47 protein-coding genes, 1 tRNA gene and 1 other annotated feature are annotated in these 56,130 nt (G+C 44.7%); of the genes, 18 read left to right on the forward strand and 30 right to left on the reverse strand.

Annotated features, from left to right (window positions below; genetic code table 11):
* Positions 1-335 precede the first annotated feature (335 nt).
* The gene (locus tag R7Z50_RS13665; protein WP_025767250.1) at positions 336-1,355 is read right to left on the reverse strand and encodes a DUF2955 domain-containing protein; all 1,020 of its coding nucleotides are present in this window, start codon (positions 1,353-1,355) and stop codon (positions 336-338) included.
* 9 nt (positions 1,356-1,364) lie between these two features.
* Positions 1,365-2,429, reverse strand: a complete 1,065-nt coding sequence (locus tag R7Z50_RS13670; RefSeq protein ID WP_005376744.1) for an HlyD family secretion protein — start codon at positions 2,427-2,429, stop codon at positions 1,365-1,367.
* Between the two features lie 99 nt (positions 2,430-2,528).
* Here R7Z50_RS13670 and R7Z50_RS13675 point away from each other — a divergent pair, with 99 nt between their 5' ends.
* Positions 2,529-3,389, forward strand: a complete 861-nt coding sequence (locus tag R7Z50_RS13675; protein ID WP_017634710.1) for a LysR family transcriptional regulator — start codon at positions 2,529-2,531, stop codon at positions 3,387-3,389.
* A gap of 150 nt (positions 3,390-3,539) precedes the next feature.
* Positions 3,540-4,082, forward strand: a complete 543-nt coding sequence (locus R7Z50_RS13680) for a hydrolase (RefSeq protein ID WP_005457944.1) — start codon at positions 3,540-3,542, stop codon at positions 4,080-4,082.
* Between the two features lie 39 nt (positions 4,083-4,121).
* Here R7Z50_RS13680 and R7Z50_RS13685 read toward each other — a convergent pair whose 3' ends face one another.
* From R7Z50_RS13685 to R7Z50_RS13695, 3 genes are all read right to left on the reverse strand, one after another.
* Positions 4,122-5,018, reverse strand: coding sequence for a 1-aminocyclopropane-1-carboxylate deaminase/D-cysteine desulfhydrase (locus R7Z50_RS13685; protein WP_206970722.1), 897 nt, complete (start codon positions 5,016-5,018; stop codon positions 4,122-4,124).
* Positions 5,019-5,125: 107 nt separating this feature from the next.
* Positions 5,126-6,412, reverse strand: coding sequence for a sensor histidine kinase (locus R7Z50_RS13690; protein ID WP_017820496.1), 1,287 nt, complete (start codon positions 6,410-6,412; stop codon positions 5,126-5,128).
* Entirely contained in the window at positions 6,409-7,086 is a 678-nt protein-coding gene (locus R7Z50_RS13695) for a response regulator transcription factor (RefSeq protein ID WP_318149129.1), read from the reverse strand. The genes R7Z50_RS13690 and R7Z50_RS13695 overlap by 4 nt, the downstream gene beginning before the upstream one ends.
* A gap of 152 nt (positions 7,087-7,238) precedes the next feature.
* On the opposite strand from R7Z50_RS13695, the gene R7Z50_RS13700 reads away from it, so the two are divergent.
* The 3 genes from R7Z50_RS13700 to R7Z50_RS13710 are packed head-to-tail and all read left to right on the forward strand — an operon-like array spanning position 7,239 to position 10,115.
* A complete protein-coding gene (locus R7Z50_RS13700) occupies positions 7,239-8,279 on the forward strand; it encodes a glycosyltransferase family 2 protein (RefSeq protein ID WP_203345894.1) in 1,041 nt (346 codons plus the stop codon).
* 2 nt (positions 8,280-8,281) lie between these two features.
* Positions 8,282-9,688: an ArnT family glycosyltransferase gene (locus R7Z50_RS13705; protein WP_033905700.1), complete on the forward strand. Its 1,407-nt coding sequence runs from the start codon at positions 8,282-8,284 to the stop codon at positions 9,686-9,688.
* Between the two features lie 4 nt (positions 9,689-9,692).
* A complete protein-coding gene (locus R7Z50_RS13710) occupies positions 9,693-10,115 on the forward strand; it encodes a GtrA family protein (RefSeq protein ID WP_033905699.1) in 423 nt (140 codons plus the stop codon).
* A 127-nt stretch (positions 10,116-10,242) separates the two neighbouring features.
* Here R7Z50_RS13710 and R7Z50_RS13715 read toward each other — a convergent pair whose 3' ends face one another.
* The 4 genes from R7Z50_RS13715 to R7Z50_RS13730 form a co-directional block, all read right to left on the reverse strand.
* On the reverse strand, positions 10,243-11,187 hold the full coding sequence (locus R7Z50_RS13715) for a hypothetical protein (protein WP_206953372.1): 945 nt from the start codon (positions 11,185-11,187) through the stop codon (positions 10,243-10,245).
* Between the two features lie 3 nt (positions 11,188-11,190).
* Positions 11,191-12,138 (reverse strand): hypothetical protein, encoded by a 948-nt coding sequence (locus R7Z50_RS13720; RefSeq protein WP_138940436.1) that lies wholly within the window; start codon positions 12,136-12,138, stop codon positions 11,191-11,193.
* Between the two features lie 3 nt (positions 12,139-12,141).
* Positions 12,142-15,648, reverse strand: coding sequence for a T6SS effector BTH_I2691 family protein (locus tag R7Z50_RS13725; RefSeq protein ID WP_206970719.1), 3,507 nt, complete (start codon positions 15,646-15,648; stop codon positions 12,142-12,144).
* A gap of 262 nt (positions 15,649-15,910) precedes the next feature.
* Complete coding sequence (locus R7Z50_RS13730; RefSeq protein ID WP_064368606.1) at positions 15,911-18,244, reverse strand: YgiQ family radical SAM protein; 2,334 nt, start codon at positions 18,242-18,244, stop codon at positions 15,911-15,913.
* Positions 18,245-18,669: 425 nt separating this feature from the next.
* On the opposite strand from R7Z50_RS13730, the gene R7Z50_RS13735 reads away from it, so the two are divergent.
* The 3 genes from R7Z50_RS13735 to R7Z50_RS13745 all read left to right on the forward strand — a co-directional run bounded on the left by R7Z50_RS13735 (position 18,670) and on the right by R7Z50_RS13745 (position 22,276).
* Positions 18,670-21,126 (forward strand): EAL domain-containing protein, encoded by a 2,457-nt coding sequence (locus R7Z50_RS13735; RefSeq protein ID WP_206970718.1) that lies wholly within the window; start codon positions 18,670-18,672, stop codon positions 21,124-21,126.
* 86 nt (positions 21,127-21,212) lie between these two features.
* Positions 21,213-21,923 (forward strand): hypothetical protein, encoded by a 711-nt coding sequence (locus R7Z50_RS13740; RefSeq protein WP_318149130.1) that lies wholly within the window; start codon positions 21,213-21,215, stop codon positions 21,921-21,923.
* A 152-nt stretch (positions 21,924-22,075) separates the two neighbouring features.
* Positions 22,076-22,276 carry a DUF4250 domain-containing protein gene (locus R7Z50_RS13745; protein ID WP_005376762.1) on the forward strand — a complete coding sequence of 67 codons (201 nt, stop codon included), beginning with the start codon at positions 22,076-22,078 and terminating at the stop codon, positions 22,274-22,276.
* Between the two features lie 21 nt (positions 22,277-22,297).
* On the opposite strand, the gene metR is transcribed toward R7Z50_RS13745, so the two are convergent.
* Positions 22,298-23,209: an HTH-type transcriptional regulator MetR gene (gene metR / locus R7Z50_RS13750; RefSeq protein ID WP_005376763.1), complete on the reverse strand. Its 912-nt coding sequence runs from the start codon at positions 23,207-23,209 to the stop codon at positions 22,298-22,300.
* Between the two features lie 278 nt (positions 23,210-23,487).
* Here metR and metE point away from each other — a divergent pair, with 278 nt between their 5' ends.
* On the forward strand, positions 23,488-25,770 hold the full coding sequence (gene metE, locus R7Z50_RS13755; RefSeq protein WP_025767259.1) for a 5-methyltetrahydropteroyltriglutamate--homocysteine S-methyltransferase: 2,283 nt from the start codon (positions 23,488-23,490) through the stop codon (positions 25,768-25,770).
* Positions 25,771-25,903: 133 nt separating this feature from the next.
* Here metE and R7Z50_RS13760 read toward each other — a convergent pair whose 3' ends face one another.
* The 8 genes from R7Z50_RS13760 to R7Z50_RS13795 form a co-directional block, all read right to left on the reverse strand.
* The gene (locus R7Z50_RS13760; protein ID WP_005376765.1) at positions 25,904-26,296 is read right to left on the reverse strand and encodes a GspS/AspS pilotin family protein; all 393 of its coding nucleotides are present in this window, start codon (positions 26,294-26,296) and stop codon (positions 25,904-25,906) included.
* Positions 26,297-26,299: 3 nt separating this feature from the next.
* Entirely contained in the window at positions 26,300-26,596 is a 297-nt protein-coding gene (locus R7Z50_RS13765) for a YciI family protein (RefSeq protein WP_005376766.1), read from the reverse strand.
* A gap of 115 nt (positions 26,597-26,711) precedes the next feature.
* The gene (gene yciA, locus R7Z50_RS13770; protein ID WP_005376768.1) at positions 26,712-27,107 is read right to left on the reverse strand and encodes an acyl-CoA thioester hydrolase YciA; all 396 of its coding nucleotides are present in this window, start codon (positions 27,105-27,107) and stop codon (positions 26,712-26,714) included.
* A 225-nt stretch (positions 27,108-27,332) separates the two neighbouring features.
* Positions 27,333-27,896 (reverse strand): septation protein A, encoded by a 564-nt coding sequence (locus R7Z50_RS13775; protein ID WP_005376769.1) that lies wholly within the window; start codon positions 27,894-27,896, stop codon positions 27,333-27,335.
* 199 nt (positions 27,897-28,095) lie between these two features.
* On the reverse strand, positions 28,096-28,338 hold the full coding sequence (locus tag R7Z50_RS13780) for a hypothetical protein (RefSeq protein ID WP_005376770.1): 243 nt from the start codon (positions 28,336-28,338) through the stop codon (positions 28,096-28,098).
* A 111-nt stretch (positions 28,339-28,449) separates the two neighbouring features.
* Positions 28,450-30,990 carry a hybrid sensor histidine kinase/response regulator gene (locus R7Z50_RS13785; protein WP_025767260.1) on the reverse strand — a complete coding sequence of 847 codons (2,541 nt, stop codon included), beginning with the start codon at positions 30,988-30,990 and terminating at the stop codon, positions 28,450-28,452.
* Positions 30,983-32,167 (reverse strand): acyl-homoserine-lactone synthase, encoded by a 1,185-nt coding sequence (locus tag R7Z50_RS13790; RefSeq protein WP_005376773.1) that lies wholly within the window; start codon positions 32,165-32,167, stop codon positions 30,983-30,985. Before R7Z50_RS13790 ends, R7Z50_RS13785 begins: the two co-directional genes overlap by 8 nt.
* Positions 32,168-32,323: 156 nt before the next feature.
* Positions 32,324-33,583, reverse strand: a complete 1,260-nt coding sequence (locus R7Z50_RS13795) for a dicarboxylate/amino acid:cation symporter (protein ID WP_005376774.1) — start codon at positions 33,581-33,583, stop codon at positions 32,324-32,326.
* 543 nt (positions 33,584-34,126) lie between these two features.
* Between R7Z50_RS13795 and R7Z50_RS13800 the strand changes: the two genes are divergently transcribed.
* Positions 34,127-35,668 carry a long-chain-fatty-acid--CoA ligase gene (locus R7Z50_RS13800; RefSeq protein WP_054577046.1) on the forward strand — a complete coding sequence of 514 codons (1,542 nt, stop codon included), beginning with the start codon at positions 34,127-34,129 and terminating at the stop codon, positions 35,666-35,668.
* 126 nt (positions 35,669-35,794) lie between these two features.
* Here R7Z50_RS13800 and R7Z50_RS13805 read toward each other — a convergent pair whose 3' ends face one another.
* The 8 genes from R7Z50_RS13805 to R7Z50_RS13840 all read right to left on the reverse strand — a co-directional run bounded on the left by R7Z50_RS13805 (position 35,795) and on the right by R7Z50_RS13840 (position 43,741).
* A complete protein-coding gene (locus tag R7Z50_RS13805; protein WP_005376777.1) occupies positions 35,795-36,490 on the reverse strand; it encodes a Crp/Fnr family transcriptional regulator in 696 nt (231 codons plus the stop codon).
* A 196-nt stretch (positions 36,491-36,686) separates the two neighbouring features.
* Positions 36,687-37,493, reverse strand: a complete 807-nt coding sequence (gene trpA / locus R7Z50_RS13810) for a tryptophan synthase subunit alpha (protein WP_047009991.1) — start codon at positions 37,491-37,493, stop codon at positions 36,687-36,689.
* The gene (trpB, locus tag R7Z50_RS13815) at positions 37,493-38,683 is read right to left on the reverse strand and encodes a tryptophan synthase subunit beta (protein ID WP_064368599.1); all 1,191 of its coding nucleotides are present in this window, start codon (positions 38,681-38,683) and stop codon (positions 37,493-37,495) included. Before trpB ends, trpA begins: the two co-directional genes overlap by 1 nt.
* A 64-nt stretch (positions 38,684-38,747) precedes the next feature.
* Positions 38,748-40,187, reverse strand: coding sequence for a bifunctional indole-3-glycerol-phosphate synthase TrpC/phosphoribosylanthranilate isomerase TrpF (trpCF, locus tag R7Z50_RS13820; RefSeq protein WP_262668100.1), 1,440 nt, complete (start codon positions 40,185-40,187; stop codon positions 38,748-38,750).
* Positions 40,188-40,200: 13 nt separating this feature from the next.
* Positions 40,201-41,211 carry an anthranilate phosphoribosyltransferase gene (gene trpD / locus R7Z50_RS13825; protein WP_033905671.1) on the reverse strand — a complete coding sequence of 337 codons (1,011 nt, stop codon included), beginning with the start codon at positions 41,209-41,211 and terminating at the stop codon, positions 40,201-40,203.
* 37 nt (positions 41,212-41,248) lie between these two features.
* Entirely contained in the window at positions 41,249-41,857 is a 609-nt protein-coding gene (locus R7Z50_RS13830) for an aminodeoxychorismate/anthranilate synthase component II (RefSeq protein WP_017635722.1), read from the reverse strand.
* Positions 41,858-41,873: 16 nt separating this feature from the next.
* Positions 41,874-43,439: an anthranilate synthase component 1 gene (locus R7Z50_RS13835; RefSeq protein ID WP_017635723.1), complete on the reverse strand. Its 1,566-nt coding sequence runs from the start codon at positions 43,437-43,439 to the stop codon at positions 41,874-41,876.
* 126 nt (positions 43,440-43,565) lie between these two features.
* Positions 43,566-43,669, reverse strand: a sequence feature (Trp leader region).
* Positions 43,616-43,741 (reverse strand): trp operon leader peptide, encoded by a 126-nt coding sequence (locus R7Z50_RS13840; protein ID WP_005376787.1) that lies wholly within the window; start codon positions 43,739-43,741, stop codon positions 43,616-43,618. (Overlaps the previous feature by 54 nt.)
* A gap of 95 nt (positions 43,742-43,836) precedes the next feature.
* Here R7Z50_RS13840 and rnm point away from each other — a divergent pair, with 95 nt between their 5' ends.
* Both rnm and R7Z50_RS13850 read left to right on the forward strand, forming a co-directional pair.
* A complete protein-coding gene (gene rnm, locus R7Z50_RS13845) occupies positions 43,837-44,694 on the forward strand; it encodes an RNase RNM (RefSeq protein ID WP_005386777.1) in 858 nt (285 codons plus the stop codon).
* A gap of 59 nt (positions 44,695-44,753) precedes the next feature.
* A complete protein-coding gene (locus tag R7Z50_RS13850; protein WP_005376791.1) occupies positions 44,754-45,374 on the forward strand; it encodes an L-threonylcarbamoyladenylate synthase in 621 nt (206 codons plus the stop codon).
* A gap of 93 nt (positions 45,375-45,467) precedes the next feature.
* Here R7Z50_RS13850 and R7Z50_RS13855 read toward each other — a convergent pair whose 3' ends face one another.
* The gene (locus R7Z50_RS13855) at positions 45,468-46,178 is read right to left on the reverse strand and encodes a calcium-binding protein (RefSeq protein ID WP_318149131.1); all 711 of its coding nucleotides are present in this window, start codon (positions 46,176-46,178) and stop codon (positions 45,468-45,470) included.
* Positions 46,179-46,744: 566 nt separating this feature from the next.
* On the opposite strand from R7Z50_RS13855, the gene rluB reads away from it, so the two are divergent.
* Complete coding sequence (gene rluB / locus R7Z50_RS13860) at positions 46,745-47,683, forward strand: 23S rRNA pseudouridine(2605) synthase RluB (protein WP_005376798.1); 939 nt, start codon at positions 46,745-46,747, stop codon at positions 47,681-47,683.
* A 187-nt stretch (positions 47,684-47,870) separates the two neighbouring features.
* On the opposite strand, the gene R7Z50_RS13865 is transcribed toward rluB, so the two are convergent.
* Together R7Z50_RS13865 and yeiP are read right to left on the reverse strand one after the other, a co-directional pair.
* Positions 47,871-48,191: an HI1450 family dsDNA-mimic protein gene (locus tag R7Z50_RS13865; protein WP_005376800.1), complete on the reverse strand. Its 321-nt coding sequence runs from the start codon at positions 48,189-48,191 to the stop codon at positions 47,871-47,873.
* Positions 48,192-48,193: 2 nt separating this feature from the next.
* Complete coding sequence (yeiP, locus tag R7Z50_RS13870; RefSeq protein WP_005376801.1) at positions 48,194-48,760, reverse strand: elongation factor P-like protein YeiP; 567 nt, start codon at positions 48,758-48,760, stop codon at positions 48,194-48,196.
* 194 nt (positions 48,761-48,954) lie between these two features.
* On the opposite strand from yeiP, the gene R7Z50_RS13875 reads away from it, so the two are divergent.
* Positions 48,955-49,722, forward strand: coding sequence for an elongation factor P (locus tag R7Z50_RS13875; protein ID WP_017635724.1), 768 nt, complete (start codon positions 48,955-48,957; stop codon positions 49,720-49,722).
* On the opposite strand, the gene R7Z50_RS13880 is transcribed toward R7Z50_RS13875, so the two are convergent.
* Entirely contained in the window at positions 49,719-52,082 is a 2,364-nt protein-coding gene (locus R7Z50_RS13880; protein WP_213896692.1) for a DNA polymerase II, read from the reverse strand. The genes R7Z50_RS13875 and R7Z50_RS13880 overlap by 4 nt on opposite strands.
* Positions 52,083-52,509: 427 nt before the next feature.
* Here R7Z50_RS13880 and uvrY point away from each other — a divergent pair, with 427 nt between their 5' ends.
* From uvrY to R7Z50_RS13900, 4 genes are all read left to right on the forward strand, one after another.
* Positions 52,510-53,154, forward strand: a complete 645-nt coding sequence (gene uvrY, locus R7Z50_RS13885) for a UvrY/SirA/GacA family response regulator transcription factor (protein WP_005386783.1) — start codon at positions 52,510-52,512, stop codon at positions 53,152-53,154.
* Position 53,155: 1 nt separating this feature from the next.
* The gene (uvrC, locus tag R7Z50_RS13890) at positions 53,156-54,988 is read left to right on the forward strand and encodes an excinuclease ABC subunit UvrC (protein WP_206970706.1); all 1,833 of its coding nucleotides are present in this window, start codon (positions 53,156-53,158) and stop codon (positions 54,986-54,988) included.
* Between the two features lie 46 nt (positions 54,989-55,034).
* Positions 55,035-55,592, forward strand: a complete 558-nt coding sequence (gene pgsA / locus R7Z50_RS13895; protein WP_005394805.1) for a CDP-diacylglycerol--glycerol-3-phosphate 3-phosphatidyltransferase — start codon at positions 55,035-55,037, stop codon at positions 55,590-55,592.
* 462 nt (positions 55,593-56,054) lie between these two features.
* Positions 56,055-56,128, forward strand: a tRNA-Cys gene (locus R7Z50_RS13900).
* The last annotated feature ends 2 nt before the right edge of the window (positions 56,129-56,130 follow it).

Here is a 56,130-nt window from a genome sequence, read left to right on the forward strand (position 1 = left end):
ACGATAACTTTCGCACTTCAAAGCACTCGGTGGGTAGATCCTGAATCACGCTCGTCCCTCGCTGTTCAGGATGACGGTTGTTGAGATATACGTTACTCATGTACACAACTATTTGGTTTGTATCCAAAGTTGGGTCATTCCAGCGAGTCTAAACGAGACTAGGAATATACTAACAACTCACTGGAAAATGGCGATAACCTTAGAACTTCACAGCACTCGGTGGGTAGCTCCTGAATCACCTCGTCCCTCGTTGTTCAGGGTGACCGTTTTAAATAAAAATGCCGCTCACAGTAAAGTGATCGGCATACATTTCCCGTTTCCAGCCTCGGCCAGATTTAATTCAACTCCACGCTCTTAATCTCAGGATGCTTTAGCAACATCACACGAATCCAGTGATGCACCACCCACATCACCATCGCGGTGAGCAGAACCGCGACGAAAATCGAGCTGAAACGGTACAAGATCGAAAAGAACGCGTCTTTTTGTTCTGGCACCAATGAGGTCGTCAGCGGAACCGATAGGGCAGACATGGCAGAAAACGCGATAGCCGCTTTAATTTGCCCTTTGGTGAGCCACAAGCAGAATGGCCCCATTGCAATGGTAAAGGCGAGCCAAAAGAGTAGCCCATGCCCATACCAACTGCCCAATATCAGCTGAACAGCCATCCCTGCGATGCAGCCTAGTGCGGTGCCGATGATGCGAATTTTTGCCATGGCGAGCGAGCCCGCTAAAGTCATTGGGGTTAGGATGATCAAAATGGAAGCTTGTGCGGACAGCGAGTCATATAAGTCCGCTACTTGGAATACGATAAATGCCGCCATCGCCACTACCCAACCCATAGCAACTTGGCTGATGTAGTCAATATCGCTTTTTACTGGGGTCGACATCTCAATGTGCTCGGCGGGGGATTTTGGCTCCGGGAACAACCAATACGCGAATGCGCAAACAAAAATATTGCTGAACGCCATCACCCACATGTTGACGTTGAACTCTTCAATATCCATGAAGTTATAGCTGGCAAAATTCAACACAATTGAACCCACCAACAGCCCCATGTAACCAAACAAATAGGTTTTCTGGTTCATCATTGCAATGCACTTGAACAGCATCATGATTCCGACGGCAACGGTCATTAATGTTGGATGAAACTGCAAGTATTCCAGCAAAAATGTGGCTTGTATGGTTGTCCACACCGCAGAGAAAAACACGATCAATAAAGCCGAAATATTAAAGTTGTCCATTCTGCCCAATATAAACAGCGGCATCATGATGGCAAAAAATCCGTAAGACCAACCGAAGATCATGCTTAGCGCGAGCCCTAAAGAGCAGCCGAACCAAATTCGTAAGGTTTTCATTGTCGCCGCCTAGTAAATGAAGTGGAACCAGCTTGCGAGGTGAATCTGTGCTTGCGCCATCAACTGCCAGAAAATGCTGTTGTCTGGGTACAAAACAATGGTAGCGCGAGAGCCGACAAACAGTGCTGGTGGTAACTCTTCGCTGCTGGTTAGGTTCACTCGTGTACGCTGCGCATCACGTACCCAGCGGTTGTTCACTTCCACTTTGGTCAGTGCGCCATTAGGCGTTTGTTGTGCGGCTGCTACACCGTAATCGCGGCTAGCTAAATCAAAGTCGTACACCGAACCTGGGTTGGCATCAAATGTGACCAAGGCGTGGAAAGTCTTGTCTACGTTCGCGACGGACTTTTCACGAAAATCAGCGGCTACCCAGAGTGATCCTGTTGGTACAAACGTCAGCAATGGCATGTTGGTGTTTGCCATCGTGCCAACTTCTAGTTGCAGGTTGGTCACGACACCATCACTGGGAGCGAGTACCGCGGTATTTGCCAAATCAAGTTGCGCCTTTTCGATGCCGTTTTTGGCAATTCGAACGGCGGTGCTTTGACCTTTTTGATCGCCTAATTGCGCCTCAATGACTTTTAAGTTTTGTCGTTCCGCTTTAAGCGCTGCACGTGATACCTGATTTTGGGCAAAGGCATTATCGAGTGTCGATTGAGAGATGACTTTCTGCTTCGATAGTGTCAGTAAGCGGTTGTACTCGCGGTGTGCATTATCAAATGTCGCTTGTGCGCGGGCAATATTGGCAAGAGCGGCTTCGCGTTGAGAATACAGCGTTGCTTCTTTTTCATAAGCGGATTGCAGAGACAGCTCCGCCTGTTCAAGCGCTATCTTGTATTTACGATCATCAATCGTAAACAACACATCGCCTTTTTGAACGGACTGGTTATTCTCGATGAGAACGTCGGTCACTTTACCAGATACCTCGGGTGCGACTTGGACAACGTATCCTTGCACTCGTCCCTCGGTCGTTAAGGGGGCGTGGCGGTCAGCAATGATAATGTACAAAAATAGTACGATGAACAGGACAATCAAAGTTCGCATCCAGTGTTTGAATTTTTGGTCAGCCGTCATTACAAGTTCCGTTAAACATGTTGGATAGCGGATTATAGAGAAGTCACTCACAATTCAGTAGAATGATAATACGAACATAAATGACCTAAAAATAGGACAATGAACGTTAATTTTGATGATATTTACCTATTCACTCAGACGGTGGTTCACGGCGGTATAAGTGCAGCGGCAGAGGCGAATCAACTACAACGCTCAAAAGTGAGTCGTCGTCTGCAAGAATTAGAGAAATCGCTCGGGGTACAGCTTTTGATTCGCACAACACGCAGCATTGAGTTGACGGAGCACGGGAAACGCTTGTTTGAGTTGGTGGGGCAGCCTATTGACCATATTCAGCAAGGTTTAAATGCCATGCACGAATATCAACAAGAGCTGACGGGCAAGGTGCGTTTAGCCATTCCTTCCGCATTGATGAGCTCTGCCGCGTTTAACGCGATCATCACCGAGTACACAACGCGGTATCCGGAGATTTCGGTCGAGATTGAAAACCATCAAGAGAGTGTCGATCTCAAGCGTCAATCGTTTGATTTACAGCTTCTTCCGAGCGTGGTCAAAGTCACCGATGACAGCTATGTGCAGTTCAGTCTTTTGCCTTATCGTAGTCACTTTGTTGCGTCAAAAGCCTATCTAGAATCGCATCCGCCAGTAAAAACGGTGGAAGATCTTAAGCAGCATCGCCTTTTAACTAATCGTTACAATGCCGATTTGCTCGATTCAGATCTGCATGTGGCGTTGCGTTCGGATGACCTCAACTTGCTGCGCTCGATGGCGATAGCAGGAAACGGCATCGCGTTTATTCCTCAAATTCATTCCAAGCCTGCACTGAGAGACGGTTTGTTGGTCGAGGTGCTGCCTCAATTCGCGCATCCGAAGCAGCATCTTACTCTGATTTATCCCTCGGCCTTATTTCTGCCCAATAAAGTCAAAGCCTTGATTGAACTAATTCGAGAGAAATTTAAATAGTCAGTTCAAACCACTCTTACCTAAGGGCAAATGTGTGAGCGAAGGTCATCTTTCTAGGTTTTATTGCTCTAACATGAAAGGGTTCTGATACATTAACTTTTGCTCAACTTGTTGAGTATGGTTTGTGGTCGCACAAGATAGGAGATGGAAATGTTATCGAAAGGAAACACGGGCCTGATTGTGGTGGATGTTCAGGGCAAACTCGCTACATTAATGCATGAAAGCGACGCACTGATTGAAAATATCACGAAACTGGTAAAGGGCGCCAAAGCACTAGATTTGCCTATTCTGTGGCTAGAACAGAATCCAGAAAGGTTGGGCCCAACCGCGGAGCCGATTCGTGAAGTGCTTGAAAGCACGCATTTACCTATTACCAAGTACACGTTTGATGGTTGCAAAGAGGCGACGTTTAAGGTCGCGGTGGAGAACGCGAAAGTTGATACCTGGTTGGTTTGCGGTATTGAATCCCACATTTGCGTCTATCAAACCGCGGTTTCTCTGCGCCAGTCCGGTTATCGCGTTGAATTAGTCACGGATTGTGTCTCTTCCCGAACCGCTGCCAATAAAGCGCTCGCTCTTGCGAAGTTAACCGCTAACGGTGTGGTGCTCACTGGGTTAGAAATGTGCTTGTATGAAATGGTCGAAGATTGCCGAGCACCTGAATTCAAAGAAATTCTGGCGCTCATCAAATAGTGGAATCACTGTAATCAGCAACAACTTTATTTGAACACGCTATTCAAATTCTCGTTGATATCTTGGCAACATCGACTCGTTGCCAAGTAACCCGCCTTGGTGAATATAAATCACCGTTTTATCTGTGTTCTCTTCCAACCAAGGGGTGAGGCATTGCCACATATACGGGTCGTATAACAGGTCAAATTCGAGGTCGGTTTGCTCAAAGAGTGCTTTCCATGTGATGTAATCTTCTTCGTACAAGCGACCAAAATGGTGTTTGTTGCGCACGGTTAAAATGGTTGGGTGGCTGTTTTCACCGAGCTGGTTGAACTGCTCAGTTAAGTAATCTGCATCGCCTACGCAAGGGCAAGTTAGCACTTCTATGCCGTGTGGGCTTAAATGTTTATGAAGATATAAAGCGGTCGTGCCAGTGCCTGATGGCAGGGCGACGGTAAACTGTTCTTTACCTCTCAATCGCGTCCAATCAAGAATTTCTCGTGCTAACTGTTTGATGCCAGCTTCAGCGAGGTGGGAACGTCCACCCTCTGGAATAAGCAATGTCGACTCATCTAATCTTTGTACCTGGTGGACGTATTCACTAGGGTGGAGTTCGCTACCGATGTCTTGCATGGCGGTGATTTTCATACCCAAATCAAGCGCACCACGATAGTTGCCGATAGGGGAGTCTTTAAGCCAAGAAGGAATGTGTTGAACGTAGAATTCGAAGTTCCAGCCTTTGATTTGCGCCAGAGCGGCAAGCGAATACATCGCGTTGGATTGAGCAGAGCCATAACTGATGAGGGTTTTGATGTCGCTGTTCTGCGTTTCCATCAACGCCATAAACTTACGTGCCTTGTTCCCAGAAAAGTGAGAATGCAGCATGTCATCACGCTTAAGGAAAAACGTATGACCGTTGAAGTTGTGTTGAGTTATCGGGCTTTCAGAGAGTTTCATGCTACTGCTGACGTGTCCAACCACGCGACCTTGCCGTTAAAAAGGGCGCGTAGTGTAACGCCATTAAACCCAGATAAAAAGTCTGGGTTTCAGTACAACCATTTCGGTTATTCCTGATGCTCTGACGTAAGGTCAATCACCGCCTCACAACCACCTTCTGGATGTGTACCAATCTTAAATTGCCAGCCATAACGCTGGCATAAATCATCCACAATCATCAAACCCAATCCGTGCCCATCAGAATGTGGAATGGTCGAAAAGCCTTCGCCTTCATCACGTACCGAGATGGTGTTTTCCCCGATGCTGATATGAATTGATCCCGATGGTGTCGCGGCGATGCCGTTGCGAATCAGGTTGCCAAGAATAATGGTCAACACAGCATTGGTAGCGCGCGTTTTTGGGTTTCCGTCGATCTGTACATCAAAGCTGAGTGCTTTCTCATCCGCCTGAGCTTGGCTTTGGAAGATGATTTGGATGAGTTCTTCTTCGGTGATGCTGCGCACTGGTGAATCATCTGCATTACGCTCGTAACGCACTAAGCCGAGTAGGGCATCCACCATAGTCGACATCTGCTGCGTTGCATCTTGAATTCGGTTCACCTGGCGGGTCTGGAAATCCGTGTTCGCACTTCTTGCCAGTAAACTGCTTGAGCCTTTCATTACGGTTAACGGTGTACGCAGTTCATGGCTTGCGTATCGTGCAAAGGCTTGCTCACGCTTGATGACTTGGTTGATTTTGTGGCGATACTCATTCAACTCATCCGCGAGGGTTTGGAACTCTTTGGCCGAGCCCTCTGGCACGCTAAAAGTTTGCGTAGCATCGCCTTGATGATGGTCGAGTTGAGTTTTAAGCGCATTGACGGGTTCAATCAAGCGTTGTGATAAGCGCAGCAGGAGGCTACCAAACAGGAACACCAGCACGGCGACAATGGACAGCACCATAGCGACGACGAGAATGAATTCCTCTGAGGTGATCTCGATTTCATCAATCAAGGAAACCAGAATAACGGGATGTTCAACGCCTTTGTAGGTGTAAGTGCTCATGTAAACCATGCGCGAGTATTCACCGTCTTCTACTTCATCAAGAAAGTGCTTTTGACCAATCAGGTATTTTTGATAGCGCTCGGCAACCAATGAGATGTCGTTGTATGCAGTGGTGAGCAGGTCAAGCTGAATACTGCCTTGCTCTGGGTGGGACTGGAAATGTTCAATTGCTTCTTTTTTGTCGACCATAATACGACGCTCGCCCACGCGGTCTTCAGACCAAAGCAGGGAGCCGGTAATCAACAAAAAGCAGAAGATGCCAATCACGACCGACACAAAAGAGAAAAACAGAGCGAGTCGCCCTGTCATACTTTGTGTGCTTTGCGTGCTAGCAAGTAAGCGATTGATCATGCACCTGTCTCCAAGCGGAAGCCAACTTTCGGCACGGTGATAAGCACATGTTGTTCAAATGGCTTATCAAGTTGGTTGCGAAGTTGGTAAATGTGGCTGCGCAGAACGTCGTTGTTCGGCTCGTTCTCTTGCCAAAGTTGGAAGGCAATTTCTTCGCGTGTCACTACGTCTGGCGCGCTTTTCACAAGCATTTCCAGAATGGTGTAAGTGGTAGGGTTTAGCGCCAACAGTTTATCTTGGCGATAAGCTTTACGCGTTTTTTGGTCGATAGACACTTCACCGTATTCCAACTTGCTCGATGCGACAGTGCCACGGTAACGGCGGATCAGTGCCATCATGCGCGCTTCTAGAATATCCAGATCGAAAGGTTTGGTCAGATAGTCATCGGCGCCGTGTTGGAAGCCTTTGAGCATATCGTCACGGCTATCGAGTGCAGTCAGCATAAGTACCGGTGTGTTGTTGCCCGCGTCGCGAAGTTTATTACACATGGTCAGGCCATCCATGCGTGGCAGCATGAGATCGAGCAAGATGATGTCGAAGGTGTTTTCCATCGCCAGTTTCAGGCCGAGCTCGCCGTTGTCTGCATAATCGAGTTCCATACCTGCACACTCAAAATAATCGAACAGCATGCCTGCGATTTCTCGATTATCTTCGATTAAAAGTACGCGTTTCATGTATTTCTCTCCAAGTGGGCGGGTTTTCGAAAATAAGACTTCGTCTTAACCGAACATTATTCACTAAGAACGTGAAAAAGATGTCAACAACATCTCTTTCACATTGATGTTTGTAGACTGGATTCATTCATCGGATTTAGTGGAAGAGTAGCATGTCAACCTTCAACATTCACGCTGCAACCTTTTCAAAGGTGAGCCAACACACTGAGCCTAAAACAGTTTTGTCTGTTGTGGTGCCATTCTTTAACGAGCAAGAAGTCTTGCCTGAATTTCATCGTCGTTTAGCCGCCGTTTTGGATGAAATGCCAGAACGCTGCGAAATCGTCTATGTCGACGACGGTAGCAAAGACGACAGCCTAATGATCGCGCAAAACTTTTCTCAATCTTCTAGCGACGTTCGTTGTATTGCACTAAGCCGTAACTTCGGCAAAGAGTCCGCCATGAGTGCGGGGCTGGAACACTGCCAAGGTGAAGCGGTGATCGTGATTGATGCTGACTTGCAAGACCCGCCGGAGTTAATCCCGCAAATGGTATCAAAATGGCGTGAAGGGTATGACGTGGTGAACATGCAGCGCAGTGAACGCCACGGCGAAACTTGGTTCAAACGCTTCTCGGCCGCTTGCTTTTACAAAGTGCTGAATAGCATGGCGAAATTGGATGTGCCTGAGAATGTGGGCGATTTCCGTCTACTGAGCGCAAAAGTGGTCAAACACATCAATGCGCTGCCAGAACGTAACCGATACATGAAAGGTATTTTTTCTTGGCCGGGTTTCAAGCAAGTGACGGTTCAGTTTGAGCGTGACGCTCGTTTCTGTGGTGAAACCAAATGGAACTACCTCAAGCTGATTGGCCTTGCAATGGACGGCATTACCTCGTTTTCCATTCGTCCTTTGCGTTTAGCGACACTTGCCGGTGCATTGGTGGCGTTCAGTGCCTTTATCTATGGCGCATTCATAGTGATGAAAACTGTTGTATTTGGTGAGCCTGTCACTGGCTACCCATCCATGATGGTCGTCCAACTTGCATTGGGCGGTGTGCAACTGCTGTCGATTGGCCTTTTGGGCGAATACATTGGCCGCATTTTTATCGAGACCAAGCAACGTCCTCTTTATCTTGTTCAGTCTGTTTACGAGCAGCCTGCAAAACATCAATCCATCCAAACCATGAAGTTTAAACTGGGAGAAACCGCGTAATCATGAGTATTAATAAAACCCATCTGTGGTTGTTGTTGGCGTTTGCTCTTTTACTCCGTCTTATTTCACTTGCCGCTTACCCTTTGATGGACACCACCGAAGCCCGCTACGGCGAAATGGCGCGCTTAATGGTGGAAACAGGCAATTGGCTTACCCCACAGTTTGATTATGGCGTGCCTTTTTGGGGGAAGCCACCCCTGTTCACGTGGATGAGTGCTTACGGCATTGAGTTGTTTGGATTGAATGAATTCGCAGTGCGCGCGCCTCATTGGTTGGCGGGTGTCGCGACTATTATTTTTGTTGCAGCCATGGCGCATCGCGCTGGCTTTAACGCAGTCATCGCAGCGTTGGTATTGGCGACGTGTGGCATCTTTTCAATTGCGGCGGGTGCAGTGATGACAGACATGGCACTGACATTGGCAATGACCATGGCGATGGTCGGCTTTTACTACTGCTGGCTTGGCAAAGACAAACACAGCCGATTGTGGGGTTATCTCGGTTTCTTTGGCTTGGCTTGCGGGCTGTTAGCAAAAGGTCCGGTGGCGATCGTGATCATGGGCATCGCAGTGTTTCCTTGGCTTGTGATTCAGCATGGTTTCTTCGGTGCCTTCAAAGCCTTGTGGCAGCGTTTTCCAATTGTGTTGGGGGTGGCGCTCATGCTGGCGATTGCTCTACCTTGGTACATCATGGCTGAAATGGCGACGCCTGGATTTATTGATTACTTTATTGTTGGCGAGCACTTTAAGCGTTTTGTTGTCAGCGGTTGGGAAGGGGACCTGTATGGCTCTGCTCATGATCAACCACGTGGGATGATCTGGGTATTCTGGCTGCAATCGGCTGCGCCTTGGTCAATTGTATTGCCTATCTTGGCATGGAAACGTCGTAAGGTACTCAAAGCCATTGAAACGGATCATCAAGGTCTATTTAGCTTCCTGATGTGTTGGCTGATTTCACCAATGATCTTGTTCACCATGGCTGGGAATATTTTGCCTGCTTACGTGCTACCGGGTGTGCCTGCATTGGGTATCTTGATTGCAATGCTGGTGGATAAACACGATTTCAAATGGCTGACCGGAACGGCAGCGGTGTTGCCAGCCCTGCTTATGATTGCGATGTTGGTTTTGAATATGGGCAAAGCAGATAGCCGCAGCGATCGCATCATCTTCGCGCAAATTAATGACAACGCTCCGGTCTTCTACATTGGTAAGCGCCCGTTCTCAGGTCAGTTCTATAGTCATGGTCAGGCGAAAAAGCTTGAAGATAAGAATGACTTAAACAATCTGAAGAAATTCCACCTGATTGGTAAATCGCAGCAAGTGGATAGCATGATTCATGAAAATGCGTTGAGTTGTACCAATGAGTTCACAGCAAAATCGAAACGCTCACTCTACACTTGTGTGGTTGGGTAACGGAATGCGCAAATTACCAAAATTTGCTTCGCTGGAAAGGTTTGCTTCGTTAACAAGGTTTGCTCTAGTAGGTGGTGTCGGCTTTATGGTCGACACCCTTATCTTTTCTGTGTTGTTCCATTGGTTTGGTCTGGATCTGATGCTGGCTCGTGGGATAGCATTTTTGTTTGCAGCAACCACGACTTGGCTTGGCAATCGCTGGCTGACTTTCTCTCAAGCAGAAAAAACCAACCCTTTCGCTCAATGGCAAAAATTTATGGCGAGTGCCTGTATCAGTGCTTTGCCGAACTTTATTGTGTTCAAAGGCGTAACGCTCGCCCTAGGAACGCAAGGGTTGATGGTCTATTTGGCTTTGAGCTTAGGCATATTGGCAGGCATGGTGAGCAATTATTTGCTCAGTGCAAAATGGGTGTTTAGTAGAGGATAGAAAGGTTCGGGCTTACTCTCCTATCCTCGAGTTAAAAATTCGTTATTTGAACCAATTTTTCTTTTTGTACATCAGAGTAAACCTAAAGCTTTTCATGGGGGATGTAAAAAGGTAAATAAGCCAAGGTTTATACCTTGGCTGCCGTTAGTTCAGATTTTGATTGTTCGATTTCAGATTCCGTTTGCCACTTGCCGTTGTAAAGGTATTCACGCTCAGGAAGTGGGGCATTTGACGCCCTTAAATCAAATACCTCTTCGGTTTGATATTCTCTACTACAAACTGGAATACTAAAGAGCCTTGATTCTGGCTTTGCTTCAAACAGCTTTTTATGATCATCGACCTCTTTACAATCCAGTTTGTAGACCTCTGACAGTTGTGTGACCATGGATTCTAAATCCGCTTCAGTTTTAAAGAAAACATAACAATCTGATCTATCTTGTGAGCGAAAGATAGTCTTATGAGCAGTATCTCGATATCTGCATATGTCATGCTTAAAATAGAACTGGATCACTTTCCTTTTTTTATTGTAGTCCGCAAACAGCCAATCCTCACGCTCTCCGATTCTCACTTCTGTTGGTTCATCTGGTTGGCGTTTAAGCATTTTAAAGGAGACTAATATAAAAGCACCTGCACCTACTAACGCCATCGGGCCAACCATCGCTACCATCACCACACATACCACTGCACCTATCCAGCCAACGGCTTGCGTGGCGGTATTCACCCACTTAGGCATGTTGCGACGTTTCTTCATCACAAAGCCTTTGTCAGAAAAAATATAGTCATAGCGATAGTCGAGGCCAATCGTAAGGTAAAAGGCACCAGACACCATCACCGATAAAATAAAAGAAAAAATAGTTACGCCAACCGTGTCACTCGTGTGTATAAACAAAGTTAATAGGAATGGGGCGATCACAAAGGGAAGCGCAAAAAGTTTAAAGTAATAGCGAAATGGTTCCTCTACATCATACTTGTGCCATGTTCTGACATTATCGCCTGCGAGTATTTCTTGCTCTTGCGCTTCTTGATAAACTGCTAATTCTTCTGGGGTGACGTAAAATGGTGAATATGCCAAGGGTTACTCCTTGGTTGTATTCAGTTCTGCTTTGCGCTGGTCGATTTCCGCTTCGCTTAGCCATAAGTCACCACGCAAGTATTTTAGTTCGGGTAATGTGGCATTCTTATTTCTCAGGCTATCTACTTCGCTTAGTAGATATTTAGTTCCTCTTACTGGAACATCTTGAAGTTTTTCGTACATTAGGTCTGTATTGAAAAGCTGTTTAATATTGTTTTCTTCAGAGCATTCGATGTTCCACTTGTTAACTAACAACTTCAACAAGTAATTCACTTCTGATTCAGTTTTGCAAAATATATAACTTCGACCACGAGTTTGGTTTCGACTGACTTCTTTATGCTCAATGTCAAAGAAATAGCAGTCGTCAAATTTGTGATAAATCACAATGAGTTTTCGCTGTTTGTTGTATTGAGCAAACAATGAATCTTTGCGAAGCCCCACTCGTACTTCAGTTTCTTCTTCAGGTTGGCGCTTCAGCATGCGAAATGAAACTAAAATAAATCCACCAGCACCGACTAGAGCCATTGGTCCTACTGCGATTACCATAAATACGCAGACTACTGCTCCAAACCAACCCATCACTTGCGCTGCTGAGTTCACCCAAGTAGGGAGATCACGTCTCTTTCTCAAGACCATGCCTTGCTCGGATATGGTGTAGTCATAACGATTGTCTAAACCAAATGTAAGATAAGAAACACCGGACATGATTATCGTTAAGCCTGATAATATGTAGGTCAAGAGCATCTGACTACTATCGTGGAGAAAGTAGGTCAGGAAAAATAACGGGCTGACTGCGGCTATAGCAATTGATAAGTATAAGTATCGAAAAGGCTCTTCAATATCGTGCTTGTGCCAGGTTGTGAGCTCTTTCCCTTTTAGAATTTGTTGCTCTTGTTCTTCTTGATAAGCCGAAAACTCGTCTGGCGTGATGTAAAAAGGTAAATAAGCCAAGGGTTACTCCTGTAAGCTAAGTTCACTAGTATCTGAAGTTAATGAACTTCTGATCGTTGCTTGTTTAGTATTGTCTGAAATCGCCGTATAAGTTGCACGCTGTTTTGCATTATTTTGGAACCAGTACTTACGGCTTAATTCGTTTTCATCATCGAGGATGTATTCTATCTCAAATGCTAGATAGTCAGCTGAGTCTTTCATAGGTAAACTCAATTTATACACGCTTTGAGAGTTTGCGGAGTTCATCGGGCTATTCAAGGTTTCTAGATCTACTCCGGTGTACCAAGTTCCTGATATCAATTCTCCCTTAGTTACAGAAGTATTTGTCCGAAGTTTAATTCCATCTCTTGCTATTTTGGTAGGAACTTGGATATGCAACTCAATACCAAACAGCTCCTGCATTGCTGATGGGTATTGCGTTGATGAATTGGGAACAACCCGCATCATTGGCACTTGGTAGATTGATGGTTTATCTATGATGGTTTGTAAATCAAATAGTGCCTTTTGTACTAATGAAGAGTTGTGTTTTTCTCGTTCTAACAGATCTGGAGACTGACTCCATTGTGCTCTGGCGGAATTATATCCCCACGGTAATTTATCTAACCATTTTTGAAAATCGTCTTGTTTGAACTTGCTCATTACATAGTTGCTCAAAAGGTAAATTGCAGTTAGCCCCATAATGACAAACATGATTGGCCCACCGAAAAGAACGTTTGCTGACCATACGCCAGTTATTCCTCCTACAGCTTGAAAGGTCCCTACTGCTGTAAGTCCAACTAAAGAAGAAAAGTTGAAGTATCCCGCAATTTTTGCAGTGCCATTCAAACTATCAAGTTGTTGTAACGACCGGTAAGCTTCTATCCCTGAAGCTAAAGCACCTATTATTCCTGTTACCGCAAGCCATTTGTTGAAAATTTTAAGATCACTCAAAGAAGAAATAGGTATTGTGGTATCACGTTTCGCCATTTCTTTTAGGGCAGATAAAGAACGTGCTCGTAGCGTTTTATCTACTCTTACGTTGTCCCAAAGTTTACCGGTGCGAATACCCGTCCAAGCGTTGACTGTATAAAAAAGCTTTTGTTGGATATCCAAAAATTCATCTGAGGACATTAATCCAGTGTCTTGGATACTGCTCATGGCATCACCAAGCGCGATGCAGTTAAATACTAATGCCAGAAAGCCTAGACCACCGGCATTCTCGAACAGTTTATTCAAATCATTGAGCTTATTCATCACGATCCGCGTTCTAAGCTCGATGGTTCTTTGAGGTAGATCATCAGGTAACTCAATGTACTGCGGGTACTCCAATGTAGCTACAGCGAGAGCCTTCTTAATAGTCTTTTTATTTTTTAAAGCTGTTGTGTATTTAGAGTCAGCTTTGCGGTTATTTTTCTGGAAGTCAGCAATGATTGCATCGTTTTTTTCGAGCTTAATCAGATAATCACTTACGCGTGTTTTCCATTTTTTAAAATCGTGAGCGTAACCTTCTTTTATTGTTACGGGCATATTGTGTGCCATATGTTCTGCAATAACGGCAAATAAATAATAGCTATGACGGTTCAGAGGTTTAGCGAAAACAGGCATCAGCGAAATTGATACTTGTGAGGTCATGCTAACACCAAACTCTACAACGCCTTTTGCAAGCGCACCTATTGCAGATTTAAAAATAATATCCAGCTCTTGGAAACCTTTGGCGATATCTTTGAGAAAGGCTGTTTCCGCAGTGTTTGGGTTGGAAACAAAGTCCATGATCTTAGAGTACATATTCACGCGGTTGCTGGTATCAGATATCTGGTCCATCAACTGATTATCAGGTTCAGGATTGTCTGAGACGATCGACTGTTCATTCTGCGCCTCAGTAATATTCTTCTCCATCACTTTAAATAAACTACGACTAAACCCAGAGGCATAGAGAGCTAGTAAACTGGTTGGTTTCTCCCATTGGCTTTCTGCCCATTGGCGGTCTTCTTCTTGCATCACCAAAGTAAATGACTCAACCGCTTGCTTGTGCAGTTGATACAAGCTGTACTGCGTGTCTTCGCTGTATAGGTCGAAGGTTCTCTCAAGATGATGAGGTGTTAAGGACTCCATTACTGCGATAAAGTCGCGTTTGACCGAAACCACTTGGGCTAGCATGGTTTCTTTTTGTTCTGACAGCTCTTGCATCTCGCTCAGCATTTGCTTCCAGTTGAGCTGCTGACGCCAGCGTTCAGTCGCTATCCATTGTTCGTATTTACCAAAACGGCTCGCAGAAATTCGATATTTGTCCTGTATCGCTTTAGCAATGTCACTTTGGGTATGTTGGTGTGATTCAATCGCTCCAGCGGAAAATTTAGCAGGATAGCCGGACTGAACTGAGCTTTTGTTCTGCTCTGCCAAATCAAGTTGGTGAGAAGAGTCATAATAGTCAGCCATGTCGGTATAAAACGACAGCTCTTCGCCGTTACGCTTAACGCTAGCTGGCATGTCTATCTCGTCACTTGCACCAAACATACACAGTTGCATGGCGGTCTGCATCAAGTTCCACTGGTTTGAAAACTGGTCAGTGAAAAGGCGGTAAGGGCTTGCGGCACCAACAAAATGCAGTGACATATCTTGAATGTCTGCGGCGTAATCTTTTATCGCGACGAAGTAGCCTGATTCTTCTTCTGGAATCGCAGAGGTTAAATCGCTTTTGACTGCGACAGGTTTAAAGACAGAACCATCTTCATCTGCTTTGGTGGCGATGCCAGAATCCGCAAAGCGACCATCATCGACGGCAGAAGATTCAATATCAGCGACTTGGGTTAACTTATCTATTGGTGCAATGTTGTGCTGATTCTCGTTTGAGGACAGAACAATGGTTTGCATGCGATCGATATGATTACTCGGATTGTTAAGTACGCGCATGAACGTGTGCCATGTCCACCGGTGCTCAGAGAAGCAAATCGATAGTACGCTTCCGTTGATGTAAGTAAGGAAGGGTTTTGCATCTTGTGGTGTCCCACGCTGCTCTGATTTTGGGCTTTCTGATTCTCCCAACTTATAGAGCGTGAATTGCGTTCCTTTGATTTCGTATTCGTCTAAGCTTTTGTTGATTGCATCATAGACATACAGCCAACCGTCGCGCAGTTGACGCAGGGTGTAACCAACGGTATTGAGTTTGGCTGGGCCTTGGCCTTTCCATTCTTCAGGCAAACCAAAAGGTTGTGTCTCTTCTGTTTCTAGCTGATCGATGGCATAGCGGACTGGGATAAAGTGCGCAGGTGATGCTTCCGTTGCTTCTTTCTCAGTTTTTAAATTGAGAGGTTCTGGTTCAGACGGCGGTGGCGGATCGATTTTTTTTGTTTCTCCCTCCCAAAACATACTGCGCTCTGGGGGGGAGCCAGCAAGATCATCGGATTCCGTGGTTGGAACGATATTCAGCGATTTCAGTGTACCATCGCTTTCAAATGCCTGAACGGCCTCCTCATAGGTATAGCTGTTGTCATACCAGAACATAGAAGTTTTTGGGGGAAGTGGATTATTCATCGTTAGCCCATGTTTAAGAGTTTTACTCTGTTACGCAAATATCGCACCAAAATAAAGTGATTAAAAATCAATGAGTTAGATTTTTATGGTTTTGCGTCAATCAAATAATTGTTTGTTTTTCCAATAAGTTGGTTGGTGTTTACCATTTTTTGTATTGATTGAATCAAAGTTTGAGTTGTGAGTGATGCCTCAATGAGCCGACAAAACAAAAGGGCTCCAGAGTTACCTCTGGAGCCCTTTCTAGTATTTAAGTGCTAAAGAGTTAGCGACGCTTTGGTTTACGTTGACCAGCTGGTTTGCCTTGTCCTTGTGGGCGACCTTGGCCTTGCGGCTTGCTACCTGCAGGGCGGTTTGCACCGTTGCCGCTAGGACGTTGGCCGTTGCTTGCAGGGCGTTGACCACCTGTAGCTTTACCCGAACCGTTACGGTTGCCAGATGGTTTACCATCTTTTGAACCGCCTTCAGAACGTTTGTTCAAATGACCACCGAAGCCTGGTTGGTTTTTGGTATGTTTGGTTGCAAAGCGGTTTGCCCCGTGACGACCAGATTTACGACGTTGCGCTGGTGTTTGTGCTTCAATGTCTTCTGCAGGAACGAGACAGCCTTGTTTGTCACCGATCAAATGTTTTTTACCCATACTGACTAGGGCTTCACGGATCATTGGCCAGTTTGCTGGATCGTGATAACGCAACAGCGCTTTATGCAGGCGACGTTGACGTTCACCTTTTGCTACAGGTACATCTTCACGTTTTTTGTACTTCACGCGTTTCAGAGGGTTTGTCTCTGAGTAGTACATCGACGTTGCGTTACACATTGGCGAAGGGTAGAAGTTTTGTACTTGGTCACATTCGAAGTTGTTCTTTTTCAGCCACAGAGCAAGGTTCAGCATGTCTTCGTCTTCTGTGCCTGGGTGCGCAGAGATAAAATAAGGGATTAAGTACTGCTTCTTGCCTGCTTCTGCACTGTATTTCTCGAACATCTCTTTAAAGCGATCGTACGTACCCATGCCTGGCTTCATCATCAGATCAAGAGGACCTTTCTCAGTATGTTCCGGTGCAATCTTTAAGTAACCGCCTACGTGGTGAGTCACGAGCTCTTTCACGTATTCTGGTGATTCAATCGCAAGGTCGTAACGTACGCCAGATGCAACCATCACTTTCTTCACGCCTTCAACTTTACGCGCTTCGCGGTATAAATCGATCGTGTGTTTGTGGTCTGTGTTTAGCTTGTTACAGATGCCCGGGAATACACAAGAAGGACGACGACAGTTCGCTTCCGCTTTTGGATCTTTACAGCCCAGGCGGTACATGTTTGCAGTCGGGCCACCAAGATCGGAAATTGTGCCGGTAAAGCCCGGAACTTTGTCGCGAATTTCTTCAATCTCGTTGATGATAGACTCTTTCGAACGGTTTTGAATGATTCGACCTTCATGCTCGGTAATCGAACAGAAAGAACAGCCACCAAAGCAACCACGCATGATGTTCACAGACGTCTTGATCATGTCGTACGCAGGAATTTTTGCTTTGCCGTACATAGGATGAGGAACACGCGCGTAAGGCAGGCCAAACACAAAGTCCATCTCTTCGGTCGTCAATGGAATTGGAGCTTGGTTTACCCAAAGTTCACGATCACCATGGCTTTGAAGTAACGCTCGACCAGAGTACGGGTTCGTTTCTAAATGCAGTACACGGCTTGCATGCGCATAAAGAATGCGATCGTTTCTTAGCTTTTCAAACGAAGGTAAACGGACCGCAGTCGTCGCAGCATCGTGGCGTGATGGGCGAATTGTGATTGGTTGTGCAACTGGCTCGTCTTTTTTAGTTTCACACTGAGTTTCTACTTCGTATGGGTTCTTTGGTACGAACGCTTCTTTACGAGGTTTTTCAATGCGAGAAGAATCAATAACCGTGTAGCCTTCTGGCGCCGCTGGCAAGTTCACGGCAGTACCACGAATATTGGTCATGGTGCTGATGTCTTCGCCGTTTGCGATGCGATGTGCTACTTCGACAAGTGCGCGCTCTGCGTTACCAAAAAGTAGGATGTCTGCTTTTGCATCAAACAGTACAGAACGGCGAACTTTATCTGACCAGTAATCGTAGTGTGCCACACGGCGTAGGCTAGCTTCGATACCACCTAAAACAATAGGTACTTCTTTGTATGCCTCACGACAACGTTGAGAGTAAACCAACGTTGCTCGGTCTGGGCGTTTACCACCTTCGTTATTCGGTGTGTACGCGTCATCGTGACGAAGCTTTTTATCCGCGGTGTAACGGTTGATCATGGAGTCCATGTTACCCGCAGTGATCCCGAAGAACAGATTTGGCTTACCAAGTTGCATGAACGCATCTTTATTTTGCCATTCTGGTTGAGCAATGATACCGACACGGAAACCTTGTGCTTCTAGCAGGCGGCCAATGATAGCCATACCAAAGCTTGGGTGATCCACATAAGCGTCACCGGTTACAATGATAATGTCACAGCTATCCCATCCTAGGGCATCCATTTCTTTGCGACTGGTCGGCAAGAAAGGTGCCGTACCAAAACACTCTGCCCAGTATTTTTTGTACTCATGAATAGGAGTGATGTTATTGGTCATATTTTGCTCTCTGTTCCAGGGAGCGCGAATTATAGCGATTTGATTATCAGGTATCTATAACAAACTCATCTATTCAAGCTTAGTTCATCGAGTTTTATTTGGTTTGTAAAAATATCAATGCTCTATCGGCGATTTTCTGTCTAATTTCACCTTGAAAGCCTCATGGTTATAGATCGGTTCATGAAAAATGTCGCAATCTTAATACAAAGCATAAGCAATGGTGTGCTTATATGGGGTAAAGCCTATAATCAAATTAGTGCATATTAAATGCAAAAGGCTGAGCTGCTCTGGAAATAGTTCTAAGTCGATAGGCTTATCGTTGACACAATCCATCTATAAAGAGGATCGGCAGGTCCCAACTGGAATGTCGCGAATTGACTGTGAATTTTGAGCCTTGGGCTAATTACAAAAAAAGGGGCTAGGGTATGAGTGAATCTACGACAACAGTGCATCCAAAAATGCAAACGACTTCCAGTCTAACTCCTGTTATAGAGTGGTCTTACGATATTGATACTCGCGAGTTCGAATGTGATCAGCAAGGAATGGCAAAGGCATTTGGGATAAGTACGCCAGTAACCAGCCTAAATAACTTGTTTGATCATATGCTGATGGGGCAACAAGAAACGCTAAAACAACGAATTCTAGAAGTGGAACTCTTTGGCGGACGGGGGCGGTTTTCTTGTTGCATGATGCTAAAAAACGTTAACTTAGTGCACGTTACTATTAGTTTTGAAAGGCTCAATAAGCGCATTATCCAAGGCACTATCATTCCGCAATTAACAATCACTGGTTGCGAGGAGTTAGCGAAAATTCTCGAAACGATTTTTGATTTGCCAAATGTAGGCGTTTTAGTTGCCGATGAAGATACGCGCATCTTAGGTTGTAACCGTGCCTTTGAGTTACAAATGGGCTATCAAAACCGAGATCTGGTTGGGCTTAAAACTCATATTTTCAGTACCTCTCACCATAGCCAAGCGTTTTATGATCAGCTGTGGCAGCAAATTAATGATGAAGGATGTTGGTGTGGTAACTTGCTGAGCAAAACAGCAAACGGTAGCAACCAAGCTCATCATCTTTGTATTTACCGACTTACGTTTCATTCTGGACGAATTCTCTATCTCGGATTTTCTACGGATATTTCTGCTTCGTTGTTGTGGATGAAAAATCGTTGTGAACAACAGCATGATTGGGCTGCCTTTTTACCAACGAGGAAAGAATTTGAACTCCAATTAGCGAACTTAGCGAATGAAAGCAGAAATAAAGAACTCAACATTGTTATGACACTCAGACCCAAGTTTTCGGAGAGATACTTGCTTGAACAGCAATTAGGTTTTGCAGATTTTATTATGCGAAGTCGCTACACCAGTATTGCGGGGCAGTTATCTCGGGATGTGTTTGTCGTATGCTTGCAGACCCCTCATTGTCAATGGTTGAGCCCGGTTCGTTTGATCCAAATTGCCATGAAAGGGTTCTTTAATGAGCTTAGAAATGAAATGGGCACAAAAATGCATGCCACTATCGTTAAAGGCCAAACTGGTGTGTCAATCCTTGGCTATGATACGAACCGACCAAGACAAGCGCTAGCACATGCAGCGCAAGCGATGTTGTCCTCTATTTCCGGTGAAGGCAGCTATTTCAACTTTTACGACAGTGAACTTCACTCTGAATTAGTGAAGCGCCAACATCTCGAGGCGTTTTTGGAGGCGCAAATAGAGAGTGGGCTAGTGGACGTTTACTTTCAACCGATTATCGACGTTCAAACCGGAAGAGTGGTTAAGTTCGAGGCTCTCGCACGCTTCTATGATGAAAATGATGCGTATTGTACGCAAAAGATGATCGCTATTATTGAAGATCTAGAACTCATAGCGGCACTTGATGATGTGGTCTGCCAAGCTGCGTTGAAGCACTTTCCGCGCTTACAAGAAATTTATGGCGAGGAAGTGGGCGTGACCATCAATCGCTCCCTCAATACGAAATTGGATTCTCTTCAGATCCTTCAGCGGTCGCATGATTTGATTAAAGCCAGTGGTGTAGACCCTAAGCGAGTAACTATCGAGCTAACAGAAACCGCGTATTTTGAACAAGATGAGGAGCATACTCGAGCTCTAGAGGAAGTGCGGAAAGAGGGCATTGAGATCGCGATTGATGACTTCGGTACTGGGTATTCTTCTTTTTCTTATCTAGAAAAAGGGCAGTTTGATTTACTGAAAATAGACCGAAAATTCATCAAGAACATTCATAAAGGGAGCACCAGCTATAACATTGTGAAAATGGTCACCGAGCTTGCACAGCAAATGAATGTAAAAGTGGTTGCTGAAGGCGTGGAATCTAAGCAAGAACTTCAAGTATTGGCAGAAATCGGTGTCGATTACATGCAGGGCTTTCTATTTTCTGCTGCCGTGCCTGTCGATTTGATGGATAAAGCGGACAGTTATGAGCATCTGTTCTCTGACATCGCGATTGAGCCTAAGCAAAGTGATGTGTTGCAATCTTTGAGCCATGAACAAGTCAGGTCTATGGACCCTGGAGAACCGCTCTCCTTGGCAGTGGAGTACATGAATTTGAATCCAAGCTCGCCTTTAGTTGTTCTCAATGAAAATCGTTGTGTTGGGTTAATTACGAAAGAGACGGTGAATTTACACCTAACACCTTCGATGGGCACAGAGCGAGAAACTGAACGAGAAAGCCGAATTTGGAAACGTCCTGTTAATCAGATAATGAGCACCGAATTTGTGTTGGTTGATGAGGATTTACCTGTCTCTGTTATTCGAGAGTTGGTTAAAACCGGCATTCGTTTCCCTTGGGTATTGTGTAATACCAAAGAAGAGTACCGTGGAGTTTTAACGCAGGAAGACGCGTTGAAGTATCTTGCTTCTCTGTGAATAAAATTGTCTTACCGTTTTAGCTCATTTGGGGGCCGACTTTCGGTGGTTTGGCGATAGTTGATTTGATATTATCGCCCCCCAAAATGACTTTTGAGCGTGCATTCAACATGATTCAACAATTGCTGGTTACTTTCCCTCCGATGCTATTTGGCGTACAAGCGCTACTGACTTTGCTTCTAATCAAGGGCGATATTTGTCCTGGTCAGCGAGGACGTCTTCATAAAATGTTGCCAGCAGTAGCTGTATTGTGGCTCGCTGTTGCGTCACTTCGCATTGAAGCATTTATGATCGTGTTTGCTAGTTTCTACTTCTATTCTCAGGTTCAAACCAAGAAAACGCGTGAAAAAGGGCCACTATGGGCGATGCATTTAGCGAATGGTTTGGCCTTTGCGTATGTAAGTATTCAGGTATTTGAGCAATCAAGCTGGCCAGCATCGATAGCGATGGCGCTAATGATATTTTTCCTTGGGGCGTCATTTTCTCAATTGCTACTTACGATAGCTCGCAGCAGATTACAGGCATTTCACCGCATTTTACCAGTTACTGGCATTGTGTCTGGAATGCTATTAGTCATCGCAACGTTGTTTGCTTCTTACCAGTTAAATGAAGCTGCACTGAACGCTGCAACACAGCCAATCTTGCTGTCTTTAGCTATGCTAATTTCTTCAATTATCGTGTGGTGTTGGCATATTTTTACGCATAAGAAACCAGAAAAGGTGCAACTGAGCGTAGCTTTGTTGCTAGCACTCGCGTCGATGACGAGCCTGCAAGGTTTATTCTCTCTCGCGGCTTGACCTCTACTCTAAAGACAAAGTTAGACGGCTTATATCCAAGTGCTTTCTTGATGCTTGGGTATAAGGTGATCACGTTTTAGATCTCACTCACTTTAAATTCGCGTGATTACTACTACGCTTGTTTATATACCTTGTCGAAGAGGAGAGTCGCGATGGATTTAAGCAATGTAGGTAATCTGGACAGCACTATTTTGCTAGGTATCGTCAACGAAAAGCTACGTTTAGAGTGCGACAGTTTTGACGAGTTAGTATCAGTGTATGAGATGGATGTAGAGTCTGTAGTCGGCAAGCTTGATATGCTCGGTTATCAGTACGATCCATTGACTAACCAATTTAAAGCATATCAACGCTAAGCCTTTCATAATCCAAATCTTTTAAGCCACCTTGATTCCGTCAAGGTGGCTTTTACATTGTAGCCTCGCGGTTGCGAAAAAAGCTTGTAAGTAACGCTTTTCTTTCTCTGAGTGACGCGTTGCAGCAAACAAGCGACGCCATAAGCCTTGGCCGAAAGGTTTACTGGTAATAAGACCTTGGCGAGAAAATTCAGAAATCGCCCAATTGGGTAGTGCCGCCACCCCTAATCCAGCAGAGACCATCTGAACTAACATGAGAGTGTTGTCGGCTTGCTTCCATTTCGCAGGTTCTATTCCTGCTGGCTGAAGAAAGTGTTTTACGACGTCCAGCCTTTGTTTTTGAACCGGATAAGAGAGCATGGTTTGATCTGCGAGATCTTGCGGATCAATAATTTCTTTTTCCGCCAATGGGTGATTGGTTGCGGTAATTAAACGCATTTCAAAGTCGAATAGAGGCTCGTAGTGGACTTCAGATCGAGGTTGGATATCGGAAGTAATAACGAGATCAAGTTCGCCTGCCAATAGAGCTGGGAGTGGTTCAAAGCCAAAACCAGAGGAAAAGTCCAATGTTACGCTAGGCCAAGCAAGTTGGTACTCCCTAAGTGCAGGCATTAGCCATTGGAAGCAAGAGTGACATTCAATGGCCATATGTAATCGGCCATTGACGTCTTCTTTCAAGCTCGCTAAATCATTTTCTGCTCTTGCGAGTTTCGGAAGGATATCTTCTGCAAGACGCAATAGGATTTCTCCCTCTGAAGTGAACTTCACCGGACGAGTCTTTCTCAGGAACAGTTGCCCTCCAATTCGCGCCTCCAAATCTTTGATCTGATGAGACAGTGCCGACTGAGTGAGATGTAAAGCGGTCGCTGTTGCCGTTAGAGAGCCAGTGTCTCGAAGCGAAGTGAGTGTCCGCAAATGTTTTAGCTCTATCATGAATTCCTTTCATCCTTTGTTGCTCGCTATGAACAGAATAGCAATCGTGTAAATAACTTAACGACAAAAAATGGATATGTAAACGTCTAGACGTCTATTTGTTGTGTTTATTTGCGAATCATGTCGCCTCATGATGAATTTTTTTAATAAACAAGTTGAATAAATGGACGTTGTTCAAACCGCAGATGAGAGCGATAGTTTAGCCATCCAGACATCTTTCATGACGAAAGATACTCTGACCCAAACAAATTAAACAAGATTGAAAAAGGAATAGGGACATGGCTACAACAACGCACGTACTAGGTTATCCACGCATCGGTGAAAAACGAGAATTAAAATTCGTTCAGGAAAAATACTGGCGCGGAGAAATTGATCAAGCAGAGCTTAAAAAGGTTGGAGCAGATCTGCGCGCTAAAAACTGGCAAACGCAAACAGATGCTGGCTTGAGTTTTACCACCGCTGGCGATTTTGCTTGGTACGATCATGTACTGACGACCACGTTGTTACTGGGTCACGTGCCAAAACGTCACGCAGACGGTTTCCCTGATTTGGATACGCTATTCAAAGTGGGTCGCGGTCAATCTCAAGCGGGTTGCGGCTGTGCGGGCGCTGCAGCATCGGATATGACTAAATGGTTCAACACAAACTACCACTACATCGTACCTGAATTTAGCAAGGACGATACATTTGAAGTGAGTTGGCCTCAACTGTTTGAAGAAGTCAACGAAGCAACCCAAGCTGGGCATAAAGTGAAGCCAGTTTTGCTTGGTCCAGTCAGTTATCTTTACTTAGGTAAAGAGGTAGAAGAAGGGTTCGATCGCCTGACGCTACTGCCACGATTGCTTACGGCTTACCAAGCTATTTTGGCAAAGCTCGCAAGTCAAGGTGTTGAGTGGGTTCAGATTGATGAGCCAATTTTGTCACTGGAGCTAGAAAGCAAATGGGCTGATGCGTTCAAGCTAGCGTACCAAGTGATTCGAAGCGATGTAAAAGTGCTGCTAACGACGTACTTTGACTCTATAAGCGATACGCTAGACAAAATTGTAAAGCTACCAGTGGATGGTTTACATATCGATTTATCTGCCGCGCCTCAGCAGCTTGACGACGTGGTTGCCAAACTACCGGAGGGGTGGGTGCTGTCTGCTGGCGTGGTCAACGGTCGTAACGTGTGGCGCTCGGATTTGAGTGCGCAACTTGAACGTCTACAGCCAGTAAAAGAAAAACTGGGCGACAACCTTTGGGTTGCGAGCTCATGCTCTTTGCTACATAGCCCGGTTGATCTGGAACAGGAAACAGAACTCAGTGAGGAAGTGAAAAGCTGGTTTGCGTTCGCAAAACAAAAAGTAACAGAAGTCGCCTTGCTTGGCCGGGCACTCGATGGTGATCAAGATGCGATTCTCGCTTGTGATACCTACAGCCAGCCAATCAAAGCACGTAAAACGGCAACGCATGTGAATAAGCCACAAGTTCAAGCACGTTTAAACAGTATTACTGCGTCACTTGCCGAGCGCAGCGCACCTTACGCGGAGCGTGCTGCGCATCAAGCTGAAGTATTGGGCTTGCCTCTGTTGCCAACCACGACAATCGGTTCTTTCCCTCAAACGGGTGAAATTCGTGTTCAGCGCAGTGCTTATCGTACAGGTCAATTATCTGAGTCTGAATATATCCAAGCACTTAAAGGACATATTGCTGACGCAGTAAAACGTCAAGAGGCGCTCGACCTAGATGTGCTTGTTCATGGTGAAGCAGAGCGTAACGACATGGTGGAATACTTCGCTGAGAACTTGGCGGGTTTTCAAACGACCAAATTTGGTTGGGTACAGAGTTATGGCTCTCGCTGTGTGAAACCTGCCATTGTAGTTGCTGACATTGAACGTGAAAAACCGATCACGGTTGAATGGTCGACGTACGCCCAGTCGCTAACCAGCAAACAGATGAAAGGCATGTTGACTGGACCAGTTACGATTTTGTGTTGGACGTTCCCACGTGAAGACATCACACGTCAAGAAATTGCGCAGCAACTTGCTTTGGCACTGCGTGATGAGGTGTCTGACCTGCAAGATGCAGGCATCAATATCATTCAAATTGATGAGCCAGCCATTCGAGAAGGTTTACCACTCAAAAAACGCGATCAAAAAGCGTACTTAGAATGGGCCGTAAATGCGTTTAAGGTCTCTGCGGCAAGTGCAAAACCAGAAACTCAGATTCACACTCATATGTGTTACAGCGAGTTCAATGAAATCATTGATTCGGTTGCGGCACTCGATGCGGACGTCATTACCATTGAAACATCTCGCTCGAATATGGAGTTGCTGAAAGCATTTGAAGAGTTCAATTACCCGAACGAAATTGGCCCTGGTGTTTATGACATTCACTCACCAAACATTCCTACGGAAGAATGGATTGAAGGTTTAATCAAGAAAGCGGCAGAAAAAATTCCGGCTCAACGTTTGTGGGTAAACCCAGATTGTGGTCTGAAAACACGAAACTGGAAGGAGACAGAAGCCGCATTGGCAAATCTGGTTTCAGCGGCGAAGAAGCTCCGTGCTGAGCTGGCGTAACACGTCGTTACAGCAAATAAAAACGGAGACTGTGGTCTCCGTTTTTCTATTCTTAATTGTTAACTTTCGTTTTCAGATTATCCAATAATAGCGAATCATCGTCTCGTGCCGAAAGCAACAAAAATTACTGTAGCTACTTCACCTGAGTACAAGTCTGTGCTGAAACCAACTCATCTGCCATCAACTGACCGCGAGAATTACGTACCTTAATACGATACATCAAGCCCATATCAATTTGCTTGCGAACTTCTGGGTTGCTGCAGTAGGTATAGATACTGGTATTCAGTACTTGATTTAACGGCTTTGCACCGAGGGCGCCATCGTTATAAATCATCATCATCTCTACAACATTTTTGTTGGATGAGACACGCATTATTTGCAGTGGACCGTACTCTAAAGGGAGACCAGCTGACAAGACTCCTGCTCGGTTTGATGCCATAAGCTCAAGTTGGCGCTGCTTATCATCGGTTGATGAGCAGCCAGCCAGAGCACCAAATACCAAGAAAAGACACAGTAATTTTTTCATAAATTAAAACACTTTTTTGAACGGTTTCACGATTACATTATCGTAAACACCAGCCGCTACGTAAGGATCGGCTTCTGCCCACGCTTTAGCATCCTCTAGCGAGGCGAATTCAGCGATGACAGTTGAGCCCGTAAATCCAGCTTCACCAGGATTGTCAGAATCTATCGCAGGCATCGGACCAGCTGTAAGAAGGCGACCTTCGTCTTGTAGCTTTTGTAAGCGATCCAAGTGTTGTGGGCGAACGCTCATGCGTTTTTCCAACGAGTTCTCAACGTCCTGTGAAAAGATGACATACCACATAGCATAGTTCCTTAATTGGTAGGGTAAAGTGTTAATTTAACGCCTTTTTTGTGTCTCTCACAAGTGAACAACAGAAAATGTGAGATCCTTTCTAACTGTTAGCGTTGTAGGTTGACTAATTCTGAACCGGACGTGGTTTACCTTCACTGTCAATGGCTACGTAGTTGAAGGTCGCATCACAAACCATGAAGCGTTCGCCAACACCGTGAGCTTTGACGGGTTTGACCCATACTTCCAAATCGACACTCATGGATGTGCGGCCGATCTTAGTGCATTCGCCGTAGCAGCATACGACATCGCCCACACCAACAGGTTTTTTGAACGTAATGCTTGATACCGAAACGGTGACAACGCGACCACAAGAGATCTCTTTTGCCAGAATCGCGCCCGCTAAGTCGAGCTGAGACATTATCCAACCGCCAAAAATATCGCCATTGGCGTTTGTATCTGCAGGCATTGCAAGGGTACGAAGCAGCATTTGACCTTTCGGAGAGCTAATTTCTTGACTCATTGTGACATCCTAAATCTTAAAGGCGCTCAAACTAAGCGCCAACATAGTAAATACCTAGAACCAAAGGTCCTTAAAAAACCGCAGATACCGGACCAGAGAAAGTTGGTTTACAGCAGCAAGAATGGTCTGAAAACGGTACGTTGTTTGAGCGGTTTACTGATACATGGAGCAAAACAGCGACCCTAAGGTCGCTGTGAAGTCGCGGATTATAGCAAAACTGAGTTTTTAATCATCAGTGGACACATCGGATGAGTTATTTTTTTGTTCTTTTGGCATGTGTTTATAAATGTAAAAGCCAGTCGCAATCATGTAGGCAAATGTCGCGATCAACATTCCAAATACTTTGAAGTTAACCCAAACATCCAACGGCAATTCGTAAGCAATATAAATGTTTAGGCCAGCGAAGAATGAGAAGAAGCCAACCCAAGCCCAGTTAATCTTTGCCCAAACAGCGTCAGGTAACGTAATTTCCTTGCCTAGCATACCTTTGATGGCTGATTTTCCCAATGCGTGGCTCACTGCTAAGCCAATCGCCAGAATCGCGTAAATGATGGTGACTTTCCACTTTATAAAATTGTCGTCGTGGAAGAAAAGGGTCATGCCGCCGAAGATAGTGACGATAACAAATGTTATTAGCTGCATCTTTTCGACTTTCTTATACAGCGCATAGGTGACGACAAGCTGAATGGCTGTTGCTACGATCAGTGCACCTGTCGCCACGTAGATGTCGTACAGCTTGTATAAAGCGAAGAAAACGATGAGTGGTATAAAGTCTAGGATCTGCTTCATGATGGCAAAATCTACCTAATTGTTGAATTGAAGACAGTCTAACGGAATCTGACAAGATGTGAATACTGAGGAAGTTAAGGTAAGAATAGTAACGCTTAGTATATCGTACAGCCCGCAAGCTTCTTCCATGTCGAAACAGCATATGGAAGGAATAAAAATTGCCGCGATGAGGCGGCAATAAAGTTGAGAGTTTTAAACCTTAAGCCACACGTTGATATTGGGAAATAAGCGTTTTTACATCTTCTAAATAGCCTTCCCGTAGTAAGTTATCGACCGTTGCTTCTAGCTCTTCGAGAGACATCGTGAAGCAAGTGGATTTACCAGTCATCAGGCTCAGATATTGATGATACTCTTCTTCTGTATAGTGGCCTAAGCGATCAAGTAACAGTGTTTTGATTCCATGATGAATCAGGCCGTAGTATGTATGTCGATGAAGTAACATGGCGATCTCCTTATCAAGCTCATACGCTACTCTTTTGTAGCCTGCTTGACCTTCTGGATAATTCGATTTACTCCAATAATGCACATCTAGTGCCAATTCTATATTTGCAGATTAAAAAGTGTTGGAAGGTGCAAAATTCTCGTTCTGTAGCCATCTTTGGATGACGACTTGAAGTGCATTTAACGTGGTGGGCTTTTCGAGTCTGTCATCCATGAGTTTCGAAATTAGCTCCAACTCTCTAGCTCCAGACTCACCAGATAAGGCAATGATTGGAACGGAGGATGTGATTTGCTTAATCCGTTGGCTTGCGTCAAATCCATTCATTACCGGCATTTGGACATCCATAAGAACGAGATCAATCTTGTGAGAGTGGAATAGTTCTACCGCAGAGGCTCCATTATTTGCTTGTAAGCTGTTGACTCCCAATCTTTTTAAATACATCTGTACCAAGGTGCGTTGCACCTCTTTGTCATCAACAATGAGCACTGTTGGTGCATCTTTACATACTTGTACGTGTTGAGCTGAATGATTTTCAGAATGTGATGGAGTTGCTTTCCAGCTATCAAAGTCCGGTGCTCTTAATGTCTCTGGTTTTGGTGCGTTTGGTACGACTGGGAAATACAAGTAGAATTCTGTGAACTCGTTCAATTCAGACTGGCACTCTATTCGTCCTCCGAAGGAGCGCATAACACGTTGGCAATAGCCCAAACCTAAGCCACTGCCTCCGCTTTTTTGATACGAGAAAAAGTCATCAAATATCTTGTGTAAGATACTGCTATCTATACCTGGCCCACTATCTCGGAAGATCAGAATGTTTTCGTAAGCCCCCGTCTGGGTACGAATCTCAATTTGACTGTCGGGATAAGAATCAAAATAGTAGATAGCGTTACGAATCAAATTGAAAATGACAAAGTTAAACAGGGTCTCATTTAACTTCGCGACAAAATCGTGTGCCTGTGGCAGGTTAATTCTCTCTATTATTTGATCGTTTTCAAAACCATAACGGCTTACTGCTTGGTCGATGGCTTTATGTATGGAAGTGAGAGCTAAAGGCTCATGCTCTGGTGAACTGTCGCTAACTTCTCGTAAAATAATATCGATAAGTTGTCGACCGCGTTGTATAGCGGCTTCACCTTTATCAATTTCTCTTTTTAGCGTATCCAGTGAGGCGTTTGACTCTATATGTTGTTTTAAAGCTTCAAATTGTAATTGTACTTGAGCGAGAGGGTTACGCATTTCATGTGCAATGGAGTTAGCCAACGCACGGCTTTGGCGTACCTTTCTATCGGCTTCAATGGTGCTCTGGATGCGAACTAATAACGTTTGCAGAGCTGAGATTTCTTCATTAGAAAACAGCTTATTATCTATTTTATGTGAAGAAATTAGTAAGTGAGTAACAGACTTTCCACGACCGAAGAGAGGCATAACGAGCGCAGTATTGCTTGAGCGCATGCGCTCGTAGAGCTTTCTCATCGACCCTTTAGAAGAGGAGGCATAATCAATTTCTTCAGACAACTCATCAAGCACGAGAACTGACTTGCTTGACGGCAGGTACTCTTCGTAAAACGTTTCTGTGTAATTGCTAGTGACTAGCTGCAGCTTGTTGTTTGGTATGTTAAGTAACGATGCCAACTGATGCATAGCATCATCTATTGAGCGTTTAAACTCTTCCTCTAACCCAAGGATTTGCTGAACGGGAGTGTGTCGTTTCCCATAAATAAAATACGAAGCGTAACGACTGACTCGCTTAAAAAGCAAGTGCCAAGTGATACCGATAAGCGCACATAAAGGTAACGCAACAAGCCATTGGTTATCTTCAGAGATAGGAATAAATATCGCCCCTAGCGGCAGAACAAAAATGGCGCAGACTAAGAGCGCGCTTACCGTTAAGTACGTGAGATATTTAGCGCTGTAGAAGCGAGAGGTAAGTAGGGCATAGCCCACAAACAACATTTCGCTGATTGAAAGTGCTGGTGGTAACCAAGTTAGGGAGAAGTCGCCAAGGAAATACGTCATTCCAAGGTGTATCACTGCCGTAGATAACATGAATACCAAAATGCCAGCGATCATATAGTTGCTTTTTGCTAGCGTGAGTTTGCTGCTGTTCGCGCGCATGGCAATCAAGTTAAGCAGCGTTAGTACCACGAAAGCTAGCAAACTAATGAAAAAATATGAGGTATGTGGGCCAAATTCAATGACGAACTGGCTTGGACCACTAATGGTGACATTTTCGACAGTGAGATTCGGCACTAAGTTGATGTACAGTGAATACGTTGCTAGTGTGACAAAGACGACTTTTTGCCAGACTTTGACCGCTGTTTTTTTAACATCTGCGGTTAACTGGCAAGAAAAATAGAATGCAAACGCAAAGGCGAAAAAAGACGCTAAGTTCGCTAACTTAGCCATAAAAATGCCACCAACAGAGCCTAATTCTGGCAATAAATCGGTATGGAAATAGGCGTTGCTGCTTATCCAAACAATGATACAGCTGGAATAAGCGATGTAAGGCGCGTGATGCGAGCCTAAGATTGATTCACTCTTCTGTTTTAGGCGATAGCAGTAATACAGTAGCCAAGCGAATACTATTAGTACAGTCGCGTACAATGCCATTGCTTTTGGGTAAAAGAGACCGTGCAAATGAACATCAAGCATGCTCATTCACCTTTTTATCCATTCTTTTTGTTCGTACGCAATGTTTGTAGTCGCGAAATTGTATGTCTTGAAATGCTTCAACCATCATACCTAAATTCCAGAAACCGCGGTATGTCTTGGTACCGTCACCGTTAATGTCGCGGTATCCTGAGTGAAAGTAGGCACTTAAATCAATAGATTGATAGAAATTTAACATAAACACTTGCTCAATAATGGTAAAGCCGAGCTTATAGCCTGCTTTATAGAGCTCGCTCATCATAGTTTTTTGCGCCAGATACAAAAAATACAGCTTTTGTTGAATGTTGCCTCCCACCGTAAGACGCAGTACTTCGCAAACCGCTTCAGTGTTCTTTACATGAGATTGAAACTGAGCATCAAACCCAACAAGAGTGTGCTCAGGAGTTAGAGCACGACACTCCAAAATACCCAGTTGATTGAGAACACTGTACCCATGATTAGGAAAGCAAAACTGCCATTGTTCGTTACTAAACTGTGGTGAGTAACTGAGCCAGTTATTTCGTTGATGCCAGCTTTGCACTAAAGCGGAGGAGACCAAGATTGGTGAAGATGACGATTTGAGCAAGAGCGCAAAGTGCTGCCCTTTTTGCGAGAGTGATAAAAGAGGCAAGATTTCAAACCATTGTTCAGTTTGGACGAAAAGCTCAAGATTACTCAGTGTGATCGCTTCGGAAATCGGCATTAACGCTGCATGATTTGGCAGCATTACCTCAAGATCGCAATCTGCGATATCTTCAATTAACACGCTAGTATAGCTGTGGTCGTCAAACGGAAGCGGAGTAGGAATCGCAGCTTCGTTTGAAGGATATTTTTGCTTGATTGCTTCGATCTCGCATTGACACCAGAAAACCATCCAATGCGGGTAACAATCTGCGGCAAGTTGTTCAAGTAAACGAATCTCTTTGGAGAAACCTGTCGGATACTGTTGCACTAAATCTCGATAATCCATTAACTCAAATAGTGCAGAAAGACTTTTTGATGCGTGTTTAGGAAAGAGAGATTTAAGCAGTTTTATTCGATACAGAGCAACCTGTTGAAAAAGAGCATCTCGTTTTTGTTTCGTTAGGGTAAGAATAACTGAGTCAACCAGTGCCTGCTGCTTTGATTCGATCGGCAAATTTGTTTTGGTGAGATATTCCAAAGATTGCTCAAGACTCATGATATAACCTAGTTCTAACGTTTTGTTATATTTTGTAATGGTTTATATCATTTTGAAAAATTTATGCTATCGGTTTCTATTTGTATAGTTACGTAATGCAAGAAAAGACAAAAAAACCGCTCATAATGAGCGGTTTTTGGTCTATTCAAGAAAGAGTTAGGCTTCTTGCTTTTTAAGCTCAGCTTCTGCCGTTTCTTCTTCAATTAGCGCATCAACGATAACTGCACATGCAGCATCACCTGTGATGTTCAGTGCTGTACGAATCATATCGAAAATACGGTCAAGAGCGAATAGCAGCGGTAGACCTTCAATTGGAATACCAGCGGCAAGAAGCACGGCAACCACTAGGAAAGAAGGGCCAGGAACACCCGCTTGACCAACCGCACCCAATGTAGACGTTACGATAATTGCAATGTAAGCGCCCATGCCTAGATCGATATTGAACAGTTGAGCAAAGAAGATAGCAACCAAGCCATAGTAAATCGCATTACCTGACATGTTGATCGTTGCGCCTAGAGGCAGAACAAATGATGCAGTTGAATTTTTTACGCCCAGCTCTTTTTCACAGGTGTCCATTGTGACAGGCAGTGTTGCCATAGAAGACGCTGTTGAAAGCGCAACTGCTTGCGGTTTCTTCATTGAAGACAGGAATTTCTTCGCAGATGTCTTCGTGAAAACATGCACCATTGCTGGGTAAACAACGAAACCGAAGATTAGGATGGCGGCAACGTAAACAACGAACAGTTTAAACACCACCATTAGCGCACCAAAACCAAACGTACCGACGGCTTCTGCCATCAGACCAAATACACCGATAGGTGCAATGATCATTACTTTGTTGATCATCCAAACCATTGCGTCAACGATGCAGTTAACACCATTGATGATTGGTTCACGACGCTCTTTTGCTTGCTTAGAAATCGCAATACCAAAGAACATACAGAAAACGAGGATCTGTAGGATGTTTGCTTCATTTAGTGATTGGAAAACGTTGGTTGGGATCATACCAGTGATGGTTGCCCAGAAAGTAGGTAGTTCACCTTTTGAAGCGTATTCTGCTGAGAACATGCCTTCAACGCCAGAGACGTCGATACCCATGCCTGGTTGGAATACTTCACCCATAAATAGTGCAAGCGCAACGGCTAGGGCGGATGTTAAACCAAAATAACCTAGAGTGACGATGCCAACTTTACCTGCTGACTGGCTGTTCCCAAGACCAGCGGCGCCAGAAATCAAGGCTACAGCGACCAAAGGAATAACCAACATTTTGATTAAGTTGATAAAGATAGCACCTAAAGGAGCGAACACTGTCGCATCATGACCCATCATGGCACCAACGGCTGTGCCCACGATCATGGCGATTACGACTTGTACGCCAATGTTGTTTAGCAAACTCTTTTCTTTTAACACTTCCATAACCTCTGTGCTAATAAAATGTAAAATCCTAAAATTACCCACTAACCATAAATGGATTTACGGATAATTATCTCGCCTTGCTTTTTACACTTATCGTTTACAATTGGCAATATGCAGCAAGGTATTATTGATGGATTAATCGATATTTTATTGACGAACGATAAAGTTTTGTTCAATAGCAAACGTTTGCTATTGATTTTTCTTATAAGGGTCGCGCTTAGGATTGTTCAAGTTTATTTTTCTTTATTTGTTTTCTTTTTGTTAATTTTAACCGCTTTTGTATTTGCTATTGCAGTCAGAGTTTTTAGTGACTTGGGTTGATATTTATAACAATTCATCTCTTTCAAGCTCACACTTTTATTAATTTGCCTTCTGAAATGTTAATTGCTTTACATTCTTGGCTCTAATTGCGTTGTAAACGTAATGTTAAATTGTAATGACTGGTGAGACTCAAATGCTGACGATCCAGTGTTAGAGATAACTTGCTTAGTTAATGCTCCTGAGCTGATTAGACGAGAAAGACAAGTAAGAGGTGAAGAGACTATGATGAATCTTGCTGCTGCGTTACAAAGAAATGCTGCGAGTAAACCAGATAAAACGGCGTTGATATGTGGCACTGAAAAGATAAATTATGCGCAGTTTGATGCGATCGCCGGCAAGATCGCAGCGTCTTTAATCAATAAAGGCGTAAAGCCAGGTGACCGCGTTGCGATTTCATGCCCAAACATTCCTTTTTTCGCGTTTGTTTATTATGCAATACAAAAAGCTGGCGCGGTTGCAGTCCCATTAAATGTGCTTTTGAAAGCGCGAGAAATTAAGTATCACTTAGAAGATTCAAAAGCGAAGTTTTATTTCTGCTTTGAAGGGACGAAAGAACTGCCAATGGCAAAAGAGGGTGTCAAAGCCTTTGAACAAGTCGATACATGCGAAGGCATAGTCGTATTGACTCAATCTCAAGATGAAAGCTATTGGAATGGTGTAATAACTCTCAATGCGTTTATAGCCGATGTCCAACCGTTGCCGGATTATATACCGCGTAATGCGGATGATACATGTGTGATTTTGTATACATCAGGGACGACAGGCTTACCAAAAGGCGCTGAACTGACTCAGCAGAACATCATAATGAACGCTCTGGTGGCACAAAACATTATGGGCAGCCAGGCCGATGATATTCACTTAGTAACTTTGCCTTTATTTCATACATTTGGTCAAACCGTCCACTTAAATGCTAGTGTTTTGGGCGGGGCAACATTGGTGTTAGTGCCTAGGTTTGAGCCTAAACATGTTCTTGAGCTGGTGGAAAAACATAGGGTGACGATATTTGCTGGTGTGCCAACGATGTACATCGGTCTGCTTCATGTGCAGCATCAATTTGATACCTCGTCATTGCGTGTTGCAGTAAGCGGTGGTGCGCCATTACCAACCGAAATCTTTCGAACCTTTGAAGAAACATTTAATGTGCCGATCTTAGAAGGATACGGGTTGTCGGAGACAAGTCCTATTGCATGTTTTAATCATTTAGATCAGGAGCGAATACCAGGCTCGGTAGGTCAACCGGTTCAAGGCGTCGAAGTAAGAGTTATCGACATTGAAGGCAATGCACTACCGATAGGCGAAGAAGGTGAGATTGTTGTGCGTGGTCATAATGTTATGAAGGGATATCTTGACCGCCCAGAAGTTACTGAATCTGCGCTACAAAATGGTTGGTTCCATACTGGTGATGTGGGCCGCTTTGACAGTTCAGGTAATTTATTTATTGTCGATAGAATGAAAGATCTGATCATTCGAGGTGGATTTAATGTTTATCCCAGAGAAATTGAAGAAGTTTTCATGACTCATCCTGCCGTTTCAATGGTCGCGGTGATAGGGATTCCAAATGAAGAGTATGGCGAAGAGATAAAAGCCTACGTTGTACTTAAACCAAAAGAATACATTGACGCCGATTCATTACAAAAGTGGGGTAAAGAGCAATTAGCCTCGTTTAAATATCCTCGTTATGTCGAAATTCGTGAACACCTCCCGATGAGTGCGACAGGAAAGATTTTGAAACGTGAGTTGAAATCTGAATTGAATATAGCTTAGTCAATTCAATGGTTTTTGTGTCACAGCGCCACTTGCCTAAGTGCAAATGGTGTTGTGCTCTTGACCAATTAGATGCATAAGGTTTTTAGCTATCGTTAGACAATACTTACCGTTTGTTGAATGGATCTATTGCTCGAGTTCTTTAAAGTATTCTTCTAAGCGTTTCGGATTGGTAATGGTTACTGAGCCATAGTTTAGCTCTAGCATCCCGATACTTTCTAATCGTTTTAGTATCTTGTGTACGCTCTGACGAGTTAGCCCCATCATGTTAGCGATATGTTCTCTTGTTACCCTGACAACGCATGGTCGAGTATCGATCGCTTGATTAAGTTGGTATTCTGCAAGCAGCAGTAACCTTTTGGCGACTCGTTCTTCAATTCCTCTAATCGCGTCATCTTCGATAACAGAAATAGCAGACCACAAGCGGCGGCTAAGTAAGTCGAGTATAGTGGGGTAACTTTGAGGGTATTTGGCGAGTAATTGGCGAAATTTATCTCCAGGAAGCTCCATTACAGTCACGTCAGAATGCGCGGTCGCACCAAAAATACGAGGCATACCGGGAGAAAAAACATTGTCTCCAAACCAGCCACCAGCTTCGAAAATCATCAGTGTGACTTCTTTGCCTTTTGAACTAATTGAGTTCACTCTCACTGCACCTTGAGCTATGACCATAAGAGAAGATTGAAGCGCACCTTTATTGCAAATCAGTGCTTTTTCGTCGAAGCAGCGAACCTTAGTCATTTGCGCTGCTTCACTAAGCCCTTTATCTGGCAGCCCTGATAGTACAGGACATTTGGCTAGCAGTGTTTTGACTTCTTCCATGTAGCAACCTTACTGCACATTGCTTTATTGAGTGAGTTAAGTTACCCAAGCTTAACACTCTTTGAGTGCTCTGCTTGAGATAGATTTGGAAAGTGCGGGCGTTGAACAAAAAATGACGTGGTATAAACGCGATAGTAAGAAAACGCCCACTAAACATAATGTTAAGCGGGCGTTGTTGTGTCATATCAAACTGAAATTATTTTTGAGTGGCAGCTTTCATTGCAGAAACGAATTCACCTAGCTTGTCGAGCATAATTTGTGGCTGATCAACGTTCGCTTCAATGATTTTTACCACGGCTGAACCAGAAATTGCACCAGCGGCGCCAGATTCTAGTGCTTGTTTCACCTGTGCAGGCTCAGAGATGCCAAAACCAAGTAGCGCTGGTGGCGCATCAAACTGGTTCAGTCTATCGAGCATATGACCTACAGGCATGTTTGCTTTGGTTTCTGCGCCAGTAACACCTGCACGAGAGAGTAGGTAAGTGTAGCCGCCACCCAACTCTGATACTTGCTTCAGTGTTTCATCACTTGCCGTTGGTGGTGCGATGAAGATTGGGTGAATACCAAACTTTTCTGCAGCAGCAACAAATTCGGCACTTTCATTAGTTGGTACATCTGCAATCAAAACAGAATCGATACCTGCTTTTGCACAACGCTCATAGAAGTTCTCGATACCACGAGAGTAAACAAGGTTCGCGTACATAAGAAGACCAATAGGTAACTCTGGGTATTTAGCACGGATCTTACCAATTTGCTCAAAGCAGATATCTGGTGTTGCGCCTGAGTCTAACGCGCGAATGTTAGCGCCTTGGATGGTTGGGCCATCGGCTAGTGGATCTGAGAATGGAATACCAAGTTCAAGGGCATCTGCGCCAGACTCAACCAGTGTTTCCATGATTTTGTAAGACTGTTCTGCGTTTGGATCGCAAACCGTTACGAACGGTACAAATGCGCCTTGGTTCTTTTCGTTTAGGCGCGCAAACATCTTCTCATAACGGCTCATTAGATCGCTCCTTTTTCTTCTAGGATGGCATGTACAGTGAAGATATCTTTATCACCACGACCTGATAGGTTCACAACTAACAATTGTTCTTTTTCTGGATTCTCACGAGCCATACGCAGTGCATGAGCCAGTGCGTGAGAAGATTCTAGAGCAGGGATGATACCTTCGTTACGCGCAATTTCCTGGAATGCTTCTAGTGCTTCATCATCCGTCACGTTGTCATATTCAGCACGGCCAATTGCGTTTAGGTGTGCGTGTTGTGGGCCAACTGAAGGGAAATCAAGGCCAGCAGATACCGAGTAAGACTCTTCTACTTGACCGTTTGGATCTTGCATCAATGGCGCTTTCATACCGAAGAAGATGCCTGTTTTACCATGCTTAAGTGGTGCACCGTGCTGGTCAGTATCGATACCTTTACCTGCTGGCTCAACACCAATTAGGCGAACACTTTCTTCTTCGATGAAGTCAGCAAACATACCAATCGCGTTTGAGCCACCGCCCACACATGCGATAACCGCATCAGGAAGACGACCTTCACGTGCCAAAATCTGATTCTTCGTTTCTTCACCGATCATGCGTTGGAAGTCACGCACGATCGTTGGGAATGGGTGAGGACCTGCCGCTGTACCTAGTAGGTAGTGCGCGTCTTCGTAAGTTGCAGACCAGTCGCGCAGCGCTTCGTTACATGCATCTTTAAGTGTCGCTGAACCCGAGTGGACAGGAATAACTTCTGCGCCCATTAGCTTCATACGGAATACGTTCGGGCTTTGACGCTCAACGTCTTTTGCACCCATGTAAACGCGACACTTAAGGCCAAGTAGTGCACACGCTAGTGCGGTTGCAACACCGTGTTGGCCTGCGCCTGTTTCTGCGATGATTTCGTTTTTACCCATGCGTTTCGCAAGCAGAGCTTGACCTAACACTTGGTTGGTCTTGTGCGCGCCACCGTGAAGTAGGTCTTCACGTTTTAGGTACAGTTTGGTTTTCGTACCTTTGGTTAGGTTACGAGTTAGAGTCAAAGCCGTTGGACGGCCCGCATACTCTTGAAGAAGCGTCATGAACTCACTGCGGAATTCTGGATCTTCTTGCGCGTCGATAAACGCTTGCTCTAGTTGCTCCAGTGCTGGAACTAGAATTTGCGGAACGTACTGACCGCCGTATTCGCCAAAGTAGGCATTCAGTTTTGCCATCGTTATATTCCTTCTCGTATTTTTCGCTACGAATAGCTTTAAATTTTTTAGCTGATATCCAGCTTTAGTAGTTGCGAATAGCGGTGAATGCCGCGAGCAACTTCTGTGAATCTTTTTTGCCTGGTGCGCTTTCTACACCAGAGTTTAAATCTAATCCCAAGCAACCTAGTGTCGCTGCTTGTTGAGCATTTTCTGGCGACAGTCCGCCCGCTAGCATAATTTGACTTGGGTCGCCGATCAGTGACCAGTCGAACACTTGGCCGGTACCGCCGGTTTGAGTGCCAACTTGCGCATCTAATAGATGGCGGTCAATGTTGTCTGCTAGCAGTTGTGGCTTGGCATCAGTCACGCCATAAGCTTTCCAAATTTCTACCGTTGCTGGCAGTTCGGCTTTGAGTTGGTTTACGTAAGCTTGGTCTTCTTGACCGTGCAGTTGCACCGCTTTTAAACCCAAAGAGGTGACGACAGAAGCAACAAAATCGATATCGTGATTTTGGAAAACGCCCACATAGTTCAGCGGAGCACCGCTCATGGTTAAGCGCGCACCCTCAAGGTCGACCGCACGCTTCGATTTCTCGACAAAAATCAGGCCACCAAATACCGCACCAGCTTGATACGCTTTCGCTGCGTCATCTGGATGAGTGAGACCACAGACTTTATTTTCGCCCAGCGTCACTTTGCGTACTGCAAGCTCTAGGTTGTCTTCCGCCATCAGTGAACTACCAATCAAGAAGCCGTCTGCGTATTCCGCTAAATCACGAACTTGTTGATGTGTATAAATGCCAGATTCTGAGATTACTGTTGCGTTAGGAGCCAGTTCGCGAATGGTCGGTGCCAGTTCTTTAGTACGATTCAAATCAGTACTTAGGTCGCGAAGGTTACGGTTATTAATGCCGATAACGCGTGCGCCTAGCTTAACTGCACGATGAAGCTCTTCTTCGTTGCTGACTTCGGTCAAGATACCCATGTTCAGGCTGTGCGCTGCTTCCTCTAGCGCTTTGTACTCTTCGTCATTAAGGACAGAAAGCATCAGTAGCACGGCATCAGCACTGTAATGACGCGCTAGGTAAACTTGGTAGGTATCTACCATGAAGTCTTTACACAGAACGGGTTGTTTGACTTGACCTCTTACCTGAGGAAGAAAGTCAAAATTACCTTGGAAATATTTCTCGTCTGTTAGGACTGAAATTGCATCTGCGTGGTTGTTGTAAACCGATGCAATGTAATCCAAGTCGAAGTGATCACGAATCAAACCTTTAGAAGGTGATGCCTTCTTACATTCGGTGATGAATGCCGTCTTTTCGCCACTCAGAGCATCGTAGAAGCTGCGGTCCGATGGCAGCAAATAAGACTGAAATGTGCTTAGCGGTTGAGACACCTTACGGTCTGCTACCCACTGATATTTGTCGCGGACAATTTTCGCCAGTACTTCTGCCATTTCTGCTTCTTTCTTAGAAACGTGTTCAGACAGGTTGTCAGCTTTCTGAGTGTTGAAGTCAGTCATCTTCTTCAATTCCTTAAGCGTGTGCGGCAAGTTGTTGTACCAATTGGTACGCCTTGCCTGAATTCATTGCCTCAATCGCTTGTTGCGTGTTGGCTTTTAAATCTTCGTGGCCGAATAGACGCATTAGCAGAGCAACGTTTACTGCCACTGCGCCCAATTGTGCGTCTGTACCTTTACCCGTCAGAATATTGGTAATGATCGCTTTGTTTTCTTCAGGATCGCCACCTTTGATTGCTTCTAGTGGGTGCGCTTCTAGACCGAAGTCTGCAGGCGTTAATTTGTATTCTGTGATCTTACCGTCTTTGATTTCGGCAACGGTTGTTTCACCGTGAATTGCTACTTCGTCCAAGCCACTGCCGTGTACTACAGCGGCGCGCTTCATACCCATTTGTAGCATGGTTTCTGCGATAGGACGAACCAGTTCTTCACTGTAAACGCCCATCAATTCGATGTTAGGACGAGCAGGGTTAATCAGTGGGCCAAGAATGTTAAAGATGGTGCGTGTTTTCATAGTTTGACGCACTGGCATCGCATGGCGCACACCACCGTGGTATTGAGGTGCAAATAGGAAAGCGACACCAATATCGTCTACCGCTTTGCGCGTATCTTCTGCGCTCATAGCTAGGTTGATACCAAATGAATCAAGAAGATCAGAAGAACCCGATTTGCTTGAAACGCTGCGGTTACCGTGTTTCGCTACTTTTAGACCACATGCTGCAGCAACAAACGCCGCAGTGGTTGAAATGTTGATGGTGTTGTGACCGTCACCACCAGTACCTACGATATCTGCGAAATCGTAATCTGGGCGAGGGAATGGATTTGCGTTTGCCAGCAGTGCTTTCGCCGCGCCTGCAATTTCGTCTGGCGTTTCGCCTTTGAGTTTTAGTGCAGTCAGTGCTGATGCCATCAAAATTGGGTCTAGTTCACCACGGATAATGATGTCGAATAGCTGTTGGCTCTCTTCCTGAGTAAGCGATTCTTGCTCGTACAGTTTGGTAATAATAGGGTTGATGATTGCTTCCATATTTCCTCTCCTAAATTTCTTATGTGCCAAGTGCTTTTTAAGCAGTGAGTGGGGTCGCTGAAGTTTGTTCTTCAAGTGCCCATTCAATGGCATTGGCCAACAGTGTTGCTCCGTAGGTCGTCATAATAGATTCCGGGTGGAACTGGAACCCGCAAACTTTATCTTCTTCATGTACAACAGACATTACCAAGTCATCCACTTCTGCTGTGATGGTTAGGCTCTCAGGAACCTTGGTCGCAACCAGCGAGTGGTAACGTGCAATTGCAAGTGGTGATGGTAGGTTTTGGTAAATCGCATGGTTTTGGTGCTCCATCATAGAGACCTTACCGTGAATGATTTCGCCCGCGCCAGCAACGGTGCCGCCGTATGCTTCAACAATCGCTTGGTGACCAAGACAAATTCCGATCATCGGCACTTTGCCTTTCATGCGTTGGATAAGCTCCGGCATTGAGCCTGCCTCTGACGGTGCACCAGGACCTGGTGATAGCAGAACCACTGGGTTTTCAAGCTTGTTTACCGCTTGTTCAATGGCTTCTGCTGGGATGTTGTTTCGGTAAATCTTGACTGAGTGACCTAGCGAGCGGAATTGATCCACAAGGTTGTAGGTGAACGAGTCAAAGTTGTCGATAAAAATGATATTAGCCATCTCTGAACCCTATTCCTTATTGTGACTTATGCGCTGCTTGGATAGCAGAGATTACCGCTTGTGCTTTGCCGCACGTTTCGTCTGCTTCCGCTTGTGGATCAGAATCGAACACCACGCCAGCACCAGCTTGAACTTGGGCAATACCGTTCTCAACGTACGCTGAGCGGATTACGATACAAGTATCTAATGTACCTTCGCCAGTAAGGTAACCCACAGCACCGCCGTAGCTACCGCGTCGTGCGCCTTCTACATCGCGAATCAACTGCATGGCACGAATCTTAGGTGCGCCGGTGAGCGTACCCATGTTCATACATGCTTGATATGCGTGCAGCGCGTCTAGGTCTTCACGCAGTTGACCAACCACACGAGACACCAAGTGCATTACGTGGCTGTAGCGGTCGACTTTTAGAAGGTCTGCTACGTGGCGAGTACCAGCTTGAGCAATACGAGCGACGTCGTTACGTGCCAAGTCAACCAACATCATGTGTTCTGCGTTTTCTTTCATGTCGGTGCGCAGTTCAAGTTCGATGCGGCTGTCTAGGTCGAAATCAATCTCGCCGTTAGGGCGCTTACCGCGGCGACGAGTGCCTGCGATTGGGTAGATTTCAATTTGGTTGGTATCGGTTTCATACTTAAGCGCGCTTTCTGGTGATGCGCCAAACAGAGTGAACAGCTCATCTTGCATGTAGAACATGTAAGGGCTTGGGTTACTTTGTTTCAGTTCTTTATAAGCAGCCAGTGGAGAAGGACAAGGTAGAGTGAATCTACGAGACGGTACAACTTGGAATACATCGCCTTTCACTACGAACTCTTTTAAGTCGCGAACGGTTTGGCAGAAGTCTGCATCAGACACGCTAGGTTCTACCGTTACATCTGTTATTTGCTCTGCACTCGGCAACAGTTTTGGCGCTGCACATTGGGCGCTAATTTCTGCAATACGAGTCTCTAACGCTGTTTTCTCTGAACCATCAACAAACAACGTCGCTTGAAGCTGGCAAGATTCCGTTTGATGGTCGACAACAAGTAGTGTTTCCGCGACGTAGAAAACGTAATCTGGACACTGATTTGTTGCTTCGGCATTACCAAGCGGCTCAAAGTTTGCGACTAAGTCGTAGGCAAACAGACCACCAAGGAAAATTGCGTGTTTGTCTTGCTGTGAAATATCAAAACTATGCTGAACCAAACGCAGCGCATCGAAAGAAGAGGCTTCACGTAGGCGAGAGTCTTCATCTAACGTGTCGCATGGCTGGTTAAACCGCAAAGTTAGCGTTTCGCCATCGAACTTGCTCTCAACGTCACCACGGATGTTCTGGTTTAGGTGAGACAGTAGGTTTTTACCGTTATTGGTCAAGGCGTGCATGCTAACGGTATGGCCGAAGCAAACAATGCGAACCGCTGAATCTACGATCAGCAGGGATTTTAAATTTTGCTTTGAATCGATCTCAGCAGATTCCAGCAATAGGCTGTCAGTTTTGTTCTCACATAGTGTGTGGAACAAGCGAGTCGGGTCTTGAGTATAAGGGACGGAAGCCGTTAGCACTTCAAGCTGTCCAAGTTTCTTAATTTCAATGGCCTTGTTCACAAGACCTCCTTGTAGCTGTTTAAATCTTCCTGCCGTACATAGTCGCATAAAGCAAACGTTCTCCCAATCTAGAGTTGGCTATATTCGATTAATGTTTAGGCAGTTGAATGTGAAATGAGCAACAAAACAAAAAAGCCCGCTTAAGTAGCGGGCTTTACAACGTTTGGTTCTATAAACTAGAAGTATACGTTTGCCCACCAAGAACTAGTCCAAGTGCGCCACCAAGCAAGATCTGATGAGTTTGCCTTATTAAGACAAACCGCAACTTTCGCTTTTTGGTTTTGGTTAAATTCTTGTAACATGGTGAACCTTAAATTACGTACTTTGTATTTGTGTACTAGTTAACTAGTGCGAGAGTAAAAAGTCAACCCCAAAACGGCATTAAAACGATAAAAATATGAGAATTGATTTACATAGTCACACCACTGCATCGGACGGTCGGTTAGAGCCTAAAGATTTAGTGGAAAGGGCGCTGAGTTTTGATATCGAGGTTTTGGCGATCACTGATCACGATACGGTTGACGGTTTGGCGTTAGCTAAGCAATACGTTCAAGATAATAATTTGCCGATAAAAATCATCAATGGCATTGAGATATCGACCGTCTGGCAAAACAAAGACATTCATATTGTCGGCCTGAATATCGATCCGGAAAATGAACAATTATCTGCCCTCATAGAACAGCAGAAGCAGCATCGCATAACACGATCTGAGTTAATTGCAGAGCGACTACAAAAAGCAACTCGAGTAGGTGTGCTTGAAGAGGTAAGGCAAATCGCCGGTGATGCTCCAGTGACAAGAGCGCATTTCGCGAAATGGTTGGTAGATAATGGTTACGCAAAAACCATGCAAATGGTGTTTAAAAAATACCTAACGCGTAATAACCCAGGTTATGTACCACCGAATTGGTGTTCGATGAAGGATGCGGTTGATGCTATCCATGCGGCTGGTGGAATGGCGGTATTAGCGCATCCTGGTAGATATAAGTTGACAGCGAAGTGGATTAAGCGTCTTCTAGCAGCGTTTGTCGAAGCGGGTGGTGATGCGATGGAAGTTGCACAGCCACAGCAAGCGCAACAAGAAAGGCGCAACTTGGCTGATTATGCTATACAATACAAACTATTAGCCTCTCAAGGCAGTGATTTTCACTACCCATCACCGTGGATGGAGCTAGGAAGGAACCTATGGTTGCCTGCTGGCGTCGAACCAGTTTGGAAAGATTGGGGAATAGATCCTTCGTTGAATAATACTCAGTAATACGAAGTCGAGAACCCATAAAAATATAGAGCCGAGAGGCTCGATAATGAGGAATTACAATGAGCCAGTTTTTTTACGTTCACCCAGAAAACCCACAGGCTCGCTTGATTAATCAAGCAGTAGCAATCATTCGTAACGGCGGCGTTGTGGTTTACCCTACTGATTCAGGGTACGCACTTGGCTGTCAGTTGGAGAACAAACAGGCGCTGGAACGAATCTGTCAGATTCGTCGTCTGGATGATAAGCATAACTTTACTTTACTGTGTCGTGATTTGTCGGAGCTTTCTCTCTATGCGCGAGTGGATAACTCTGCATTCCGACTGCTGAAAAATAACACACCAGGTCCTTACACCTTCATCTTCAAAGGCACAAAAGAGGTGCCGCGTCGTTTGATGAATGCAAAACGTAAGACCATCGGTATCCGTGTTCCAGACAATCAAATTGCCTTGGACTTGTTGGAAGCATTAGGTGAGCCGATGATGTCTACGTCGTTGATTCTACCTGGCAGTGACGTAACAGAATCTGATCCAGAGGATATTCGAGATAAACTAGAACATGCGGTTGATGTGATTCTTAATGGCGGTTACCTAGGTGAACAACCTACGACTGTAATTGACTTTAGCGAAGGTGAACCTGTTGTAGTTCGTTTGGGATCTGGTGACCCTGCACCATTCGAATAGTAGACGCACATCATCGTCAAACAAAATAGGAGGCATCGCGCCTCCTATTTTAGTTATCATATCGAATATCTCATTGAACTTAACTGATTGAGGTTAAGCGAAATCGAAAATGTCGATACCATTTTGTTCTGCATAGTTGATGTATGCAGAGCTCACACCGTTTAGTGTCACTTCAACATTGTATTCATCACTTGAGAATACTGCCCAGCCACATTCATTGTAAGATAAAGTCAGATCATCCGCTGAATCCAAGAACGTATCTCGAATGCCATCGTTATCAGTGTCTCGGCCCATATCAAAGACAAGTTTGTCATGGAAAATATTAAAATCGACAATGTCGGCTTTGACATCAATATCGTTGGAAGATACTGGCTGATCAGGTACACCAATAGCCAGGCGGTTTGTAAGCACGAAGGTGTCGTCTCCACAGCCACCGCTCAGTACTGATTCACCATCACCAACAACGAGTGTGTCGTTACCCCAGCCACCACTCAAGTAGTTGTTGCCTGAATAATCAAAAATTGTGTCGTCGCCACAGCCACCAAAGAGTTTGTCGTTTCCTAATCCGCCGGATAGGAAATCGTTTCCAAAGCCGCCAGAAACCAAGTCGTTACCTCGGCCACCAAGCAAGGTATCATCTCCCCAGCCACCGAAGACAATATCATTACCTCCGTATCCTACAAACTTATCATCACCACAGAAGCCGAAGAAAATATCGGTTGTTTCAGAGCCTTTTGTGCCTGTCATATCGTCATCTTGAGATGTCCCAAAAATCCAATTTAGGTCGAGATTTAGCATAGACATTGTTCTATTCCTTTTTGTCTGATTTATGCCAATCGCCGAGAGTGCAGAGCGAACCTAGAGAGTCAGAGTACACGATAGCATTAGTGTTATTTTTTGATGTGAACTAATGACTTAAAGACAATTTTTGTCTTGCTACCCACGACCTTGTTTTGCTATGAGCGCTCATTGTCTGCGGTGATTGGTATTACTTAGCAGCAAACAGGGACGGCTTATTCTTCGTTGCTTTCTAGCAATACGAACAGTAAACACACCCCAAGTGGTTATTGTTGTAACCCTGACAATTTTATCAGGTACAGCGTGGTTAAAGTGGTTCAGGAAGACCGATATTAGTGGGATTCTCGTTGAGCAATGCCTGCATTAAGTAGTAAAAAAGTTGCAGAATAGGACAAATATTTCGGTCATTTTTGAAGTGAATTTTGGTGTGGAGAATGGCGCCTATTTAGCTTACATTAACTAAGAAAGTTACGTATAATGTCCGACCGAAAAATCCCACTGAAATGGGTAAATAGCAAAATGCAGACCAATCCTGGTCTAGACGTCTGTGAAGACGACACATAGGTAGATAAATGAGCGAAAAGTTACAAAAAGTATTAGCACGTGCTGGTCACGGTTCTCGTCGTGAGATTGAATCGTTAATTAAATCTGGTCGCGTTAGCGTGAACGGTGTAGTCGCTAAGCTTGGTGAAAGACTTGAAGACGAGAGCAGCGTAGTTCGTATCGATGGTCACATTGTCTCTGCAAAGATTCAAGAAGAAGTGATTTGTCGTGTACTTGCGTACTACAAACCTGAGGGTGAACTGTGTACTCGTCACGATCCAGAAGGTCGTCGTACTGTTTTTGATCGTCTGCCAAAAATTCGTGGCTCTCGTTGGATTTCAGTTGGTCGTCTGGATGCGAACACTTCTGGTCTTCTACTTTTCACAACGGATGGTGAACTGGCGAACCGCTTAATGCACCCAAGCCGCCAAGTTGAACGTGAATACTTAGTACGTGTGTTCGGTGAAGTAACTGAACAGAAAGTTCGTAATCTAGTAAAAGGTGTTGAACTGGAAGACGGTTTAGCTCGCTTTGAAGATGTTGTTTACGCGGGTGGTGAAGGCATGAACCACACGTTTTACGTTGTTATCAATGAAGGTCGTAACCGCGAAGTTCGTCGACTATGGGAATCGCAAGAGTGTACCGTTAGCCGTCTGAAACGTGTTCGTTACGGCGACATCTTCTTAGACAAGAAACTGCCTCGTGGCGGTTGGATGGAGCTTGACCTGAAAGAAGTAAACTACTTGCGTGAGCTTGTAGAGCTTCGTCCAGAGAAAGAAACCATGCTTGATCTGAACAAAGACAACACGTCACGCAAACGTGAGCGTGCACGCAGCCAAAAAATTCGTCGCGCAGTTAAGCGCCATGAAGAGCGTGTTAACACGCCAAAAGGTCGCAGCAACAACCCTTCTCGTCGTAAGCCGAAGAAGACTGCTGGTGACCAAGGCGCACGCAACAAGCATCGTTAATCGATAGCAAAACATCAGAAAGGCTTGCCAATTCGGCAAGCCTTTTTCTTATCTGTTACATAACAAAAGGATCTAAAGCCGATATAGAGCAGGGTGCTTTGTATAAACAAATATCTCAGCTAGACGAAAACAACAGATAAAAAAATACCAGCACTAGGCTGGTATTTTTGTTCATGATGAAGAAACGTTAATCGCGTTTCCAAAGCATATGGCAGAACTTATGTTCAGGGTCTCGGCTGATTAGCATACGAGCAAATACGTCATCAAGAACGTCATTTTCCTCATTTACTAGGCCGATACGAACCTCTGCATATACTTCTTTGTCGATCTCGAAGCCAACATGTTCAACCCAGTCATCACCGGTTTCAACAAGTTCTGCGGCACCACGATCTTCAAATTGCGCAGTAAACAGAATCACGTCAGCAGGCTCTAGGTTATCTGGAGCCATCTCAAGGAAAATGTCGTACGCTGCGTCGATGACGTCGTCGTAAGAAATCAAATCAGACATGCTTATGCTCGGCTCATGTATTTACGTTCAGCTGTGTTAATGATAACACGGTCACCAGTTGCAATGTACTCAGGAACCTGGATGACAAGACCTGAAGCGAAGCGTGCTGGTTTAGTACGAGCAGATGCAGAAGCACCTTTGATTGAAGGGTCAGTTTCTTCAATCACTAGCTCAACAGAAGATGGTAGTTCAATACCCACTGCAGCACCGTTAACAAGGATAATGTGGATACCTTGTGTATCTTCGTTGATGAACAGCATGTCGTCTTCAACTTCATTGTGCTTGAATGTGTATTGTGAGTAGTCTTCGTTATCCATGAAGATGTGCTCATCGCCGTCAGCGTATGAGTACACAACTGCACGTTTGTTCATTTCTACCGTTTCAACAACGTCATCAGACTTGTAACGCTCATCTACACGTGCGCCCGTGTTTAGATCTGTACAACGCATTTTGTAGATTTTAGCGCCGCCACGACCGCCAGGAGTCGTTACTTCGATGTCTTTAACTAGAAGAGTTTTACCATTAGACTCGATTGCGAAGCCTTTTTTGATTTCACTTGCCTTTGGCATTGTATATTCCTATTCATACTTATTAAGCAAAACTCGGTGATTATAGCGCTAAGTTAGCCGCCTAGCATTAAAATTCATTGCAGAAATTTGTTGTTACTCCCATGACTAAACACCTGAATGGACTTGATTCGGTGAGTCGGCTAAGAGAACATATAGCCCAACTTCTTGAACCATCTGAGAACACGTTTTAAGTCATGTCTCTGCCTGTTATCGATCCTAAACAACCATTTCAACCAGAGTTTGCGCCTTTAATTAGGGAAGTCACCGCTTGTCTCAAAGGTGGATTGGGGCAAAACTTACACAGCGTTTATGTATACGGTAGTGTTGCTCGTAAAACAGCGATCGTTGGGAAGTCGAACTTAGACCTGGTTGTCGTTACTCAATCATCCTTTGAGCACAATCGCGCGACTTTGCTCAACACAATTAAGTGGCGTGCGCAGCAGAGTTACCCTCACGTTAATGGTGTATCGGTCCGTACAGCCTTAGTGAGTGAAGTGGCTAATTTAGACAGTATTTTCACTTGGGGCTTTATGCTTAAGCATTGCTGTGTCTGTGTTTATGGTGATGATCTAGCAGACTGTTTTGGTGATTACGTCCCAAGTTGGGAAATTGCTAAGCACTGGAATATGGATGTGGAAGATTGGATTACGGTGTATCGCAAAAAAATCGTACAAGCGAAGACGATAGAAGAGCAGGTGGCCGCCCAGCGCGTGATTGCAAAAAAGTTACTAAGAGCGTCATACTCTTTGGTGATGTATCGAGATAAACGTTGGTTTGATGACCCTATACAATGTGGCAAGGTATTCTTAACTTATCATCCTGAAAAGCAGCTTGAGATCGAGCGGCTAGAAATTTTACTTTCTGGCCGGGGTATTCCCAAGCGTTCTGTTATCGGGCTAATTGATGCGTTTGGTGATTGGTTAGTCAAACAGTACCAGAAAACAGAGTTTCGTATCGGCTAAAACAACCCCATTTGTGGCGCTGAAAGCCTGTCAAAGTCCGTCCCAATGAAAGGGAGAATCGCATCCGCAACGGGTTTGAGTTGTTTATCAATGTAATGTTGATAATCAATCGGGCTATTGAGGTACTCATAAGGTTCAGGGCCGTTCACGGTAATAATGTATTCAATTCGCCCTTTGTTTTGATACTGTAATGGGCGGCCAAGCTTGGCATTTATCTCATCGGCTAAACGAGCTGCACGCACTTGTGGCGGGACGTTCTTCTGATACTCATGCAGTTTTCTTCGCAGTCGCTTTTGATACACCAACTGTTCATCAAATTCACCGTTGTTAGTTTTCTCAACCATCTCTCGGACATAGTCGCTTGGATCTTCACCATGGAAAATCATGCTATAGAGTGTATTTTGAAATTTCTGTGCTAACGAGGTCCAGTCAGTACGGGCACTTTCTAACCCTTTAAATACAATCCGTTCTTGCTCTCCTTCACCGATTAAACCCGCATAGCGCTTTTTCGAGCCAGTTTCTGCGCCACGAATCGTTGGCATAAGGAATCTGCGATAATGGGTTTCATACTCGATTTCCAACATAGATGTTAGGTTGTACTCAGAACGCAGGTGTTCTTGCCACCAAGAGTTGATGTAATCAACTAATTGATTTCCAACAGCGTCAGCTTCTACTTGACTGTATGGTCGATTCAACGACACGAATGTGGAATCCGTATCGCCGTAAATCACTTGATATCCTTGCTCCTCAATCAGCACCTTAGTTTGCTTCATGATTTCATGTCCGCGCATGGTAATACTAGAAGCTAACCGAGTATCAAAGAAACGACATCCCGATGAGCCCAGTACGCCATAAAAGGAGTTCATGATGATTTTGATTGCCTGAGAAAAAGCTTTTTCATTGTTCTTCTTTGCAACATCACGTGCTGCCCAAAGCTTTTCAATCATTTCTGGTAAAAAGTGTTTCGTACGATGGAACTGCCCACCGCGAAAGCCAGGTACAGCCTGATTTTCTTCTTTTCCAATATGGAGCAATAACCCCTCAACTAAACCCATAGGATCAATCAAGAAAGAGCGAATAATCGATGGATATAGACTCTTAAAATCCAATACTAAAACAGAATCATATAGGTTAGGGATGGAGTCCATCACGTAACCTCCGGGGCTGGCAATCCAATTTTCAGGGTGTAGGTTTGGGGCGACGTAGCCTGCTCGGTGTATCTGAGGCATGTATAGGTTTGTGAATGCTGCAACCGAACCGCCAACACGATCCAGTTCGACACCAGTGAGACGAGAGCGCTCTATTGCAAAGTCAAGCAGGTGAGTGTGATTGAAAATCTTATTCACTAACACGCAGTCTTGTAAATTATATTTAGCCAGCGATGGTTTGTCGGAGCGGTACATACGATTGATCTCATCCATGCGGTCATGCACGTTGTGGATTTCTTTACCTTCCCCCAAGAGTTCTTGAGATACAGACTCTAATGACCAAGATCGAAAGTGGTAAGTAGCCGTTTTTAGCGTATCGATACCATCCATCACAACTCGCCCGGGAATGGAGATAAACCCTTGTTGGCTTTGAGATGAACTTCTAAAAAAGCTGGCTTGGTCTGCTCTGCCAAGCATTAGCTTCATGTTGTGCCATTCTGCTCGTTTGTGTAGCAGACGAAAGTCAAAATCAATGACATTCCAACCGACAATGACATCGGGGTCGAATTTTTTAAACCAATCGATGAGTGCTTCTAGAAGCGCTTTTTCATCCTTAGCCCATTGTATCGGTGTCTCCGAAGGTTCTGGTTCTCCGATCATGATAACGCGGGAATCCATGACGCTGTCTAATCCGATTGAGTAAAGAATGCCTTTCTCAGAGCATTCTAGATCTAACGAGACAACGTTTAACTTCGGCTCATATTGCCCCGCACGGCATTTTGCGCTCTGGACGCGTTGGTAGCCATTGGTGCGAGTCACATTGCCTGTAAACTCGATACTGCCTTTGATAAAACGCTCCATTAGGTAGCGATCGGCGAGGCGAATATCACTTTCATACGTAGTGATATCTTTTTGAGCGAATGTGTCTTTGAGTGCGAGAGCGTCTCTGGTTACATTGGTATAGCAGGCAGCAAGAGGCGTATGTTCAAAGGTTTTGAGATCCAAAAGGCGGATGTCGACGAATATGTTTTTTTCTCGTGCGAGTGTCTTTGCTTGCTCTGAGTGTTTCTGAGCGATGAAAAATACTGGCTTCTCACCATTAATAAGTAACTGAGTAGGACCTGCTTCTGTCGAAAGCCACAGCTCGATTTGAGTTTGACCTTTGATGTCTCGTGCCTGTCGAGTTAGCAGGAAGCCTTGTTGAATATTCAAATGTGAGAAACCTTAGAAAACTTGAAGAACGTTAGTTTAACACTAAGAACTGTAAAAATAACCAGTAAAGAAAGCGTCTCAAATTTTTGCTGGAATTAGTGATTACAAGTTAGTCTTTGGTGCAAGAGGGACAGTGTCATTTTAAGTTATAGCGTGTTTCTCTGGGCAATATGAAACCTAGTTACTTGATTTATTGTACTTAATGTTGTTAATTGTCTTTTCTTAGATTTCGGTTCTGCTCATCACGCTCTAAAATAATAGAGTGGTTTATGAATAAGTTCTTGCTAAAGTTTGCGTTTCAGCACATATTCATAGAAAGCAATTTTTTGTCGATTACGTTAGTATATAGGCAGTCATACTGATATCCACATTTAACAAATAATGGTTATGTGGGTGCAGAACCAATACAAAGTGTGGAGATACAAGTTTGATAAATGTTTTCCTTGTAGATGATCACGAGCTGGTTCGCACAGGGATACGACGTATTATTGAAGACGTCCGTGGAATGAACGTAGCAGGAGAAGCTGACAGCGGTGAAGATGCAGTAAAATGGTGTCGCAGTAATCATGCTGACGTCGTTTTAATGGACATGAACATGCCAGGAATTGGCGGCTTGGAAGCCACTAAAAAAATTCTTCGCGTGAATCCTGATGTGAAAATCATCGTACTTACCGTTCATACAGAAAACCCGTTTCCAACCAAGGTGATGCAGGCAGGTGCGTCTGGTTATTTAACCAAAGGTGCTGGCCCTGACGAAATGGTGAATGCGATTCGTGTAGTTAATAGTGGGCAGCGTTACATCTCGCCAGAGATTGCGCAGCAGATGGCATTGAGTCAATTTTCTCCAGCCTCTGAGAACCCTTTTAAAGACTTATCCGAGCGTGAATTGCAGATCATGCTTATGATCACCAAAGGCCAAAAGGTAACGGATATTTCTGAGCAACTTAATTTAAGTCCAAAGACAGTCAACAGCTATCGCTACCGACTCTTTAGTAAATTGGACATTAATGGTGACGTTGAGTTAACTCACTTAGCGATTCGCCACGGAATGCTGGACACCGAGACCCTTTAGCGTGAATCCTCCCTTCGATTCGGCTTCCTTTCTCAAAACAGTAACTCATCAGCCCGGCGTTTACAGAATGTACAACGCCGAAGCTGTTGTAATCTACGTAGGTAAAGCCAAAGACCTTAAAAAGCGCCTTTCAAGCTACTTTCGAAAAAAAGTAGACAGTGAGAAAACTCGCGCGCTTGTCAGTAATATCGCCAAAATAGACGTCACGGTGACTCACACTGAGACAGAGGCGCTGATCTTAGAGCATAACTACATCAAGCAGTATTTACCGAAATACAATGTGTTGCTGCGAGATGATAAGTCTTACCCTTATATCTTTATTAGCGGTCATAAGCACCCACGGCTTTCTATCCACCGTGGCTCCAAGAAGCGCAAAGGTGAATATTTTGGCCCCTACCCAGATTCTGGTGCAGTAAGAGAAACATTGCATTTGCTGCAAAAGATGTTTCCTGTGCGCCAGTGTGAAGACACTGTCTATTCCAACCGAACGCGCCCATGTTTGATGTACCAAATTGGTCGTTGTGCAGGACCATGCGTTAATACCATCATTTCTGATGAAGAATATGCAGAGTTGGTTGGCTTTGTGCGCATGTTTTTGCAAGGCAAAGATCAGCAAGTACTCAAACAACTGATCGAGAAAATGGAAGTTGCCAGTCAGCAATTGCGCTTTGAAGATGCCGCTAAATTTCGCGATCAAATCCAAGCGATTAGGCGTGTTCAAGAGCAGCAGTACGTCTCAGAAGACAGCATGGATGATATGGATGTACTCGGGTTTGCTCAGGAGAATGGTATCGCGTGTATCCATATCCTGATGATACGCCAAGGCAAAGTGCTTGGTAGCCGTAGCCATTTTCCGAAAATCCCACAAAATACAAGCCAGCAGGAAGTGTTCGATAGTTTTCTGACTCAATACTATTTGAGCCATAACGAAGCACGTACAATTCCTTCTCGTATTATTTTGAATCAAGAGTTGGCAGAAGATATTGCGCCAATACAGAAAGCGTTAAGTGAAGTGGCAGGCCGTAAGGTTCATTTTCATACGTCGCCAACTGGCTCTCGAGCAAGGTATCTCAAGCTTTCGAACACTAATGCACTAACGGCGATTACCACCAAAATCAATCACAAAATGACGATTAATCAGCGTTTTCATGCGCTTCGCGAAACATTGAATTTGGAGTCTATAGCTCGAATGGAATGTTTTGATATCTCCCATACGATGGGGGAAAGCACGATTGCGTCATGTGTGGTGTTCAACAATGAAGGCCCCGTTAAGCAAGAGTATCGTCGCTACAACATTACTGGGATTACCGGTGGTGATGACTACGCAGCAATGGGACAAGCGTTGGAGCGCCGTTATTCGAAGCAATTGGACGTAGAGAAAATTCCCGACATCATCTTTATCGATGGCGGTAAAGGTCAGTTAAATCGTGCGCATGACATCATTTCGCAGTACTGGGGGGATTGGCCAAAGCGTCCTATCATGATTGGTATTGCAAAAGGCGTTACTCGCAAACCAGGTTTAGAAACGCTGATTACAGTCGATGGGGACGAGTTTCATTTACCAAGCGATGCTCCTGCGCTGCATCTTATCCAACATATTCGTGATGAAAGTCATAACCATGCTATAGCGGGGCACCGTGCTAAGCGAGGTAAAACCAGACGTACGAGTGCACTCGAAGGGATTGAGGGAATCGGCCCTAAACGACGTCAGGCGTTACTCAAGTACATGGGTGGGTTACAAGAACTTAAACGTGCAAGTGTCGAAGAAATCGCCAAAGTACCGGGAATAAGTCACTCTTTAGCAGAAATTATTTTCCAAGCATTGAAACAATAAGGAAAATCGCGCAACATTAAGCCGCAATGTGTAAGAGAATAATAAAATGCGTTTGAATATCCCGAACATTCTGTCTCTTCTTAGACTGTTCCTAATCCCTGTTTTTGTGGTTGTCTTTTATCTACCTTATTCATGGGCACCGTTTGCAGCAGCAATGGTGTTTTGGGTAGCGGGTTTTACTGACTGGCTTGACGGCATGTTGGCCCGTAAACTTGGCCAAACTTCTCGTTTTGGCGCGTTTATTGATCCTGTCGCTGATAAAGTGCTAGTGGCAACGGCATTGATTCTAATCACGGAACATTATCATTCAATTTGGGTGACCATTCCTGCGGTAACGATGATTGCGCGAGAAATCATTATCTCAGCATTGCGAGAATGGATGGCTGAAATCGGTAAGCGAGCGAGTGTTGCGGTATCTTGGGTTGGCAAAGTAAAAACTGTTTCGCAAATGTTCGCCTTATGGGTGTTGATATGGCGTTACGATGAATGGATGGTTTGGCTAGGCTTTGCGGCCTTGTATGTGGCAACTTTCTTGACATATTGGTCAATGATTCAATATTTGGCTGCTGCGAAAGACGATCTGTTGAATGAAGAGCACCATTAAATTCTGATGTTAGAAAGCAGGCTTAATAGCCTGCTTTTTTGTATCTAAGACAATCTACAGCATTTTTTGCTTCTCTCGCTTTTCAATGCTTGCTAACGGCCATGCTTACAATTTGTATCTGGGGCTTTTGCTTCGATAGAGTTCCATTTGTGATCTAAGTCTTGTTTTTGTCCTTGGAGAGTCTTAGAGAGGCGAGTCTTCTGATTATTAATACTCCAATGCACGCAACGCACGGCCAGCAGTGTAAGGCGTAGCCAAAGTTTTATGATAAACAAGTGTATTTAAGCGATTTTTAGTATTAAAACTAAGCAATCCATCGTCTTTCGCACAAATTCTAGTCAAACGATTTAAAAAAATAAAAATAGTGTTGACTCGATCGCTCGAATCCGTAGAATGCATCCCGTACCCAAGAGAGCACGGCTCAAAAGGGTGGTGAAAAAGCTTAGCTTTATTCACAAATGAGGCGCCTTGGCAGAGTGGCTATGCAGCGGATTGCAAATCCGTGGACCTCGGTTCGACTCCGGGAGGCGCCTCCATT

This window comes from Vibrio sp. 1249-1, assembly GCF_033340495.1.

Coding starts and splice junctions, on each gene's coding strand:
- R7Z50_RS13665 (WP_025767250.1), bottom strand. CDS start 1,355: ATGAAAACCTTACGAATTTGGTTCGGCTGCTCTTTAGGGCTCGCGCTA.
- R7Z50_RS13670 (WP_005376744.1), bottom strand. CDS start 2,429: ATGACGGCTGACCAAAAATTCAAACACTGGATGCGAACTTTGATTGTC.
- R7Z50_RS13675 (WP_017634710.1), top strand. CDS start 2,529: ATGAACGTTAATTTTGATGATATTTACCTATTCACTCAGACGGTGGTT.
- R7Z50_RS13680 (WP_005457944.1), top strand. CDS start 3,540: ATGTTATCGAAAGGAAACACGGGCCTGATTGTGGTGGATGTTCAGGGC.
- R7Z50_RS13685 (WP_206970722.1), bottom strand. CDS start 5,018: ATGAAACTCTCTGAAAGCCCGATAACTCAACACAACTTCAACGGTCAT.
- R7Z50_RS13690 (WP_017820496.1), bottom strand. CDS start 6,412: ATGATCAATCGCTTACTTGCTAGCACGCAAAGCACACAAAGTATGACA.
- R7Z50_RS13695 (WP_318149129.1), bottom strand. CDS start 7,086: ATGAAACGCGTACTTTTAATCGAAGATAATCGAGAAATCGCAGGCATG.
- R7Z50_RS13700 (WP_203345894.1), top strand. CDS start 7,239: ATGTCAACCTTCAACATTCACGCTGCAACCTTTTCAAAGGTGAGCCAA.
- R7Z50_RS13705 (WP_033905700.1), top strand. CDS start 8,282: ATGAGTATTAATAAAACCCATCTGTGGTTGTTGTTGGCGTTTGCTCTT.
- R7Z50_RS13710 (WP_033905699.1), top strand. CDS start 9,693: ATGCGCAAATTACCAAAATTTGCTTCGCTGGAAAGGTTTGCTTCGTTA.
- R7Z50_RS13725 (WP_206970719.1), bottom strand. CDS start 15,648: ATGAATAATCCACTTCCCCCAAAAACTTCTATGTTCTGGTATGACAAC.
- R7Z50_RS13730 (WP_064368606.1), bottom strand. CDS start 18,244: ATGACCAATAACATCACTCCTATTCATGAGTACAAAAAATACTGGGCA.
- R7Z50_RS13735 (WP_206970718.1), top strand. CDS start 18,670: ATGAGTGAATCTACGACAACAGTGCATCCAAAAATGCAAACGACTTCC.
- R7Z50_RS13740 (WP_318149130.1), top strand. CDS start 21,213: ATGACTTTTGAGCGTGCATTCAACATGATTCAACAATTGCTGGTTACT.
- R7Z50_RS13745 (WP_005376762.1), top strand. CDS start 22,076: ATGGATTTAAGCAATGTAGGTAATCTGGACAGCACTATTTTGCTAGGT.
- metR (WP_005376763.1), bottom strand. CDS start 23,209: ATGATAGAGCTAAAACATTTGCGGACACTCACTTCGCTTCGAGACACT.
- metE (WP_025767259.1), top strand. CDS start 23,488: ATGGCTACAACAACGCACGTACTAGGTTATCCACGCATCGGTGAAAAA.
- R7Z50_RS13760 (WP_005376765.1), bottom strand. CDS start 26,296: ATGAAAAAATTACTGTGTCTTTTCTTGGTATTTGGTGCTCTGGCTGGC.
- R7Z50_RS13765 (WP_005376766.1), bottom strand. CDS start 26,596: ATGTGGTATGTCATCTTTTCACAGGACGTTGAGAACTCGTTGGAAAAA.
- yciA (WP_005376768.1), bottom strand. CDS start 27,107: ATGAGTCAAGAAATTAGCTCTCCGAAAGGTCAAATGCTGCTTCGTACC.
- R7Z50_RS13775 (WP_005376769.1), bottom strand. CDS start 27,896: ATGAAGCAGATCCTAGACTTTATACCACTCATCGTTTTCTTCGCTTTA.
- R7Z50_RS13780 (WP_005376770.1), bottom strand. CDS start 28,338: ATGTTACTTCATCGACATACATACTACGGCCTGATTCATCATGGAATC.
- R7Z50_RS13785 (WP_025767260.1), bottom strand. CDS start 30,990: ATGCTTGATGTTCATTTGCACGGTCTCTTTTACCCAAAAGCAATGGCA.
- R7Z50_RS13790 (WP_005376773.1), bottom strand. CDS start 32,167: ATGAGTCTTGAGCAATCTTTGGAATATCTCACCAAAACAAATTTGCCG.
- R7Z50_RS13795 (WP_005376774.1), bottom strand. CDS start 33,583: ATGGAAGTGTTAAAAGAAAAGAGTTTGCTAAACAACATTGGCGTACAA.
- R7Z50_RS13800 (WP_054577046.1), top strand. CDS start 34,127: ATGATGAATCTTGCTGCTGCGTTACAAAGAAATGCTGCGAGTAAACCA.
- R7Z50_RS13805 (WP_005376777.1), bottom strand. CDS start 36,490: ATGGAAGAAGTCAAAACACTGCTAGCCAAATGTCCTGTACTATCAGGG.
- trpA (WP_047009991.1), bottom strand. CDS start 37,493: ATGAGCCGTTATGAGAAGATGTTTGCGCGCCTAAACGAAAAGAACCAA.
- trpB (WP_064368599.1), bottom strand. CDS start 38,683: ATGGCAAAACTGAATGCCTACTTTGGCGAATACGGCGGTCAGTACGTT.
- trpCF (WP_262668100.1), bottom strand. CDS start 40,187: ATGACTGACTTCAACACTCAGAAAGCTGACAACCTGTCTGAACACGTT.
- trpD (WP_033905671.1), bottom strand. CDS start 41,211: ATGGAAGCAATCATCAACCCTATTATTACCAAACTGTACGAGCAAGAA.
- R7Z50_RS13830 (WP_017635722.1), bottom strand. CDS start 41,857: ATGGCTAATATCATTTTTATCGACAACTTTGACTCGTTCACCTACAAC.
- R7Z50_RS13840 (WP_005376787.1), bottom strand. CDS start 43,741: ATGTTACAAGAATTTAACCAAAACCAAAAAGCGAAAGTTGCGGTTTGT.
- rnm (WP_005386777.1), top strand. CDS start 43,837: ATGAGAATTGATTTACATAGTCACACCACTGCATCGGACGGTCGGTTA.
- R7Z50_RS13850 (WP_005376791.1), top strand. CDS start 44,754: ATGAGCCAGTTTTTTTACGTTCACCCAGAAAACCCACAGGCTCGCTTG.
- R7Z50_RS13855 (WP_318149131.1), bottom strand. CDS start 46,178: ATGTCTATGCTAAATCTCGACCTAAATTGGATTTTTGGGACATCTCAA.
- rluB (WP_005376798.1), top strand. CDS start 46,745: ATGAGCGAAAAGTTACAAAAAGTATTAGCACGTGCTGGTCACGGTTCT.
- R7Z50_RS13865 (WP_005376800.1), bottom strand. CDS start 48,191: ATGTCTGATTTGATTTCTTACGACGACGTCATCGACGCAGCGTACGAC.
- yeiP (WP_005376801.1), bottom strand. CDS start 48,760: ATGCCAAAGGCAAGTGAAATCAAAAAAGGCTTCGCAATCGAGTCTAAT.
- R7Z50_RS13875 (WP_017635724.1), top strand. CDS start 48,955: ATGTCTCTGCCTGTTATCGATCCTAAACAACCATTTCAACCAGAGTTT.
- pgsA (WP_005394805.1), top strand. CDS start 55,035: ATGCGTTTGAATATCCCGAACATTCTGTCTCTTCTTAGACTGTTCCTA.